The following is a 41,582-nucleotide window of genomic DNA, read 5'->3' on the forward strand; positions in this document are numbered from 1 at the left end:
AACGATTGGTATAAAATTATTATGACGACTTTGTGAAACATTGAGCATGATAGTTGTTACATTAAGTTTTGCACTAATTGTTGCTTTATCGACTGACAACCTATGCAAGTATACAGCTGGCATGGGTGGTATTTTTTGATTTTTAAAGATGACAAACGTATATCAGTAAGCAACAAAGTTTACTCATATAGCTAATTACTTTTCTGTTAGAGGGTTATCATGATATGACATTTCAACCTATTATAAGTAGTATGGGGGATATGTTGGTAGGAACTTTTTATGAAAAAAATAATATGATATAAACGAATGCCTATATAACATAATTCTTTGCTTTTTTGTCCATTTTGCTTTAGCACTCTCAATTAAATGGAGGCGATCATTTGTATCCGCAATACCCATATTACGGGTTTAAGCAAGTAACACAACAGGTTCCTATTGCATTTCCGCCACAGCATCAAGAAGTTCATCCTGGGCTTGAATATGAAATGATACCGAGGCCAATTTCCGAAGATCCTCATTATCGAAGTGGCAATAAGCTGCACAATAAAGTTGCTATCATCACAGGTGGAGATAGTGGAATTGGTAGAGCTACTGCCATAGCTTTTGCCAAAGAAGGTGCCAACATAACGATAGTTTACTTAAATGAACACCAGGATGCAGCTGAAACGAGGGAAAGGGTAGAGAGCTTAGGAGGAAAATGTTTAGTCATAAGTGCGGACTTACGTAAGGAAGAAACGTCACAGCAAGTAGTCAAGAAAACGATTGAAACGTTCGGAAAGTTAGATATTCTCATCAATAATGCTGCTGTTCAATACGTGCAATCAAGCATTCTTGATATATCATCTGAACAGCTTGAAAATACGTTTCGAACGAATGTCTTTGCAATATTTTATATGACAAAAGCAGCACTTCCGTATTTGAAAAATGGAAGCTCAATCATTAATACGGCATCTATTACAGCCTTTCAGGGTCAAAAATTCTTAATTGATTATTCGGCTACGAAAGGGGCTGTCACTACTTTTACACGCTCGCTATCTTTATCATTAGTTGAACACGGAATTAGAGTAAATAATGTCGCTCCTGGCCCTATTTGGACCCCGCTAATTCCTTCGAGCTTTTCGGCAGAGCAAGTAACACAATTTGGTTTAGAAACACCGATGAAACGTGCTGGGCAGCCCTTTGAGCTTGCACCTGCCTTTGTATATTTAGCTTCTGATGATTCTCGATATGTGACAGGTCAAACAATACATGTAAATGGGGGAGTGATTTTAAACACATAGCTGCTATATTGTTGGTCAAGGATCGTTATTGGAAAGAGAAGGTCAGCCTTCATATGACAAAGAGGGGCTTGACCTTTTGTATGTTCTAACAGGCAGATTAATAGAAAATTAGATATAATAAAAACACTATAGTTTTTTTATGGAGGGGAGTAAAAATAAGAGTCTTAGAGGTTCTCATGTTACTATTTGTTTTCTTAACAATAGTAGCTATCATATTTAAAAGCTTTGGGAATATGAAAATAGCAAAATTAATACCTTTTCTAGCAATACTTGTGTTTATTCCACATGTGTTATTTGAAGGAATAAGATGGCAGCTTTATCCTATTTACATAATTATTGTGTTTCAGTTTTTAATGACAATATTATTTCGAGTAGGATTATTAAAGAAGCGAAGGTTGGAAAATGACAAAAAACTGATACGAATGAGTTTGCCTATAGTCATAAGCGGATTCCTATTAACAGTGTTATTTTCCTATGCATTCCCTGTATACAAAATTCCTACACCATCAGGACCACATGAAATTGGTACGATATCATTTGACTTAATAGATGATAGTCGGGAGGCTATTTATAGTGAAGATATAACCGACAATAGGAAAATAAAGCTACAAGTTTGGTATCCTGCACAAAATGTAGGTTCGTATGAGCAAGTCCCGTGGCTACAGGACGGTAAAATAGTGGCGGAGGGTGTCTCGAAATTAATGGGATTTCCGGATTTTGTTCTTAGTCACACGTCTTTAGTGAAGTCGAATGCCTACCTTAATGCCCCTATTAGTAATGAAAAGGAACAATACCCAGTCATTATTCTGTCCCATGGCTGGACAGGATTCAGAAATATTCATACAGATGTTGCAGAACTATTAGCGAGTAATGGGTTTGTTGTAGTAGCGATTGATCATACATACGGGTCAGCTGTCACTGCTTTTAATGATGGTGAAGTAGCTTATGTTAATGATGAAGCATTACCAGATCGTGAAGAAACTCCTAACTTTTTAACTTATGCTAATACGTTAGTAAAAACATTTGCAGGAGATATTCAAGCTACACTTGATCAGCTAGAAATGATGAATACAGGCCAAAATAGTTCTCCTTTGAAAGGTAAATTAGATTTAGCCAATATCGGTGTGATCGGTCACTCTACTGGGGGAGGGGCTGCTGTAGCGACTGCACTCCATGATAAACGAATAAAGGCGTTAATTGGATTGGATGCATGGGTTGAACCTATAGAAGAACAAGAGCTGGATAGCGGACTACAAATTCCATCTCTGTTTTTAAGAAGTCATGAGTGGGAGCAAGGCTATAATAATGAGCATTTGTATTTATTGTTAGGCAGTAGTATGGCTCCTGAGTTATATCAAATTAACAATACCGGTCATCAAGATTTCTCTATGATTTATATGTATTCACCATTAAGTAAATATTTTAACATTACAGGAAAGCTTGACGGGAGAGAGGGTGCCAGCATTCAACACGACTTTATTCTTACCTTTTTTGAAAAAAATATTTATGGTCAAGTAACGAGCAAAATCGCAGATGTGGCAAAGCAATATGAGGATGTACAAATCATAACTTCATATCGTAACGAATAACCTCTGTTAATTAATTTAGCTATTATTCCAAAGACTGTTTTCGCATTGGTTGTTTTTCGTACAAAATAAACACGGATCAAACTATAGTTTCGTAGCATCATTTCTTCTATATTATGATGATAATCACAAAAGACTTCTTTTTTTACTGTGGTAATTTTGTATAAATAACAACAAAGTTTACGAAAAAAATATTCATTTTTGACCTAGGTATACATAGAGTGAAGGTGACAAAAACGAGGTATTTGTGTAGTTGGGATAATGTGATAAGAGTCTTTTCTAACCTTGTGGTGGAGAAGACTCTTATTCGTTCCTTTAAAATGTGGTTAGTTTTTCTTCTTCTTTATAAAAGTTAGTATGAAAACTGAAATAATAATTAGTATGCCGAGTGCAACATAGTTAATGTTACTCAATGGGTTGTCAAGATTAACCTGCTCAAGATTATCTGCTGTTGTAGGCTGTTGTATACTATTTAAAGTCGCAATATCGTCTTGCGCAGACCCCATTGATTTTGTTGGACTGCAAATGGATGATACAAGTTTGTTATCTGCATCCAAGTGTGCATACACTAAATAGTCTTGTTGTAATGAAAAGTTAATACCACAGCTTGCTGAGTCTATTGCTGTAAAAACCTTCACTTGTGATTGTTCAATGCCCTTCCAGCTACTAGTTACTTCGAACAATACCTCGACATCGGAAAAATGAGATTGGAGAAATGATTTACTTTTAGAAATATTGATGACTTTTCCTGAAAATATGGCGCCATACTGCTCGTAGGCTTCTTCAACTGGGGGTGATGGGACACAAGAGCAGGCATTAGCTTTTGTAGTTAACATGGGTATTAATAACATGAAAACCAGTAACGATGTGAGACATAATCTAACGTATTTCATCAGCTACCCTCCCCTCATACTTTAAGTTCTATTCACATATATTTGACGATTAAACGAATCAAATTGTTACAAAGGATGCTGTGTTTGGGTGCACCTTTCTTAATTACATATTGTAACAGAACATATTAGAGTTGAGATAAATGTCAATGATGCTATATGAATCCATTTTATGAGGATAAATATATCAAATTGAATAAAACTAATGCTAATAAACGAAATTCTGATAGAGTGATGGAGATTGGGGCTGAGTAGTTATGAAAAATGTTGAATGTGATTTTTCACCTATGAAACAACAGTTGAAGGCAGATATGAAGCAGGTAATAACTAACTTAGAGGAAAGTTTACAATCAATTGATGATGATAAAAAATGTTTGTTAGGAGAGTTAGAAGATATTAAAAAAAGCTTTGTACAGATTGAAATGAACGCAGCATCATTTTATTTAAATTGTTATTTATCCTCTTATACTGATAAATATGAAGATATTTCACTTAGTATTCAACATATGTCGGATCGTCGACATGGCGGCTTAATTGTTGTACAACGACAAGATCCTCTTAGTTCGTATATCCAATCTAATATACCGATTGAGGCTCAACTAACCTCCTCGTTATTAGAGTCTATTTTCTTTCCGGGAAATCCACTTCATGACGGTGCCGTCATTATTCATGGAAATCAAATAGTTTCAGCAGCCAATGTTCTCCCACTTTCAAATCACTATATAGGCAAAAGCAAATTAGGGACACGCCATAGGGCAGCGCTTGGTTTAACGGAGAGGTGTGATGCGTTAGTATTAATTGTTTCTGAAGAATCAGGGAACATATCATTTACTATTGGAGGACATCTCTATCCTATCGCTAATGCGAAATCACTGTAGCAGGATGTTCTTTTAGTTGTTATTATTGTAATTTAATTTAAACAACAAGTGAGATCATATTTACACCTATCATCTTTTAAAATGAAGAGTAGGGCTACGATGCTATGAATAACGATGAATTTGAAAAAAATTTAGCAAAAAATATAAGGATCTTTTAGTAAACTTTGTTGCTATTTTTATTAAAAATTTATTAGAGCTTAATCATTGTAAAAGTAGGAAAGAAGCCCGATCACTAAATGTATAAGTGTTTATATCTTAAAATGGATAGCAACAATCAATGCGCAAAAAGCTAAATATAAAGACCCCAGCTCAAGAAGAAACTGGGGGTTTTAAAAATGTACCTTTACATTTAGCCGTGCTCTTTTACACCTTCATTAGCAGTAATCGTTGTTTGCTCCTTGTCAAACTTAGGTAATGTAACCGCGTAATAAATTCCTACTACTAAGACACAAATACCGACGAGCCAGTATAAACCTTCAACGGTAATAATTGCTGGGAAAGTTACCGCAATAACACCCAAAGTAATCGTTTGAGAAAACATCATTAATGGGTCAATCCAGCCCTGAACCCTTCCCATCATTTTTGGATCTACAATTTTTGGAAGCCAACCACCCATTGCTACATTAATCATTGGTATAGTTAAAGCTACAATGAACATAATTGAGAAAAACAATACAAGGTTTGTTGCGTATGCTGCTGTGACAATAAATAAACCACTAAATAACAATCCAAAGATCATCATCTGATATAGCTTGAATTTTTGCGCTACTATGGAGGCGACGACACTGCCAATTAAAACCCCAACGCCAAATACAATTCCTGAGATTACTGCCATTTCTTCGTACGTGTCAGGTGCTAATTTATATTTAAGTATAAATACTTGCATAACGGAAAAGCCACCATTAATGATCCCAAAGATGAGAAAGCCGATTACTAAGGAAACTAGTAGTCGATTCCCAAAAATATAGCGTAAGCCTGATTTGAAATCTTTAACAATCATTTTAATTTGCAAGTCTTTAATCGTATGTTTTCCATTAGGTAAGCGTACTGATTCTGGAATATTACATGTGTGAAGAAGTATTGCACTTATGATGAATGATATACAGTCAACGATAATTGCCCCTTCAATTCCTACTGTCCAATAAGCTATAGCTCCAAGTCCATTTCCAAATAACATAAATAAGCTACCTAGCATTTGATTTAATCCAGCAGCCGTTGTATAATCATCCTCTTGTAAAATTCCTTGGATAATACCCGTTTCTGCAGGTATGAAGAATTTTGATACAGCACTTCTTAAAAATAGTATTGAAAAAATAAGTGGCATCCATCCAAGCCATATTGAAGCGAGAAAAAAAACTGATAATATAGCTCGAATCCAATCACTATATATGGCTATTTTTTTCCGATCCATGCGATCAGCTAATACACCAACGAAAAAAAACACTACTAATGTCGGAAGAGAATACATCATTTCATTAATTGTGGCATAGGCAGGTTGATTCGAGAAACGATCTAATAAGTAAAATAGAAAAGCTGTCAAACCAATTACCGAACCCATTTGCGAAGTAAGGTGTGCAAAAAACACTTTCGTATAATTACGGTTTTTAAAAACGGCAAAAGTCTTTTTCATTTTTTTCTCCTTATCGTTTTTTCTTTAGGATCAGTATATTTGATAAAAGGACGTATTGTAACAGTCTGTTGATTGGTTGTAGCTCAGTCCCTAGACCGAGATGGTGAGTTTGGACAGAGAAACAAATAAAAGGCTCTTTTTAATAGTAGAAAAGATGCCAACAATGTTAAATGTATATGTATTTATATTCATGTTTGAACTCAATGTAAAAGGTAAACTAGGTATAATATTTTCCTGAAATTAGGATACCATGTTATAACTTGTATATGGAAGTATAATATGAAGGCTTGGAGATGACTGAGCTATAAAATGAAATATTTACTAGCATATTAGTAGATTTTATGAGGTAACAGATCTAGTAAATTTGGTTTATGATCAGGAAATGAGTTGGTGTGAAACTTTTATCTTCTTAGAAGTCTGTTAAAACGAAAGTGTTTCGTGAAACCAAGTATTACTAAACTAATCAAATGTTTTGAAAAACAGTAAGATAATACAAAAAAAGTAGGTCTTTATATCTGTATGTATGCTAGTCCAGTGTTACAATTCTGTTACAATAAATACATGTATATTCCTATTGTAGTAGTAATTTTTCTCGTTTATTCTAAACATATCCCCATTACGAAACAGGGATAAATTTATTCGAAAAGGAGAAAAAGTATGAAAAAGCTGCTTACAATTGCTTCAGTAACACTCCTTACAGGTTCTTTATTTTCCCCATCTACGAAAGCGTTTTCAGGAGAAGTTAATGCAGGTGCGGGAAGCTATTCGACCGTCAAGCCTAGTAATGTATCTGATGTGCAAGAAATGATTTATAAGACTTCAAACATAACTGGAGCGATGCCAACAAATGATTGGTGGAGCTCTACAGCATGGGTGCAATATTCTGACGCTCAATATCCTCATCCGTTAGCCATGATTAATGAATCAGCTGGGCTTCGAATCTATAACCCTAGCAATAATATAGAAGGCTTAGGTGGATTTACGAAAGGTTGGATGAATGATATAGATGATTTTGTTCTTGGGCATACTGGAACAAGCTCATTTGGAGATACGAAAGTTGATGGATTTAGTGATTGGTTTGTCACAAATGAATCCAAAAGTGGATCAAACGTTTTAAACGTTACGTATGGTCATGGTTCACCGTTTGTTTATGCGACCTATGAAGGGGGCGACCCAAAAATTACACTCCCTTCTATTCCGCCGACCGTTTGGTATGGTGATGAAAATAGTAATGTGTTAGGTATTACAACTGAAAAAGGTAGTCATTATGCACTATTTGGTCCAACTGGTTCAACTTGGTCAGGTTTAGACACTAAGACGTTAACAAACCATCTAAACGGTAAGAATTACTTTTCTATAGCTGTTTTACCTGATAATTCTTTAGAGACATTAAAGAAATTTGAACAGTATGCATACTCTCATGTTGTAGATACAAAGGTTGACTGGTCTTACAATGAGTCAACAAGTGAGGTAGAAACAACGTACAACTTTGTAACAGAGGCAAAAGAGGGTTCTAATGAAGGGACGATATTCGCTTTATACCCACATCAGTGGAAAAGTACAAATCAACCATTGTTAGACTATACATTTGATTCAGTTCGTGGGACGATGAAGGTTGCAGAAGGCAGTTCATTCAAGACAACAATGGCTTTTAATGGTGTATTACCATCATTACCTGATTTAGGGACATATGATAAGGCAACATTAGCAAGTTATATAGATGAGGCACAAACTGAAGTTGACTCGTCAACTGATACGTATTGGTATGGTAAACGTTTAGGTGAACTTGCAACACTTGCACCAATTGCTGAGCAAGTTGGTGATACAGATGCAGCTAATCAATTCCGCCAAGAAATGAAAGCTGGCTTAGAGGATTGGTTAACAGCAAGTGATCAAAGTGGCAATTTAAATAACGAGCGCCTATTTTATTACAATGATAATTGGGGTACGCTGTTAGGATATCCTGACAGTTTTGGGTCAGTTGAAGAAATGAATGATCACCATTTCCATTACGGATATTTTATTAAAGCTGCTGCAGAAATAGCACGTGTTGATAAAAACTGGGCTAGTAATAGCCAGTGGGGACAAATGATAGAGCTGTTAATTAGAGATATTGCAAACGCTGATCGCAATGATGAAACCTTTCCATTTTTAAGGAATTTTGACATGTATGCGGGGCATACTTGGGCTTCTGGTCATGCTAAATTCTTTGATGGTAACAACAATGAATCATCATCAGAAGCAATGAATGCTTGGGCTGGTCTCATTCTTTGGGGAGAAGCTACAGGCAATAAGGAATTACGTGATTTAGGTATTTACTTATTTACGACTGAAATGAATGCCATTAATGAATATTGGTTTGATGTTACAGGAGAAAATCATGACCCAGGATTTACTAGAGAAACAGCTAGTATGGTTTGGGGAGGAAAAACTGTCGGTGATGCAGTATGGTGGACGAATAACCCAGAGGAAGTTCACGGTATTAACTGGTTACCTATTACAGGGGCTTCATTATATTTAACACAATATCCAGAATACACGAAACGAAATTACGATGCACTAGTAGCTGAAAATGGCGGCGAAGATTGGAATGTTTGGGAAGATCTTATTTGGATGTACCGTGCCATTGAGAACCCTGATGATGCAATAAGGCAGTTTAATGCTAGAGCGGATATATTTGAACCAGAGGCTGGAAATTCCAAAGCAAATACGTATCACTGGATTCACAATTTAAATGCATTAGGAAATGCTGACCCTACCATTACAGCAGATTATCCAATCCATGCAGTCTTTACGAAAGGTAATGTAAAAACGTATGTCGTTTATAATATGACAGATTCAGTAAAAACAGTCACATTCTCAGATGGCGCGACAGTGACTGTTGAACCACATCAATTCAATGTTGGTAACGGGACAGGAACTACAGATCCAGGTGGAGATCCAGGTGGAGATCCAGGGGATAACCCAGGAGACGATCCAGTTATTAATGCTTTCGACCAAATCGAAGCAGAGCAATACACTTCAATGAGTGGAATTGAAACTGAGCAGACGACTGATGTAGGCGGCGGCTTAAACGTAGGTTGGATTGATAATGGAGACTATCTAGTATTTAATCGTGTTGATTTTGGGACTGGTGCAACTGGTGTAGAAGCTAGGGTAGCTACAGAATCAACTGGAGGAACGATTGAATTAAGACTTGATAGTATAGAAGGAGAGTTAATCGGTACAGTAGACATTACACCTACAGGTGGATGGCAAAACTGGGTAACAAACACTGGGGCTATTACTAATGTCACAGGTATACATGACCTATATGTAGTGTTCAAAGGTGAAACAGATGCTGGAATGGGTAATTTAAATTGGTTGACATTCACTAATGATCCTGTTGATGACGATAGTAATGTAATTACCGCAGATGATTATACAATTGAAATGATTAATGATGGGCAGAATGCTAAGTTTATTTTTACGCCTAACGCAGGATCATCTGCATTTGTAGATTTCCATTACAAGGTTAATGATGAGGTACAACAAAATGTAAGAGCTGTGAAAAACGGAGAGAACTGGGAGTATACTGTTAATGGTTTACAAGCAGGAGACTCAATCAATTTCTTTTATACGTACGAAAAAAGCCAATTAGCGTATGATTCTCCTTGGTATGAGTACACACATTAAAAAATAATATTTACTTGAAGGGGGGATCAGTCTAATTTAGACTGATCCCCCCTTTCTAATGGCAAAAAGTTAACATACCCTTCATTCTATTGGATAAAAAGCTAACTTAATTAATCAAGCTGCTTCCATTTTTTCTTCATTGTTGGTCTTGTATAGTTTTGCATTGTTTCGATTAACGTTTCGGCATCCGCTGATTTAATCATTAAGTCTAAATGAGAATCATTAGAAAACCCTTCTTGAACACTATGCTTGACCATTTCGACTAATGGATCAAAATAGCTGTTTACATTATATAAACCTATAGGTTTTTCGTGTATACCTATTTGAGCCCAGCATAACACTTCAAATAATTCTTCAAAAGTACCGAGTCCACCCGGTAATGCGATATATCCGTCAGCTAGTTCTCCCATTTTTGCTTTTCGTTCATGCATGCTATCAACTTCAATGAACTCTGTTAATTGTTGATGCACCATCTCACCTCTGAATAAACCAGATGGCATAATTCCAACAACTTCTGCCCCATGAGATAATGCTGCATTTGCAACCTCACCCATTAAGCCAATTTTAGAGCCACCATATATAAGTCTGTAGCCATTTTGGCCAATTATTTTACCTAAAGTTTGTGCCTTTTGTAAATATTCATCACTTACACCAACATTCGAACCTGCAAATACACAAATCGATTTCATTTTTTCAACTCCAACTCCAAAATAGAAACTATTGTAATTCTACTATACTACATCTAAATAATATTTGTTTGGTATGAATAAGTATAAAATTCCAAACATACTATTGGAAATAAGATGAAATGCCTATTGTAGCCAGCATTGTCGTATGAAGGTATACAGCCAAAGAGGACAAGCGTAGCGGTAAGTGGTTGATAGCAAAAATAAGAATTGAGGAGAGGTTCAATGAGAAAGCGTGATGTAGTATTGATGTTGCTTTTAGTAGTGATATTTTCTACAGCTTGTGGAACGAACGAAACTACCAATAGCAGTGGAGCAGATCAAAATTTCGACTTAGTAGAACAAGGAAAACTAACGTGGGCTAGTAGCGGCTTGTATAAACCTTTTAACTACTCAGAAAACGGAGAACTAAAAGGATTTGATGTTGAGATTGGTTATGCACTAGCAGAAAAGCTTGGACTTGAGCCAAATCCTGTTACCACACCATGGGAAACAATATTGCAAGGTTTAAAAGGAGAAAAATTTGACATTATTTTAGGAAGTATGGCTATAACAGATGATCGATTAAAACAAGTTAACTTTACAGACCCATATTATTATTCAGGTGGTACAGTTTTTGTTTCGGATGAAAATAAAGAAATTAAATCAGCAGATGATTTAGCTGGGAAACGAATTGGCGTTGTAGCACAAAGCACATATGATGAAGCTGCGAAGAAGTATACTGACGATATTAAGTATTATAACAGTGATGTTACAGCACTCAATGATTTAACAGTAAAAGGTCGGCTAGATGCGGTTATTACTGATTCAATCGTTGGCTTTGAAGCTCAAGCAGCAGGTTTAACTATTAAAGAGGCTGGAGACCGTCTGTGGGTCGAACGAATTGGTATTGCGGTTAGAAAAGATGACGAAGAATTGTTGGAAGCTTTAAATGAAGTGTTAGAAGAAATTGTTACGGACGGTACGTATGTAGATATTTCAAATGATTTTTTTGGTACGAATCTATTAGATGTCAATCTTGAAGGTGTTGAAATATATAAATAATAGTAGGTTTATTATGCGGATAGGGGGTGCGGCCTATGGTTATTGTTGATTTGTTCTTAAGAACATTTTCCGGATTTATAGAAGCTAGCTGGATGACTATACGGTTAACGATCGTAGGTCTAACACTAGGTTCATTGTTAGGTATTATTTTTGCTTTCTTTAAAATCTCTCAATCTAAGCTATTGCAAACAATTGCTTCAATATATATTACGCTAATTCGTGGCACTCCTTTAATAGTACAAATTTCTTTTTTGTATTTTGGTATCTCTTCCCTTATTGTTTTATCAGGATTTTGGGCAGGGTCAATCGCACTAGCTATTCATAATGGAGCGTATATAGCTGAAATATTTCGGGGAGCCATTCAAAGTATTGATAAAGGACAACGCGAAGCAAGTAGTTCACTAGGTATGACGAGAACACAAAGTATGTATCGAATTATCTTTCCACAAGCATTTAAACGATCGATCCCCCCACTTGGAAACCAATTTATTATTTGTTTAAAGGATTCTTCGTTAGTATATGTCATTGGGGTTGCTGAGATTTATTCTTTAGCAAATATGGAGGCGGCAAACTCATTCCAACAGTTTGAAGCATTCTTTGTTGCTGGACTATATTATTTAGTTTTAGTGATGATATTTACGTATTTATTACATGTGGTGGAAAAAAGGGTCGATGTTGAAAAAGTGAGGTGAATAATAAACAGTGCTAACGGCTAGGGATGTATATAAAGCATTTGGTGATCTTCAAGTGTTGCAAGGTATTGATCTACACATTAAGCCTCAAGAGGTAGTAGTTTTGGTTGGAATTAGTGGTTCTGGAAAAAGTACATTGCTAAGGTGCTTTAATTTCTTGGAGACAATTGATAGTGGAGAAATATTAATTGATAATAAGAAAATATCTCCCAAAAAAGACAATTTATCGAAGGTGAGAGAGCAGGTAGGGATGGTTTTTCAGCATTTTAATTTATTTCCGCATAAAACAGTTATTGAAAATATTATTGAAGCACCTATAATTGTAAAAAAAGTTAATAAAAACGAAGCTATACAAGAGGGTTTAGCATTGTTAGAAAAAGTTGGACTACAGGACAAAGCACATGCGTATCCTCATATGCTTTCAGGTGGTCAAAAGCAACGTGTAGCAATTGCAAGGTCACTTGCTATGAAACCAAAGGCAATGTTGTTTGATGAACCCACTTCTGCACTCGATCCTGAGCTGGTGGGAGAGGTGCTCCAAGTAATAAAAAACCTTGCCAAAGAAGGAATGACAATGGTTATTGTTACCCATGAAATGAATTTTGCACGAGACGTAGCAGATAGAATTGTTATGCTACACGAAGGCACAATAATTGAGACGGCTGCTCCAAAAGATTTCTTTGAAAATCCAACACATGAGCGCACGAAGCAATTTTTAAAGCTTGTAAATAGATAAACACCGTACTACAAGGATTATTCCTTGTAGTATTTTAATTTGAAGGACTAAATATTTGAAGCTACTTAACATTTTCATGAGATTGCTTACAATTGTTGCAGTAGCTTTTTAACTTTGGGCTATGGACACGCACATAAAGCGCAAGGTGGCATTATAAACGAAGAATTGATGTCTGGAGCTGGTTTTTCGGGCTTATTTCAATACGAAAGTAGCCTCAAGAAAAAAATATGAAAGAACCTCCGTCATTTAATCTCTTGTATGAAAAAGACTATTTCTTACCAATATATATATTGTCAGGTATATGTCGATAAGAAAGACCATGTGGCAACTTTGTTGCAATTTACTATCTATTGAAGTAGAGAGAGGTTTTATTCAATCCGTATTGATGAATGTTGTAGAAAAAATGTAATGAATAGCTAACTGTATAGCTAGAGTTTTTATTAGAAGGCTGTTTTCGTATTGGTTTCGTTCTAAGAAATAACCAAGCGGTCGTGGCATCTTTTCTACTTTTTCTAGGGTCAGGTCCTGTCTTACTATCCATTGTTAATAAGAATAGCAACAAAGTTTACGAAAAGAGCCTAGTAGAACAAGAATAACTAATGTGAAAACAATCAAAAAGAAAAAAATTTTTAGAATTTGTCCATGATATATAAACATATAATTTAATGTATGATAGAATATCAATTAAATAACCTTGTTTTATAGCGTTTTAAAATATGATTATGTGTTTTTCACAAGGACAACTGTTTATCTTTAGATGACAGCTTACCACAAATATGAAAATGGAAACGAGACAACATATTGGAGGGATTAACCATGTCAAGTCATGTTTTAGCTTCTTTTTTACAAAATAACTTAGAGGATTTAAAAAACAACGGACTATATAATGTCATAGATCCAATAGAAAGCCCGAATGGGCCGATCATCAAAATTGCTGGAAGAGAATTGATTAACTTATCTTCTAATAATTATTTAGGCTTAGCGACTGATGAACGATTGAAGGAAGTTGCTATAAAAACGATTGAAGAGTATGGCGTGGGTGCAGGTGCAGTCAGAACGATAAATGGAACGATGGATTTGCACGTTAAGTTGGAAGAAGAGTTAGCAAAATTTAAACATACAGAAGCTGCAATTGCTTACCAGTCAGGGTTTAATTGTAATATGGCAGCAATTTCAGCTGTAATGGATAAGAATGATGCGATTTTGTCTGATGAGCTAAATCATGCATCTATTATTGACGGATGCCGTCTCTCAAAAGCAAAAATTATTCGCTTCAATCATTCTGACATGGATGATTTGCGTCAAAAGGCAAAGGAAGCGAAACAATCTGGACTTTATAACAAAATTATGGTCATTACAGATGGCGTATTTTCGATGGACGGAGATATTGCAAAATTACCTGAAATCGTTGAAATAGCTGAAGAGTTTGACCTGATTACATATGTAGATGATGCCCATGGCTCTGGTGTTCTAGGGAAAGGTGCGGGAACAGTTAAGCATTTTGGTTTATCTGATAAAGTAGATTTTCAAATTGGTACGCTGTCAAAGGCCATCGGTGTTGTAGGTGGTTACGTTGCAGGAAAAAGAGATTTAATCGATTGGCTAAAAGTAAGAAGCAGACCATTTTTATTCTCAACTGCATTAACTCCAGCTGATGTAGCAGCATGTACGAAAGCCATTGATATATTAATGAGTAGTACGGAATTACAGGAAAGATTATGGGGAAATGGAGATTATTTAAAGGAAGGTCTTCGCAACTTAGGGTTTGATATTGGTCATAGTGAAACACCAATAACCCCAGTAATCATCGGCGATGAAGTGAAAACTCAACAATTTAGTAAGAGATTAAATGAAGAAGGTGTGTATGCTAAGTCAATTGTTTTTCCAACAGTACCAAAGGGAACGGGAAGGATTCGTAATATGCCTACAGCAGCACATTCGAAGGAAATGTTAGATCAGGCGATTGGTATATTTGAAAAAGTAGGAAAAGAATTAGCTGTTCTCTAATAGTTCGGTTCAAAAGGCGGAGAAGAACAAGGGAGTGTAGCTATAGCATGATACCCTTGAGAAACTCCATATCAAAATGATTTGGGGGATGTAAGATGAAAAAAATCATGGTTACTGGTGCATTAGGTCAAATTGGTTCCGAGTTAGTCATGAAAATGCGCGATATTTATGGACCGAACAACATCATTGCAACTGATATTCGAAATATTGATAGTGCAGTGGTACACTCAGGTCCATTTGAGATTCTTGATGTAACAGATGATAAGAAAATGTTCGATTTAGCTAAAGGTTATGAAGTAGATACGATTATTCACTTGGCAGCGCTGCTGTCAGCTACTGCTGAATCAAAGCCATTACTTGCATGGAATCTTAATATGGGAGGACTTGTTAATGCTTTAGAAGTAGCTAGGGAACTAGGGTGTCAATTTTTTACTCCAAGTTCAATTGGTGCTTTCGGACCGAACACGCCAAAAGAACAAACACCACAAGACACCATTCAAAGACCAACAACAATGTATGGTGTAAATAAAGTATCTGGTGAATTATTATGTGATTATTATTATCATAAGTTTGCAGTTGATACGAGAGGTCTACGTTTTCCAGGATTAGTTTCTTATATGACTCCACCTGGGGGAGGAACAACTGATTATGCAGTCGATATTTACTATCAAGCAATTGAAAAGAAGCAATATACTTCATTTATTAATAAAGGAACGTATATGGATATGATGTATATGGCAGATGCTGTTCATGCAGTTATTACATTAATGGAGGCTGATGCAACTCGTCTTAAGCATCGAAATTCTTTTAATGTATCTGCAATGAGTATTGCACCTGAGCATATTGAGGTAGCTATTCAACAACACATTCCAGAGTTCAAGCTATACTATGATGTTGATCCTGTCAGACAATCAATAGCAGATAGTTGGCCTAATGCCATAGATTGCTCAGCTGCTAAGGATGAGTGGGATTTCAGTGTGAATTATGACTTAGAAAAAATGACAGTAGATATGTTGGAAAAGCTAAAAAAAAAGCAATTAGTTAACGTGTAAGGTTTATATTAAAAACAAAATTCAACAAAAGGGTTAGAAATGGACATCTTTACATAATGAGATGTCTATTTTTATTTGTTTTCTTATTTGCAATGCAGCAATAGTCTTTGTTAAAGATATTGCTATGGTGCATTTGCTGTTTCACTTTGGTTGGCTCTGTTAGTAATCTTTGTTGTGATTTTTACTTAAAACGAACAGAATGGAGCGTATTACGAGAGTTCAATAATTGTAAAAAGGAAGGAAAAATACCAGCGTGCTGATATGTAAGTACGAAAAGTAACAATCAAGGCAAAACAGCCTGTTGACAAGATCCTCACCTGTTACCATACTCTTACTCAATAAAAGAAAACAAATCGTTACTTCACTTTAAATTCTTCATCTACTAGAACGATAAAGACCGTTCATAATCATAGCTTTTTATCCGTATTTTTATCCATCATTATACACAAAACCTATCCTTGTACTGTTTTAGGACATAATGAAGCTGTGTCCATGGAATTATACTAGCATGAAAGCTTCTATCTATGTTTTTACAAAAGTAAATGAGATATATAGCATAAACTAATTAACAATTAAATATAATCTTATATATTAATTTAGTGACTGCTATTTCCATACCATTTTTTAATAATAATATATTTTAAGGGGGAATCTACCAGCATATTTAAGATAAGAAATTGAAGAGGATAAATTATGAATATCTCTATCATGGGAATAGCGTCTGATAGTTTAGTTACTGGATGTTATCCTGCAGAGATAGGTTTAAAGCAAGTTCATGGGGCAGCAATTTAGAATTACTCTATCGATAGACTAAGTGTTAATACCAATCAAGTAGATTGTATTGTGATATAGAAGATTAAGCAATTTTATCAAAATATTATTAGTTATGGTGTACTTAGCATAAATTTTATTAATGGGTTAAGATATTTCGATTATTGTCACTTTTTGAATTATCACGAGTTATTACAAGAATATTCAATTAATTAAATTGTAAATCGTTTAATGGCGGGCAAGCTATTTGGATAATTAATAGATCGTTCTATGTACAATACTATCATAGTATCCTGATATTTATTGCAAAATAAAAATTTCTAGTGTGATGCATTTTACTATAGTCCTGTCTTCGAAATTAATAAAGCCCACGGTCATTTTTATAGGCCATTTAAAATCTACTAAACTACATTCGAATTGAACATTACTTACTTCGAGAAAAATAGATAAAGTTAAATTCATTTTTTCACTATTATCACTGTTAAAACGATCTAACTATTAATTAAAACAGCCATGAATATACAATTAATTCTAATTATATGGACATAATTACCACTACAATACATATAGTGTATTAGTAGATTTGAATTATATAAATCTGGGGGGATTTGTGTGGAAGAGGTTGTCATGAAAGAGGAAGTAAATGAAATAATTGATAATATGCCTGTTGTTGATATTGCAGGAATAGGTTTTGGACCATCAAACCTTGCATTAGCTATAGCACTTGAAGAGTCTGATAGCAATTTTTATAGTGTGTTTTTTGAAGGTAAAGATCATTTTGCATGGCACCCTAATATGTTAATAGATGGAATGCAGCTACAAGTTTCTTTTATAAAGGATCTAGTAACCTTAAGAAATCCACAAAGTTATTTTTCATTTATAAACTATTTAAAAGTACAAAATCGATTAAATGATTTTATTAATTTACGAGATTTTTACCCAACAAGGTTAGAATATAATGATTATTTTCGTTGGGCAGCAGGTCATTTTGCTAATCAGGTACACTATGGAACAAAAGTCAGTAGAATTGAGCCGTATGGTGAAGAAAAAAATCATAGAATTAAATATATTAAAATGACTACAGAAAACTTAAAGACTGGAGATGTTACAGAGTTTTTAGCGAAAAATATTATCGTAGCTACTGGTGGTAAACCAAACATTCCAGAACATCTCGAAATAAACTCTGATAAAGTTATTCATTCAAACCAGTTTCTTTATAAACTAAAAGAAAACTATCCAGATACTAATAAGCCATATCGTTTTGTAGTAGTAGGATCTGGTCAAAGTGCAGCAGAAATTTTTTATTATTTAATGAATCATTATAAAAATGCCCATGTAACTGCTGCTTTTAAAAACTATGCCTATAGGCAAACAGATGATAGCCCGTTTGTAAACGAGTTATACCACCATTCAATGGTAGATTTTCTTAACAATTTAACATCTGAGCAAAGATCATCTTTTTTAGATGAACATCAAAATACGAATTATGCTGTAGTAGATGCGCAATTAATTAAGGATATTTATAAAATGATATATATTCAAAAATTATCTGGTTCAAACAGATGTGAAATAAAACCATTTATGGATTTGAAAAATATTGTTGAAAAGGGCGAGGATTTAGCTGGTGAGTTTTTAAATATGAAAAATGAACTTGAAGAGATATCAGCTGATGGCATATTTTTAGCAACTGGCTATCAAAGAAAAATTCCATCACTAATAGATGGTATTACTGAATATATGGAAAAAGACGAAAAAGGTCAAGTCAAGGTAGATAGAGACCATAAATTAGTTGTTAAAGACTCCTTGTCACCATCAATTTATGTGCAGGGTTTTAATGAACAAAATAATGGCTTAAGTGACACATTATTATCAATTTTACCTTTTAGAGCTGGCGAAATTTTAAAGAGTTTACAGCTTAATAATTTTGTAGAATAACAATTATCCGATTATATAGCAGGAAAACTTAAATAATTGGGAGGCAACAAAATTGAATATTCAAAAGCTTAACGAAAATGAGTTTTCTCACGAATATGGAATACTTTGTAAAAGAATTGCTGCTTGGGAGAACGTTCCTGATCCTCCTTTTGGATCTTCATATTGTGTTATTAAACCAGGCCATTCTTCTGAACCACATAATCACCATGAAGGCGAATTATTTTATATATTAGATGGTTGCGGAGTTATTGAAGTTGATGATGAGATAGCAGAAGTTGAGAGTGGGGACGTCATTTATTTAAATGCTTTTAGTACGCACTCTTTAAGAAATAATACGAACCATAAAGATTTAACATTTTTAGCCGTATGGTGGGAAGATAGTAAATTACTAGAGGAAGCGCTCGATACAGGTCCTCATAATTATGCGCATAAGACGTTAATTACTGCCCCGCCACCAACACCTAATGGCGATTTACACCTTGGTCATCTATCTGGGCCGTATTTAGGCGCAGATATTTATAATCGATTTTTGAAGCTACAAGATCTTAAGAGCCATTATATAAGCGGGACAGATGACTTTCAAAGTTATGTTCCCCTTAAAGCAGATCAGCTCAAAAGATCCCCAAAAGAAGTAGCTGATTCTTTTGGTAAAGTGATTGAAGATACTTTTTCTTTAGCTTCGATAAAAATGGATCATTTATATAGACCAAACCACTCTGTTGAATACTTAGATTTTATCCAACAATTTTTTATGAAACTATATAACCAAGGTAAGTTAATTGAAAAGGAAGTACCATCCTTATTTTGTGAATATTGTGATTGTTATTTATATGGTGCTCATGTCAAGGGAAATTGTCCTCACTGTTTAGAAAGCAGTGATGGAAATGGGTGTGAGAAGTGTGGTCAACCGAATGATTGCACAGATATGCTCGATGTAAAGTGTAAGCAGTGTGATCATATTCCTTCAATAAAAATGACAAAGCATTTATACTTTCCTCTTCAAAATTATAATAATCAGCTACGTGAATACTATAAAAAAGTTACGATGGGTTCACATCTACGTTCGCTTTGTGAAAAGCTATTATCAGAGGGGTTACCCGACATTCGTATCACCCATATTTCAGATTGGGGAATACCAGTACCGTTAGATACGTATAATGATCAAATTTTGTACGTTTGGTTTGAAATGGCACCAGGTTATTTGGCTGCAACCGATCAGTGTTTAAAGCAATATGATACAAATGACAGTTGGAAAAAGATATGGAAAAATGATCAATCAAAAAATATACAATTTTTTGGTTTTGATAATGGTTTCTATTATGCAGTCCTTATTCCAGCGTTACATATGGCATTTGATTCTGACATGCATTTACCTGATGTTTTTGTAACGAATGAATTTTTACAATTAGATAATTTAAAGTTTTCTACGAGTAGGGGTCACGCTATCTGGGGTCAGGATATTTTTAGAAAAATTCCAACTGACCAAGTCCGTTTTTTTCTTTCCTACATTCGTCCAGAAAATAGACAAACAAATTTCTCTTTATTAGAATTTGAGCACACGAATGAACAGGTGTTAATGAATGAGTGGCAAAATTGGCTGCAACACTTATTAGATAAAGTAAATCATCGATACGGTGGAGTAACTCCTCACGTAGGTAATTGGTCAGATAGGCATCTATCTTTTTATGAAATGATAAAAACCACTGTCACTGAAGTAACTAAGGCATATGAAGCAGATAGCTTTTCACCACAGCAAGTAACTAGATTATTAAATGAGTTTGTTCGTAAATCCTCAGCTTTTGGTGAATCCGAGCAATATTTAGGTGATATTACCTCACTAATTGATGACTATCAAACAAGTATATCGCTAGAACTGACATCGGCAAAACAATTAGCAATATTAGTTGCGCCAATTATGCCACAGTTTTCACAGTTACTTTGGAAATGCCTAGGAATAAACGAACCAATTAAATGGGAATATAATCCAATCATAATAGAAGGTAATTTACGAATTTCTAGTTCCCAGGATACATTCTTTCTTCCTATTAAGGAATGTCTAAGAGAATTAGAGGTGAAGTAACTTGATGGAAAGAGATGTAGTTATAATTGGTGGAGGAGTCATTGGTGCATCCATATTATATTATTTATCGAAAAATGGATATAATAATGCTGCATTAATAGAGAAAAGTCATTTTGCTTGCGGTTCAACTGCAAAATCTGGTGGGTTCATAAGAGTCTACCACTCTAATCCACTTTTAACGGAGATGTCGATGGAAAGCTTTTCATCTTTCAAAAATTTCGAACAAGAAATAGGTAGGTCCTGTGGTTACGTAAAAACAGGATTGCTACATTTAATACCTGACAATCAAGTTACCTACATGTTAGATGAAGTAAAAAAGCTACAACAACAATATGAATATTCAATTGAAGCTTTGACAATAAATGAAGCGAAAAAGCTGTTCCCTTCTCTTTCGTTTGATGGAGTCGGAGCAGTTGCCTATGAACCAGAAGGTGGATTTGCAGATCCAGTTCTAACAACAAAAGCTTGGATTGATGCGGCTAGATCTTTAGGAGCAATAGCAATGGAAGGCACAGAAGTCACAGATATTGTACTTGATAATGAGAAAGTAGTAGGAGTCAACACGACAGCAGGTTTTATCCAAGCAAAGGCAGTTATTCTAGCTACAGGTGCTTGGAGTTCAACTTTTATACAGCAGCTTCAATTAAACTATCGAATTCGGAGTAAAAGTATTCAAATTCAATTTGTTAAGAGACCTGAAGAAGCATTGATACTACCAGCTTTCATTGATAATACGACAGAGTTATTTAGTAGACCAGATACTCATGATCTTGTACTAGTTGGCTATCCAACAAATCAGTGGGATATAAATCCCGATGATGTACGTGCAATGGATTATGATGAAACATTAAAGGTAAACCAGATCGCTAAGAAGCGTTTTCAATGGTTTGACAACAGCACCTTTTCTGGTGGAAGGTTAAGTTTTGATGGTTATACAAATAATGAAGTAGGAATTTTAGAGGAAGCATCTGGGTTAAAAGGCTTAATAATATCAGCTGGATGGAGTGGGGGAGGGTATAAACTTTCCCCAGCAGTAGGACAAAGAACAGTTAAACTCATCAAAGAGATGGAACAATAAATAAAATGATTTATGTTTAAAGTAAGGTTGGTCAAGAAAGGGCTCTTTTCGTAAACGTCATTTTATAGTTCCTAGAGAAGAAAAGATGCCCTGGAACAATAGATATCTACGTATTTATATCTTAGAGCGAAAAGCAACAAATAATTCGAAAACAGCCAACAAGTAATTATCATAAAATACTAACTACTTATAAAGAAGGAAGGTCAGTAGATGAAAACTGTAAAAAAAGCAATTATCCCTGCCGCAGGCTTAGGCACTAGGTTTTTACCAGCAACAAAAGCAATGCCTAAAGAAATGCTTCCAATTGTAGATAAGCCTACTATCCAATACATTGTGGAAGAGGCAGTTGCTTCAGGTATTGAGGATATTATGATTGTCACTGGAAAGGGTAAACGCGCAATTGAAGACCATTTTGACACAGCTTTTGAGTTAGAACAGAGCTTAATAGAAAAGGAAAAATATGACCTGCTTCATAAAGTTCAAGCAGCATCTAATATAGCTAATATTCATTACATTAGGCAAAAAGAACCAAAGGGTTTAGGACATGCTATTTGGAGTGCAAGAAAGTTTATTAATGATGAACCATTTGCTGTTTTGTTAGGGGATGACATAGTCGTATCAGACCCACCTTGCTTAAGGCAGTTAATTAATGAATATGAGGAAACAGAAGCACCAATTATAGGTGTACAACAAGTACAAGAGCATGAGACTGAAAAATATGGAATTATAAACCCTATAGAAAAAAATGGACGACGTTATCAAGTTAGTGAATTTATAGAAAAACCAAAGCAAGGTACAGCTCCGTCAAATTTAGCAATAATGGGTCGCTATATTTTAACACCACAAATATTTCGATTTTTGGATAAGCAGGAAGTAGGGGCTGGGGGCGAAATACAGTTGACTGATGCCATTCAAAAGTTAAATGAAATACAACGTGTTTTTGCTTATGATTTTGATGGTGTGAGATATGATGTGGGCGAAAAATTAGGTTTTATTCAAACGACATTAGAGTTTTCTATGAAAAATGACGAGATAAAGTCCTCCGTTATTCGTATAATGGAAGATTTACTTCAGAGAGAAAAAGTAAAACCTCAAGCATAAAGAACACAAACAATATTGAAGAAATCAATAACAGGGATTAAGTAATGTAGGTCAATTATATAGCATAAATAATGTTGATTGTGCGCTGGAATTATTGATTCAATGTGACATAGAAGGTGACCTCATATAAACAAGCAGAAAGACAAAAGAGGCAACCAACAAGGATATACGAGTTCGAAAGTGCTATTTTGAATTAAATATAGGTTAATATGTGTGGTCGGGACTTCCACTTTGACCATAGAATTATATATACTTAAAGTAATGAATACTAAATGAAGAAGGTGGAAGTAGTGGAAAGATTATATGAACTTCTTAAAAACCATTATGATGAGATGGTGGAAATCAGGAGACATTTACATCAGCACCCTGAGCTTTCTTTTAAAGAAGTAACAACGCCTGCATACATTGCCGATTACCATAAGCACTTAGGCCATGAGGTTAGATCAGAAGTAGGAGGACGTGGAGTTGTTGCAACGTTACGAGGTGGTCAACCTGGAAAGACAGTGGCACTTCGAGCTGATTTTGACGCATTAGCAATCCATGAAGAAAATGATGTGGAATATAAGTCAAAGGTTGACGGAGTTATGCATGCTTGCGGACATGATGGTCATACTGCGACATTGTTAGTATTAGCTAAGGTGTTAAATATGATGAAGGAAGAGTTACAAGGAAATATCGTCTTTATTCATCAGCACGCAGAAGAGGTAGCTCCAGGAGGGGCGATTGACATGATTAATGATGGCTGCCTTGATGGTGTTGACGTAATTTTTGGAACACACTTATGGGCAACTTCACCTGTTGGACAGATTTCATGTAGGAAAGGTGCACTCATGGCTGCCGCTGATAGATTTGAAATTACTGTACAAGGTAAAGGAGGTCATGGGGCAGAGCCTCACCTTACAAAAGACTCAGTAGTTATAGGAGCACAACTTGTTACAAATCTGCAGCAAATTGTTTCTAGAAGAGTAGACCCTTTACAATCGGCAGTAATTTCTGTAGGGTCTTTTGAGGCGAGTAATCCATTTAACGTCATATCAGATTCTGCTGTTCTAATTGGTACAGCTCGATCATTTGATGAGACAGTGAGAGATCTAATTGAACAAGAGTTAGAGAGAGTTGTCAAAGGAACATGCCTTTCTTCTGATGCGGATTATACATTTAACTTTACAAGAGGTTACCCTCCTGTAATTAATCATCAAGCTGAAGCTCAGTATTTAATGGATATAGCGAAAAATGTACCTGGTGTAGATGAAGTTATTACGTGTGAGCCTTCTATGGGAGGAGAGGATTTCGCGTATTATCTTCAACATGTACAAGGCGCATTCTTTTTCACAGGAGCAAAGAGCCCTACATGGGAAAAAGCTTATCCACATCATCACCCTAAGTTTAATATTGATGAAGAGGCTATGTTAATTGCTGCCAAAACACTAGGAGCAGTGACTTTATCGTACCTTAAGCAATATGCTACTATAAACGCATAATGGAAGTTGTTTAATATTTTATGAAATTATTAGATTCTAGTTTGCTATAAAGAAAAATGGCTACAGCATTGTTAAAATGTTGTGGCCATTTCTGCTTTCTGTATGTCTAGCTCTACCTCCTAATCCCTCGAGGTCACTTCACCATTTCATTTGAAGTCAAAGAGCGCCTTCTAATGAAATGCTTCCAGTGCTTGTCGGGATTAAGCAGTCGGCTGCGCTTTTCTGTATGTCTAGCTCCAGCGCCTATCCCCTCGAGTCGCTTCACCATTTCTCATGAAGTCAAAAAGCGACTTCAAGTGAAATGCTTCCAGCGCTTGTCAGGGATGATCAAGGCGCTACCGCTTTTCTGTATGTCTAGCTCCACCTCCTAATCCCTCGAGGTCACTTCACCATTTCATTTGAAGTCAAAGAGCGCCTTCTAATGAAATGCTTCCAGTGCTTGTCGGGATTAAGCAGTCGGCTGCGCTTTTCTAACTGTCTAGCTCCAGCACCTATCCCCTCGAGTCGCTTCACCATTTCTCATGAAGTCAAAAAGTGACTTCAAGCGAAATGCTTCCAGCGCTTGTCGGGGATGAACAAGGCGCTTACGCTTTTCTTAATAAGTTAGGGCTTTGGAGATGACCCAGCCTATTGCTAATGACATTAATAATAAGAATGTACCAACCGCACGGTTATCTTTATCAATTGCTTCTTTAATACTAAATCGAATCGTCACAACTTCAGCTAAAATGGAAGCAATGATTTGTGCGAGTATCCCGATTGAACCCCAAATAATCATGTCAATGATAGAGATCGAGTATTCCATTGCCGATCCAATAACAAAGGCGATACCAAGGAGCTTACCACCAATGACCATAGCTGCTGCTCTGTTCCCCTGTCCTATCATTTTGAATTTTTCATTCTTTGTCGTTAGTTCAAAAACAATAAGCCCAATAATTAACATCAATAGTGCAGTACCAGCATAAGCTAGAAAGTTTAAGTATAAATTCATTATAGTTCTCCTCTCAACATTTTCATCTTTTGATACCGATTGGCAAAAAGTAAGATAGATTATCAGTTATTTTGTTTCCGACACGAAAGCCAATGGCACTTGCTCTTCCTTGGAGTAAAAAAGAACCTATAATAATATGGCCTTCTTTCATTCCGTTCACTGTTTGAAAGCTAGTCTTTGGTAACTCGACTAATTGCTGGTACACAGGCAAAGAGCTCGTATAGGACTTATTCTTATCCTCTAGTATTTTTTCTCCTTTTGATGAGAATATTTCAACAGTATCTCCTTCTCGTCCGAAAGAAGGTTTTTTGACATAGTTTAGTTCATTTGCTATTAAAGGGTCTGCCTCTAAATAAGTAGGGAGAAAATATGTTGATATTCGATCATGCTCGATTTTTGAAAAAAAGTCACTCTTATCCTCATGTAGCCCCCAAATGGCTGCAAGAATCGCTTTAGATTGTAATAAAAAAGCTGAGGGTGGATTGATAATTGCAAGCTTTTGATCACGAACAAGGTCAAGTAACATGACCCCTATATTATTGTTAAACTCATCTTTATCACATACCAAATGCTCTAAAGGATATGTTTGACGATATAACACATCGATTTTACGCCCATTTTCATCGTATAATCCTTCTGATTGTTTAATTTGTAGCTTATGAAGCGGCACGAATCTTGAAGGAATATTTGCCAAGTCTTGAAGGTAAAGTGAGGTGTTTAAATCTTCATCACTTTCTTCGTGGGATGTAAATACGACATACGGATTGCTTATCTCCTGTACATATTTAATACTAGAGAAAATCGCTTGTCGTACAGAATTAGCTAAAAGTTCTTCTTCATGATGATTAGGGTTTTGATACCCGAATGCATCACATACCTTACCGTTGATTGAGAATAGCTCTTTAATAAAGGTAGGTGTATCAGCGTTAAATTCTAAAACCTTATAAGTGCTACCTACTTTTACTAGATCAAGTCGTGCAATGATCGTTTCTACGTCGATGGTTTGTAGACGAAGATAAGGAATTGACTCATTGGGGAACCCAAGCTGCTGCAGTGTTTCGTTATTAACGTGCCTTAATAGTCGAGCAACCTTAAAAAAGATGCTCCCAATGTGACTTGAAGCAAGGCGGATGTTTTCTACTTCATCCTTAGTGAGAGGATGAATATCAAATAATGCGTATTCTTGACCATACATGTCAGGCCAAAATTTGGGTATACGATCGTAAAACACTCTTCTGTGAATTTCCCATTCCTTCATCGTAGTAGTTATTACCCTCCGTATGATCCACTGCTACTCTTACCAAATCCAGATGAACTACTTGAACTTGATTGTGACTTTTGAGTGGAAGTTGTTGATTGTTCAGAATTAGTTGACACGGAATTATTTGAAGATTTAGTTTGTGACTGGTTTGATTGGGAGGTGGAATTGTTAGTATTATTATTTACAGCATTCGTTGAAGATGAAACAAAACTTTTACTATACTTCCCACTTTTTATGTCAGCTTTTGTTTTGAATAGCTTATTTTGATAAAAGTAATGACCGCGATAATCTGAATCATCGTCATCACATTCATACATTTCATCATCAACATCCCAGTCCCACTCATCACAGCCAACTACCGATGGCTCGATTGGAATGGTTCTTGTATCCCCATCTCCGCTATCAGTTGTTTCATAAGTATACTCATTTGCCGCACTTGAACAACCAGATAACCCAGTTGCAATCACAGCCGCTGATAAACCTTTAATTAATTTTATAGTTTTGCTCATAGTACACCTGCTTTCAAAAAATCACATTCATATCGTATCATAGAAACTTAATGTTGTAATTAGGTACAAATGGTAAAAAATGATTAATTTTGTCCTTCTTTATAAAGAGTATTATACGATCATATTTTCTTCCCCTTATCTCTTTTACGTGTTGCGTTAATAAAAGTTTCATCCTGCATGCTTCCTGTTGTTAATGATGTAGCTTCTGTAATCGAATTATCGATAGCCATCTCTTTGTGGAGATAGTACGCTACAAACGGTAATTGTAAACATATATTTAATTTTTAGTGAGAAAAACATGGTAAAGAAGCTATATAAAAGTTGACAATTATTTCAATATGTTTATAGTAGGTAGTATAATAACTACTAAAGGGAGTAAGAAGTGGAAGAAATTTATAATGAACTTCAAAAGTTGGGTTTTTCTAAATATGAATGTAAAGCTTATATAAGCTTGCTAAAGAAATCTCCTAGTACAGGATATGAAATTAGTAAGCTTTCAGGAGTTCCACGATCGATGATATATGAAGTGATAGCTAAATTGTTGGATAAGGGTGCGATATATAAAGTGCCTTCTGATCCTGTGAAATATAGTCCTGTACCTGCTAAGGAATTAATCACAAGGTTTAGGAGCCAATTTGAACAGTCATTTGATTACCTAGAAAAAAATTTAATGACATTAGAAGGAGAACGCGAAGCAGATGTTATTTGGCATATCCGTAGTGACGAACTAGTTATAGCGGAAATAGTTGATTTAATTGGCAAGGCTGAAAAAGAACTATGGTTATCAGTATGGGAGCCACAAACTCCTATGATACAAGAAGCTGTCGATCAGCGTCATGAAGAAGGAGTTAAAATCTTTACTATTTTGTTCGGTAATCGACATTTACAATTAGGATCGACTTATCACCATAACTACATGCCACCAGATGTAGTGAAAGAAAGAACAGGTGGTCATTTAACAATTGCTGCTAGAGATGGAGAAGAGGTAATCATAGCAAATTTTTCTGAAGAAACACCTGCTTGGGCAGTCAAATCGAAAGATCCTGCACTTATATTAGTCGCAACTGAATATATTAGGCATGATATTATGATTGAAGAAATCACTCGTAAATTTGGTGAGGATAAATTAGATTCACTATGGAGAAAGGACAATGACCTTCTTCATGTTGTAACAGGAAAGCGGTTCAAATGAATTGAGCCGCCTTTTTTACACACGAATTATTAGTAGTTAGAAAGATAACATCTAATATTAAGTTGTTATGTAAACTTGTGAAGGGAGAAATGTGATGCCTAGCATAAATGTTGAACAAAAAAACATATCCCAGAGAAAAAAACTACAAAATAGTCACTTGTTCTTAAAAGGGTCAAGGGTTGCTCTACCAATTGCGATTGGTTATTTTCCGATTGCAGTTACATTCGGAATGATTGCTGTCCAATCAGGTTTGTCGCTATGGCATTCAACCTTTATGTCAATCGCTGTCTTTGCAGGTGCGAGTCAATTTATGGCAGCAAGTATGGTGATGGTCAATGCAACTGTAATCGAAATTATTGTAGCTACATTTGTCCTTAATTTTCGTCATTTCATTATGAGTATGTCATTCATAAATAAACTAAACCATATTCCTATGAAGTGGAAAGCTTTGTTATCTTTCGGTATAACAGATGAAACATTTTCAGTATTTTCATTACAAGGTAAGGAAAAAGATGCCACAAATCAATTTTTTATTCTAGGCATATTTGCAACAGCGTATGTATCATGGATAGCAGGGACTCTTGTTGGTGGACTTTTTTCGAGTATTTTTCCGCCGGTTATTAGTCAAGGTATGTCCGTTGGTCTATATGCAATGTTCATTGCCCTAGTAGTACCAGTAGCGCGGAAATCAAGGTTAGTATTGAGCATCGTTGTAATAAGTATGGTCATTTGTACATTTGCGTCAATGATTGTAAGCTCAGGTTGGGCTATTGTCATAGCTACACTTATAAGTAGCCTCATAGGTGTGTTTTTCAAAGAACGAGAATCTATACAACAAAATAGCTAGTAAACTTGCATTGATCAAAGTATACCCAATCACAAAAGGGTAGGTTAATAAATGTTATCAATGATAGAAATGAGGTTTGTAGATGATATGGAAATATTATTAATTATTATTGGTATGGCAATTGTAACATTTATACCACGTGTTATCCCAGCATTTGTCATTAATTTCGTTACATTTCCCAATTGGGTTAATCGTTGGTTATCATATATCCCATATGCAGCATTGGGGGCACTGATTTTCCCAGGGATTTTAACAATTCAAGAAGATAATATTTTTATTGGCTTAACCGGAGGCATTGTTGCTGTATTATTGTCGTTATTACGTTTACACATTTTGTTAGTGTTATCAGGTTCAATCATAGCTGTCGTTATCATGTTAATAATGATGTAGTCTCTTTTCGGAAGCTTTGTTGCTAATGGGTAGGGTGATGAAGTTTTATCCGAGCCCCATAACGATGAGGTCATAATAAAAAAGGTGGATACAATCTTGTTCCACCTTTTTGTTATTTTCAAGTAAGTTATTTTACAACACGTAATACTACATCGATATTACCACGAGTAGCTTTTGAATATGGGCAAACGTGATGAGCTTCTTGAATTAATTCCTTCGCCACATCAACTTCCACACCAGGGATTTTCACATCAAGTTGAACTGCTAATTTAAATCCGCCAGCTGGATCGTTTCCAATTGATACTTGTGCAGTTACTTGAGTATCTCCAATCGCCATCTTTTTATTACGAGCAACTAATTTTAATGCACTTTCATAACAAGCTGCGTATCCTGCTGCAAATAATTGCTCTGGGTTAGTTCCACTTCCACCAGGACCTTGAAGTTCTTTCGGCATGCTTAAATCTAATTGAATAGCACCATCACTTGAAGAAACCTTTCCTTCTCTTCCACCTTGAACTGTAGCTTTTGCTGTATAAATTGCTTCCATTTTTCATTCTCCTTTATAGTAAGTGTTACACAATTTAGTTGTGCACAATTTAATTTTGTAATACTAATATAACTAGTAAAATTTTATTTGTCAACAGTTTTTATTTATGTTTTGGAAGAGTATTGTGTCATCAGAATCATTATGTGCTGATCAACATGTAAATATTCAATATGTTTTTACGTTAAAAATAACTAACGTATTCTGAGTAGTTGACAATTAATGTGTAAAAAGATAATTTTATTTGTAAGAAATTAATTGTGCACAACTTTTTTGAAATGTAGGTGGGAAAAAATGAACAATGATGAATTACTTAAATTAGATAACCAGCTCTGTTTCTCTGTTTATGCCTTATCTAGAGAAATTACTAAAATGTACCGACCATTATTAGATGAGCTTGGCATAACATATCCTCAATATCTTGTTTTACTTGTACTGTGGGAAAGTGGAGAGAGCACAGTGAAAGAGTTAGGTGAACAATTGTTTTTAGATTCTGGGACTTTAACGCCCTTATTAAAAAGAATGCAAGATGGAGGGTTGATCGTTAGAGAAAGGTCTAGTGTAGATGAAAGAAGAGTGTTAATTAAATTAACCGAGGGCGGGAAACTGTTACAAGAAAAAGCTATTTGCATACCAATGTCATTAATTGACATTGGTGAGATGTCATCAAATGAATTGGTTAGTATGAGGAAACTAGTTCAACAGCTACTTAATCAAGTACATCAAGTGAATGTAAAAAAGTAGTGATTATCATACATGCAATTATATAAAATGTTAAAATTAAAATGTAATGATATTTAACCACTTGCATTAATGTAGATTTTTGATAAAATAATTTTCAAACTTATATATTTATTAAACGATGAAGGATCAATAGTAACTGAAAATGTTGTTTAAGCGAATCAGGGATGGTGGAAGCCTGATAAAAAATCAGTGAAACGGCAATCTGGAGTTAATTTTCCAAAGAGGGTACTTAATTATTAGTATCAACTAGGGTGGAACCGCGGGATACAAACTCTCGTCCCTAGGCGCTATTCGCCGAGGGATGGGGGTTTTTTGTTTTTTCTCTATCTACAGGAGGAATAGTAATGATATAAAATATGGGCGTTATGAGGTGTAAAAGCTTAATAATTTCCATATAAAACACATTTTTTGAAGGAGTGTCAAACTATGTCTGTAACAATGGAGCAAGTTGTAGCACATGCAAAGCATAGAGGGTTTGTTTTCCCAGGTTCGGAAATATACGGGGGATTAGCTAATACATGGGATTATGGACCACTAGGTACAGAGTTGAAAAATAATATTAAAAAAGCTTGGTGGAATAAATTTGTTCAGCAATCACCTTATAATGTAGGACTTGATGCTGCCATCTTAATGAACACAAAGACGTGGGAAGCATCTGGACATTTAGGGAATTTCAATGATCCGATGATTGATTGTAAAAAATGTAAAGCAAGACATCGTGCCGATAAGCTAATTGAAAATGCACTTGAAGACAAAGGGATTGAATTGGTAGTTGATGGACTTCCATTTGAAAAAATGGAAGATTTGATGACAGAGCATCAAATTACATGTCCAGATTGTGGAAGTGATGATTTTACGGGTATTCGTCAATTCAACCTTATGTTTAAAACACATCAAGGAGTTACTGAATCAAGTACCAATGAGATTTATCTACGACCAGAAACAGCTCAAGGGATTTTTGTTAACTTTAAAAACGTTCAGCGAACAATGAGAAAAAAGTTACCTTTTGGGATCGCTCAAATAGGAAAAAGTTTTCGTAATGAAATTACGCCTGGTAACTTTACTTTCCGTACAAGGGAATTTGAACAAATGGAAATTGAGTTTTTCTGTAAGCCAGGTGAAGAAATTGATTGGTTTGACTATTGGAAGGAACAGGCTGAACAGTGGCTACTTTCTTTAGGTATGACGAAGGATCACATTCGTTTGCGAGATCATTCTGATGAAGAATTATCTCACTACAGTAATGCTACAACTGATTTTGAATATAAATTCCCATTTGGCTGGGGTGAGTTATGGGGAATTGCATCACGTACGGACTACGATCTTAAGCAGCATATGGAGCACTCAGGTGAGGACTTCAATTATATTGATCAGACGACAAATGAACGTTATATTCCATATTGTATTGAGCCTTCGCTTGGTGCGGACCGCGTAACATTAGCATTTTTAATTGATGCTTATGAAGAAGAAGCATTGGAAGATGGGACTTCCCGAACAGTGATGCATTTTCATCCAGCTTTAGCACCTATTAAGGCTGCAATTTTGCCATTATCGAAAAAACTATCCGATGAAGCAAAACAAGTATTCCAAGATCTTGCTAAAGACTTTATGGTTGATTACGATGATGCCGGCTCCATTGGGAAACGTTATCGTCGACATGATGAAATTGGAACACCATACTGTATCACATATGACTTCGATTCGAAGGATGATAACATGGTAACCGTTCGTGATCGTGATACAATGGAACAACAGCGTTTACCTATAAATGAATTAAAAAGCTTCCTAGAAGAAAAAGTTAGATTTTAATAGAAAAGCGTAAGCGCCTTGTTCATCCCCGACAAGCGTTGGAAGCATTTCGCTTGAAGTGGCTTTTTGACTTCATGAGAAATGGTGAAGCGACTCGAGGGGATAGGCGCAGTAGCTAGACAGAAAGAAAAGCGTAAGCGCCTTGTTCATCCCCGACAAGCGCTGGAAGCATTTCGCTTGAAGTCGCTTTTTGACTTCATGAGAAATGGTGAAGCGACTCGAGGGGATAGGCGCAGTAGCTAGACAGGTAAAAAAGTGTAGCCGACCCAATTCCATCTAAAACCAGCCCACGTCCTGTGGGCGACGGTGGAACCCAAAAACACCAGAAGGTGCATTTTACCTTCTGGTGTTTCTTTGTAAGCGATCCTTAGCTAAAAAATTTAAAAAAGCGGAAGCAGCTGTTTTGATGCAATCAAGAACCTCATAGAAAGTAAAGGGCTTCAATAAATGAAAGTGTGATTTATTAGTCAAGTAACTTAAGATTCAGGAATGATAGTAACGGCAAGTGTTCGAACTGGAATATCTTCTTCATTACGATCGTTAGCATGATTGTAGTATTTAGTTATTAATGTATTGAGGTCTCTTTGAAATTCTAAAAACTTTTCATCATTTAATTTTAGCTCCACTACCGAAAAAGTAGCGCCATCCTCTGAATTACCTTGCTCTTCTAATTTAGTCAAATAACTTTGATATTGATTCAATAGTGTCAATTGATAATAGGAAACATAATCAATTTTTTTTTCACTAGAAATTGTTTGCCATTCTGCAATATTTAGTCTAGCTGCATCCTCATTTAAGGTGTAATACTTTTCTGAAACAGATTTCACCTTTTTTTCTTTCAATACGCTAATAACACCAGCATCAAGCATAACTTGTATATGTCTGTATAGTGTTGCTTGGGGTACATCTTTAATGAGCTTAACCATCTCTAATGGTGTTAGTCCATTTTTATTGTTGCGCATAAGCACCTGAGAAATTTTCATTCTCACAGGGTGCATTAAGATTTCTACCTTATTTTTCATATATCTCACCTTTTATTAGTAGTGTGTTTTACTTTTCTAATTTCATTCTCATTATAAATAATAATAATAACGTTTGCAATACGTACAGTTCAATGTTATCATTATCGATAATGATAATAAAATTGAGGAGTGATAATATGAAGTTACATTATGGGTTGGATGAATTAAAAGGTGTTGATTTTATGCCTTTGTTACCTGTTATTTTGTCAGTGATAGCATTGAGTACATTATTGGTTTTAATTGCGTTCATTGACTTGTATAGGCATCGAAATACGAGACAAAACGTACTTATGTGGTCCTTTATTATACTTTTGGTAAATACATTTGGACCGGTATTTTACTTTATTCATGGGAGAAAGGATGGTGAGGTAAGATGAAATTAGAGGTTAAGAATGTAACAAAAAAATTTAAGGGTAAATTGGCTGTAAATCATTTCTCAATGGACATAAAAACAAGAGAATGTGTAGGTTTAATAGGACCAAATGGGGCGGGGAAATCTACATTATTAAAAGTGATCTCTAATATTATTTTTCCTAATTCAGGAGAAGTGCTATTGGATGGGAAGCATGTTGCAAAAATGAAGAGGGAAATCGGTTATTTGCCGCAACATCCAGAATTTTTCCCATGGATGACAGCCATTGAAACATTAATGTTTATGGGTCAGTTATCTAATGTAAACAAAGAGGAATTAACTCACTCAATACCTAATGTTTTAGAAAAAGTGGGGTTGAAAGGAGAAGAAAATTCAAAAGTAGGTACATTTTCTGGTGGAATGAAACAACGGCTTGGTATAGCTCAAGCTTTATTACATCGACCTGCACTTATCGTAATGGATGAACCAGTATCAGCTTTAGATCCCATTGGGAGAAGAGAAGTGTTAAATTTGATCGAAGAAATTAAAAAAGAGACGACAGTATTATTATCAACTCATATACTTGCAGATGCTGAAGAAATATGTGATAGATTTATGATCATTAAAAATGGGAAGAAAATTAAAGATACTACTGCCATCGATTTGTTAAGTCAGTATAGTCAAAAGATCTTGAGAGTAGTGATTGATAGCAATGATCAAAAATGGGTTGATGTTGTAAAAGCACTTCCCTTTGTGAAGGATGTGGAAGTCACTGGACATACATTGAAAATAAAAGTCGAAAATATAGAAACAAGTAAAGATTTATTGTTAAAAAATGCATTAGAACATGAAGTAAACCTGGTCAAGTTTGAAATCAATAGTGATACATTAGAAGATATTTTCTTGAGAATGGTGGTGGGAGCATGAATAGCTTTATTGTCCTAACTAAAAAAGAATTTGTACAGATGTTACGTGATTATAAATTAATTTGGCTTCCTCTTATTTTTATCATCCTAGGGATAACTCAACCAGTGGTCACACTTTTTTTACCATCAATCATTGAATCATTAGGAGGGGGGACAGGTATTACAATTGATCCAAGTATATATACCCAAAGCGGAGGAGAAGTACTTGCAAGCACTTTTGGCTCACAATTTGATCAACTTGGACTTATCATTCTTATCATTTCAACAATGGGTATCATACACACAGATAAAGTAAATGGTATGTTGGCATTTATTTTAACAAGACCTGTTAATATTATTTCATATATAAGTGGAAAGGTTATACCAAATTTCTTAATGGCGTCTTTTGGTGTAATAATAGGATTCTTTGTTTCTTATCTATATGTTATTTATCTATTTACACATGTTTCATTTTCACGAATGATTATTGCTATGTTATTTTATCTTGTATGGGTACTATTTATTGTCACATTTACAACGATGATTAGTACTATCTTTAACAGTCAAGGACTTATCGCGATTCTTTCCATTGTCTTTCTACTAGGGTGTAGAATGATACTCGGTTTGAACCCTATTATGGACTTTGTTAATCCTGCTATAATGAGCAAAAATGGTATGGAAGTGCTAGCTACAGGGTCAATAAGTTCTAGTGCTGCCGGTAATTTGTTTATAACACTTATATGGGTTGCACTTATACTTTTTGTAATAAATTATTGGATTTCCAACAAAAAGTATAATAAATAGATGGGCTACAGATAAAAAATTATGTATAGCCTTAGGTGCGTATGATAAAAGGTTATTTACTAATAATATAGCATTTATGCTATTCTCATTGTTTTCAGAACAATAGATACTATGAAACTCTAGTATAGTGTCGAATTTATACCTTTGTACTAATAGCAGGGGACACCTGTTTCGAATATGAAGATATTATAGCGAATGCTAAAGAAGAATTACTTGGAAAGTGGGAATTATAATTTGAGAATAATCTTGAGGAAATTACAGCACATTGTTTGTTATGGTATAAGAAATGATCGCTCAAAAAACATGACTAATCATTTCTTATACCAAATTTTTCCTAACTGATGTTATTCGTGGTTGCTCACACAAAATTTGGGTAAACAAATTTTCTTACAGTGAGTGTTTTTCATTTTAGTTTACATCATAAATGAGAATTATTATATTGCCCAATTCCCGTTACGAAACAGTGGTTCTTTTGTTCCGTCAGGTAATAAACCGTCAATATCCATATCAGCGGTACCTACCATAAAGTCTTCGTGAAGTACACTTGTATTTACGCCGTTTTTCTCTAGCTCTTCTTTATCCATTGTAGTACCAGCCTCGATACATGTTGGATATGCACTACCGATAGCTAAATGATTAGAGGCATTTTCATCAAATAATGTATTATAAAAAATAATATTAGAATTTGAAATTGGAGAGTCATGTGGAACTAATGCGACTTCTCCTAAATAATGCGACCCTTCGTCTGTTTCAATAAGACGTTTTAATGTTTCTTCACCTTTTTCAGCTTTGCAGTCAACAATCTTGCCATTCTCAAAGGTTAATGTAAAGTTTTCAATTAAATTACCACGGTAATTAAATGGTTTGGAACTCGATACATAGCCATTTACACCAGTTTTTAGTGGCATAGTAAATACTTCTTCTGTCGGGATATTCGCAATGAAATACGTACCATCTTCATTTTTGCCTCCACCCCCAAGCCAAATATGGTTCGTAGGTAGCTCTATGGTGAGGTCTGTATTAGATGCTGTATAATGTAATGCTTTATATTTCTTTTCATTTAGAAACTTTACACGAGCTTGTAAAGTTTTGTCATGCTCTTGCCATTGTTGAACTGGGTCTTCTAAATCAACACGTGTTGATTTAAAAATGGCATTCCAAAGCAAGCCTACCTGCTCATCCTCTTTTGCATCAGGAAATACTTTTGCTGCCCATTCTTTCGACGGAACAGCGATAACAGTCCAACTAACTTTATCTGATTGAATATAGTTTCTAAACTTTTCTAATGCTTTACCTTGTGCTTTTTGTGCAGCAGCGACTCTATCAGGGTTAACACCTTGTAATAAATCTGGATTTGTAGAAGTAATCGATAAGAATGCTGCTCCATCTTCAGCCATCTCTTCTCGTCCTTGAGCTTTCCAAAGTGGAAATTCTTTAAATGCATCATCTGGAGCGAGGTCGTATTTCATTCTTGTAATCGTGTCGTCGCCCCATTCAACGTGAACATTTTTTGCACCAGCTTCATAGGCTTTTTTAGTAACAAGACGAACAAACTCAACTGTTGAAATTGATGCTGATATATATAGGGATTGTTTTTCTTGAATATTCACACCAATTTTCACAGCTAATTCTGCATATTTTTCTAAATTACGCTGAAAATTTGCCATCATTAGATTCTCCTTTATCATAATATTTTTTCGGTATGTGAGGACATGATATACTTATGTAAGAAAATGATCCTTTCATCATTGTACACTAACTAAGTTAAGTACGCATAATGAATAGATCCAAGGAAATACAGTTAAGTGCTACTGTTTTATTTCTCGAATATTTTCTTATTATATCATTATCTTCCTATAGATTTTCAAATGTCTAAACATATTAAAAGGCTGTTTTTACATGCATGTTGTTTTGCGTACTAAACAATAAGTAAAATGATGAAAGCTGAATACAACTCAGCCGCCTTTTTAATATAAATACAATAGCAACAAACTATACGAAAAAAGCTAATTGAAATAAAGAGGTGTCAAATGGTTGGTGTAATGGCTACAAAAAAAAGAGAATTAAACAAAAGACAGATGAACAGTCCGGTTGGACCGATTTTATTAATAGCATCAGATGAATTTTTATATGAAATTATCTTTGTTTCGTCAAGTACCTTCAATAAAGAGTATTATGATTCAATGAATAACAATGAAAATAACGAAATTTTAAATGAATCGGTAAAGCAATTAGAAGAATATTTTCGTGGACAAAGAATACAATTTGATCTTCCGTTGAAAGTGGAAGGAACGTCATTCCAAAAACAGGCATGGCAAGCACTAACAACGATTCCTTTTGGACATACGATAAGCTACCAAGAACAAGCTCAAGTGTTAGGTGACCCGAAAAAAGCTAGGGCGATAGGTGGCGCTAATAGTAAAAATTCATTACCTATCATTATCCCTTGTCATCGAGTGATTGGGAAAAATGGTAAGCTAACAGGGTTTGCTGGAGGAATTGATATTAAAGAGGCATTACTAAAGCATGAAGAAAAATACTATAAGAACGTAACTCACCCTTAAGACGATGGAGTTACGTTCTTAGCTACATCCTATATTGTTACATAGCTTTTTCAGCTACTAAATTTTCTAATGTTTCGATCATATCTTCTAATTTCTTGAAGCTTGAAACGATATTTTTAATACGATTATTTTGTTCTTCCATATGTGCCAGTATCTCTTGAGATGAAGCAGAGCTTTGCTGTGTAATGCTTGAGATTGACAAGATTTCGTTTGAAATACGGTGACTATCCCCTAAGATTTCAGCAAGCATGTCATTAACTTTTCCGGATTCTTCTTCTACTTCTTCACTTGTACTTTTAATTGCTTTAAAAGTCTCTTGGACGACCTTCATTACTTGCTCACTTTGTAAAATTGCATTTTCTCCGAGGTTTGTTTGTTCGGCAGCATGTAACGTTTTTTCTTGTATACCATTTAAAATAGAAGTGATTTCTGCAGTCGAGTGTCGAGAGTCCTCCGCAAGCTTTCTCACTTCGTCAGCAACGACCGCAAAGCCTTTTCCGTGTTCCCCTGCACGTGCTGCTTCTATTGCCGCATTGAGAGCTAGCAGGTTTGTTTGCTCTGAGATGCCAGTTATTTTATTTACTATCCCTTCTATCTTATGATTTTGATTGCTTAAGTCATTCATAACAGCTACTGTCGAATTTATTATTGTGTGAACTTTCTCTATTTCTCCCATTAAAACTTCAACATTGTTGTTGCCATCTTGTATCGTTTTCAATGTCTCTTCTGATAGGTTATTCATATGATTGGAGACGGATGTAACATTCTCTATAGAGCTATCTGCTGATTGAATAGCTTCATTAATATCAACAACACTAGCGGCTTGGCTTTCTATCCCTTTAGTTACTTCTAAAAATGAAACAGTAATTTCTTCTGAAATTTCTTTTGTTTTTTTGGAGTGATCTTCTAAGTCAGTTTCAAATCTATGTAAAAATTCAACTGTAGTTTTAATATTCCCAAGTAAAGAGTCGGTATGTTCTTTCGCTTGTAAAACTTGTTCATATGTTTCTTGATTTTCTAAGCGCATACGTTTACTAAATACACCTTGAATAATATTTACCAATATAATAAGTACAATCATCGCATCGATACCGATAATATCGGTCTTATTCATTGCAGCAAAAGCAGTAGAATCATGATTCAAAAAGAAATAATTGGATATAGCAATATTTGAAATAGCGGTTAAAATGATAGGTATGTAATTTTCATACAGTGAGATCACTGTTACGTAAAGAACAACTAGGAAAAACATAATAATTGATGGGTCTACACTAAAAACGACATATGTAGTAATAACGGAAGAAAGAACGACTAGATACATCGTATAAAAGATGAATTTCCTTTTCAGAATTAATACAGTGATGATTGTGTTAATAATTAGATCAGGTATGGATTGAATAAGGCTTAAACGTAATCCAGCATGGAAAAAATTCCATAAAAAAACACTTGTAAATGTAAACCATAGTATTGAGATAAGTAGTTTATTTCTTTTTTCAACTAATTCTATGTTTGTCATAACTATGAACCCCCTTACCTAAAATGCCTCTTGGGCTCTTTGATTTTACCATTTTTTATATAATTAATTCATTAAGATATAAATTCGGTTTTTGACATATTTGTGACAATAGAATTTCTACTTCATATATTGAGAAGGCTATTTGATATAATATTAATATAAATAACTAGGCTCTTTTCGTAAGCCTTGTTGCTATTTATCCTAAACTAGAAGATAATGATGTTGTTTTACTCAACAGTCATTCTTTTTTAGAGGAAAAGATGCCAAGAAATCTATTGATACACTTTTTGTATGAATAACAACAGTCTATGCGAAAGCAGCCAAAAATTATTACAGCGTCCAACCAGAGGTGATCAAAGTGGATGTTGGGGCTATTATCTTAGCAGGTGGCCAATCTAAGAGAATGGGCACAAATAAAGCATTATTAAGGGTTGAAGGAAAATACAATATTGTGAGAATGAAAGAGGCGTTACAATTGATGTTTGAAGAAATCATCCTTGTAACTAATCAAGAGCAACAATACAAGTTTTTAGAGATCCCCATTGTTCCTGATCTTGTAGATGCAAAAGGACCTCTTGCTGGCTTGCAAGCTGGTTTACAAGCGGCCCAAAATGATAAAAATGTTGTTGTGGCTTGTGATATGCCGTTTATATCTACATCAGTTACATCATATTTACTGTCGCAAGCGAATGGTTGTGACGCAGTCGTCCCTATTATTGGTGGCAAAATCCATCCATTGTATGCAGTTTATAGCAAAAGTGCATTACCAATTATTCATTCATGCTTAAAGGAAAATCAATTAAAAGTTGTAGATGTATTATCTCGTCTTCAAGTACGATACATTAATGAGCAGGAGTTAATGAAGTTAGAAGACATTGACTTAGGAAGAGTATTTTTTAATATGAACTATCCGATGGATTATGAAAAGGTAAAACGTTGGGTAAAGGACAAAGATCCTAATAAGTAGTTCGTTTTTTTTAGGTGAACATGATAAACTACATTTAGTAGTTATCTCTAACAATATGTGCATGCATCATAAAAAGGAGATGGTATGAATGTTAACAAACATCGGAATACCTGGATTAATATTAATTCTTGTTTTAGCTTTAATAATTTTTGGACCGAAAAAATTACCTGAGATTGGTAGAGCTACTGGAGAAACATTAAAAGAATTTAAAAAATCAGCTCGTGAGCTAACGAGTGACGTAACAGATGAAGTAAAAGAAGTGAATCAAATCGTCAAAAGTGAAGAGAAAAAGTAATAATTAGGTTGATCCACCTTTCAAGGCGAATAAGTTGGGTTAACCTTCTTTTTTTTGGCTATTTTCGCATAGGTTGTTACTTTCTTTCCAGGATATAAGCACGTATACATCTAGTGTTCGTGGCATCTTTTCTACTTTTACAATTATTTAGCTCTCATAAAACTCATCATACTGCCCATTTTTAGTAAAAATGATATGCTCCCCTTAAGGTAGACAGATTAAAAAATAAAATCTGATTACCTTAAGGGGGCTTTTTTATGTCCAATAA

At 35.0% G+C, this 41,582-nt stretch carries 38 protein-coding genes; 26 read left to right on the forward strand and 12 right to left on the reverse strand.

Going from position 1 to position 41,582, the window contains the following annotated elements; all coding sequences use genetic code 11:
* Positions 1 to 380: 380 nt before the first annotated feature.
* Together JM172_RS13440 and JM172_RS13445 are read left to right on the forward strand one after the other, a co-directional pair.
* Entirely contained in the window at positions 381 to 1,280 is a 900-nt protein-coding gene (locus JM172_RS13440) for an SDR family oxidoreductase (RefSeq protein ID WP_214482873.1), read from the forward strand.
* A 176-nt stretch (positions 1,281 to 1,456) separates the two neighbouring features.
* A complete protein-coding gene (locus tag JM172_RS13445) occupies positions 1,457 to 2,869 on the forward strand; it encodes an alpha/beta hydrolase (protein WP_214482874.1) in 1,413 nt (470 codons plus the stop codon).
* A 323-nt stretch (positions 2,870 to 3,192) separates the two neighbouring features.
* Here the strand turns inward: JM172_RS13445 and JM172_RS13450 are convergent, their stop codons facing one another.
* A complete protein-coding gene (locus JM172_RS13450; RefSeq protein WP_214482875.1) occupies positions 3,193 to 3,759 on the reverse strand; it encodes a hypothetical protein in 567 nt (188 codons plus the stop codon).
* A 254-nt stretch (positions 3,760 to 4,013) separates the two neighbouring features.
* Between JM172_RS13450 and cdaS the strand changes: the two genes are divergently transcribed.
* A complete protein-coding gene (gene cdaS / locus JM172_RS13455) occupies positions 4,014 to 4,634 on the forward strand; it encodes a sporulation-specific diadenylate cyclase CdaS (RefSeq protein WP_214482876.1) in 621 nt (206 codons plus the stop codon).
* A 349-nt stretch (positions 4,635 to 4,983) separates the two neighbouring features.
* On the opposite strand, the gene JM172_RS13460 is transcribed toward cdaS, so the two are convergent.
* Positions 4,984 to 6,264, reverse strand: coding sequence for an MFS transporter (locus JM172_RS13460; protein WP_214482877.1), 1,281 nt, complete (start codon positions 6,262 to 6,264; stop codon positions 4,984 to 4,986).
* 657 nt (positions 6,265 to 6,921) lie between these two features.
* Between JM172_RS13460 and JM172_RS13465 the strand changes: the two genes are divergently transcribed.
* Entirely contained in the window at positions 6,922 to 9,939 is a 3,018-nt protein-coding gene (locus JM172_RS13465; RefSeq protein WP_214482878.1) for a glycosyl hydrolase, read from the forward strand.
* Positions 9,940 to 10,049: 110 nt separating this feature from the next.
* Here the strand turns inward: JM172_RS13465 and JM172_RS13470 are convergent, their stop codons facing one another.
* Positions 10,050 to 10,628 carry an LOG family protein gene (locus JM172_RS13470; RefSeq protein WP_214482879.1) on the reverse strand — a complete coding sequence of 193 codons (579 nt, stop codon included), beginning with the start codon at positions 10,626 to 10,628 and terminating at the stop codon, positions 10,050 to 10,052.
* Between the two features lie 222 nt (positions 10,629 to 10,850).
* Between JM172_RS13470 and JM172_RS13475 the strand changes: the two genes are divergently transcribed.
* The 10 genes from JM172_RS13475 to JM172_RS13520 all read left to right on the forward strand — a co-directional run bounded on the left by JM172_RS13475 (position 10,851) and on the right by JM172_RS13520 (position 24,602).
* A complete protein-coding gene (locus tag JM172_RS13475) occupies positions 10,851 to 11,669 on the forward strand; it encodes a transporter substrate-binding domain-containing protein (protein WP_214482880.1) in 819 nt (272 codons plus the stop codon).
* Between the two features lie 35 nt (positions 11,670 to 11,704).
* Entirely contained in the window at positions 11,705 to 12,361 is a 657-nt protein-coding gene (locus JM172_RS13480) for an amino acid ABC transporter permease (RefSeq protein WP_214482881.1), read from the forward strand.
* Positions 12,362 to 12,371: 10 nt separating this feature from the next.
* Positions 12,372 to 13,097, forward strand: a complete 726-nt coding sequence (locus JM172_RS13485; RefSeq protein WP_214482882.1) for an amino acid ABC transporter ATP-binding protein — start codon at positions 12,372 to 12,374, stop codon at positions 13,095 to 13,097.
* Between the two features lie 816 nt (positions 13,098 to 13,913).
* Positions 13,914 to 15,104 (forward strand): glycine C-acetyltransferase, encoded by a 1,191-nt coding sequence (locus JM172_RS13490; protein ID WP_214482883.1) that lies wholly within the window; start codon positions 13,914 to 13,916, stop codon positions 15,102 to 15,104.
* 95 nt (positions 15,105 to 15,199) lie between these two features.
* Complete coding sequence (locus JM172_RS13495; RefSeq protein ID WP_214482884.1) at positions 15,200 to 16,156, forward strand: L-threonine 3-dehydrogenase; 957 nt, start codon at positions 15,200 to 15,202, stop codon at positions 16,154 to 16,156.
* A gap of 1,383 nt (positions 16,157 to 17,539) precedes the next feature.
* On the forward strand, positions 17,540 to 18,862 hold the full coding sequence (locus JM172_RS13500; RefSeq protein ID WP_214482885.1) for a lysine N(6)-hydroxylase/L-ornithine N(5)-oxygenase family protein: 1,323 nt from the start codon (positions 17,540 to 17,542) through the stop codon (positions 18,860 to 18,862).
* A 52-nt stretch (positions 18,863 to 18,914) separates the two neighbouring features.
* Entirely contained in the window at positions 18,915 to 20,942 is a 2,028-nt protein-coding gene (locus JM172_RS13505) for a class I tRNA ligase family protein (protein ID WP_214482886.1), read from the forward strand.
* 4 nt (positions 20,943 to 20,946) lie between these two features.
* A complete protein-coding gene (locus tag JM172_RS13510) occupies positions 20,947 to 22,020 on the forward strand; it encodes an NAD(P)/FAD-dependent oxidoreductase (protein WP_214482887.1) in 1,074 nt (357 codons plus the stop codon).
* A 210-nt stretch (positions 22,021 to 22,230) separates the two neighbouring features.
* A complete protein-coding gene (gene galU / locus JM172_RS13515; RefSeq protein ID WP_214482888.1) occupies positions 22,231 to 23,121 on the forward strand; it encodes a UTP--glucose-1-phosphate uridylyltransferase GalU in 891 nt (296 codons plus the stop codon).
* A 290-nt stretch (positions 23,122 to 23,411) separates the two neighbouring features.
* Positions 23,412 to 24,602, forward strand: coding sequence for a M20 family metallopeptidase (locus tag JM172_RS13520; protein WP_352223484.1), 1,191 nt, complete (start codon positions 23,412 to 23,414; stop codon positions 24,600 to 24,602).
* Positions 24,603 to 24,735: 133 nt separating this feature from the next.
* On the opposite strand, the gene JM172_RS25190 is transcribed toward JM172_RS13520, so the two are convergent.
* From JM172_RS25190 to JM172_RS13535, 5 genes are all read right to left on the reverse strand, one after another.
* Positions 24,736 to 24,867 (reverse strand): hypothetical protein, encoded by a 132-nt coding sequence (locus JM172_RS25190; RefSeq protein WP_284730461.1) that lies wholly within the window; start codon positions 24,865 to 24,867, stop codon positions 24,736 to 24,738.
* 116 nt (positions 24,868 to 24,983) lie between these two features.
* Entirely contained in the window at positions 24,984 to 25,115 is a 132-nt protein-coding gene (locus tag JM172_RS25195; RefSeq protein WP_284730462.1) for a hypothetical protein, read from the reverse strand.
* Between the two features lie 82 nt (positions 25,116 to 25,197).
* Positions 25,198 to 25,593 carry a DUF350 domain-containing protein gene (locus tag JM172_RS13525; RefSeq protein ID WP_214482890.1) on the reverse strand — a complete coding sequence of 132 codons (396 nt, stop codon included), beginning with the start codon at positions 25,591 to 25,593 and terminating at the stop codon, positions 25,198 to 25,200.
* Between the two features lie 22 nt (positions 25,594 to 25,615).
* Positions 25,616 to 26,851, reverse strand: a complete 1,236-nt coding sequence (locus JM172_RS13530) for a glutathionylspermidine synthase family protein (protein ID WP_214482891.1) — start codon at positions 26,849 to 26,851, stop codon at positions 25,616 to 25,618.
* 11 nt (positions 26,852 to 26,862) lie between these two features.
* A complete protein-coding gene (locus JM172_RS13535; protein ID WP_214482892.1) occupies positions 26,863 to 27,363 on the reverse strand; it encodes a hypothetical protein in 501 nt (166 codons plus the stop codon).
* Positions 27,364 to 27,745: 382 nt separating this feature from the next.
* Here JM172_RS13535 and JM172_RS13540 point away from each other — a divergent pair, with 382 nt between their 5' ends.
* The 3 genes from JM172_RS13540 (at position 27,746) to JM172_RS13550 (ending at position 29,792) form a co-directional block, all read left to right on the forward strand.
* Entirely contained in the window at positions 27,746 to 28,555 is an 810-nt protein-coding gene (locus JM172_RS13540; protein ID WP_214482893.1) for a TrmB family transcriptional regulator, read from the forward strand.
* 94 nt (positions 28,556 to 28,649) lie between these two features.
* Positions 28,650 to 29,402: an AzlC family ABC transporter permease gene (locus JM172_RS13545; RefSeq protein WP_214482894.1), complete on the forward strand. Its 753-nt coding sequence runs from the start codon at positions 28,650 to 28,652 to the stop codon at positions 29,400 to 29,402.
* Positions 29,403 to 29,453: 51 nt separating this feature from the next.
* Positions 29,454 to 29,792, forward strand: coding sequence for an AzlD domain-containing protein (locus JM172_RS13550; protein ID WP_250886660.1), 339 nt, complete (start codon positions 29,454 to 29,456; stop codon positions 29,790 to 29,792).
* Between the two features lie 127 nt (positions 29,793 to 29,919).
* Here the strand turns inward: JM172_RS13550 and JM172_RS13555 are convergent, their stop codons facing one another.
* Positions 29,920 to 30,339, reverse strand: a complete 420-nt coding sequence (locus JM172_RS13555; protein WP_214482895.1) for an organic hydroperoxide resistance protein — start codon at positions 30,337 to 30,339, stop codon at positions 29,920 to 29,922.
* Between the two features lie 291 nt (positions 30,340 to 30,630).
* Between JM172_RS13555 and JM172_RS13560 the strand changes: the two genes are divergently transcribed.
* From JM172_RS13560 to JM172_RS13570, 3 genes are all read left to right on the forward strand, one after another.
* Positions 30,631 to 31,080 carry a MarR family winged helix-turn-helix transcriptional regulator gene (locus tag JM172_RS13560; RefSeq protein ID WP_214482896.1) on the forward strand — a complete coding sequence of 150 codons (450 nt, stop codon included), beginning with the start codon at positions 30,631 to 30,633 and terminating at the stop codon, positions 31,078 to 31,080.
* 426 nt (positions 31,081 to 31,506) lie between these two features.
* Entirely contained in the window at positions 31,507 to 32,889 is a 1,383-nt protein-coding gene (locus tag JM172_RS13565) for a glycine--tRNA ligase (RefSeq protein WP_214482897.1), read from the forward strand.
* 84 nt (positions 32,890 to 32,973) lie between these two features.
* On the forward strand, positions 32,974 to 33,132 hold the full coding sequence (locus tag JM172_RS13570) for a hypothetical protein (RefSeq protein WP_214482898.1): 159 nt from the start codon (positions 32,974 to 32,976) through the stop codon (positions 33,130 to 33,132).
* A gap of 233 nt (positions 33,133 to 33,365) precedes the next feature.
* Here JM172_RS13570 and JM172_RS13575 read toward each other — a convergent pair whose 3' ends face one another.
* Complete coding sequence (locus JM172_RS13575; protein ID WP_214482899.1) at positions 33,366 to 33,911, reverse strand: helix-turn-helix domain-containing protein; 546 nt, start codon at positions 33,909 to 33,911, stop codon at positions 33,366 to 33,368.
* A gap of 137 nt (positions 33,912 to 34,048) precedes the next feature.
* Here JM172_RS13575 and JM172_RS13580 point away from each other — a divergent pair, with 137 nt between their 5' ends.
* The 3 genes from JM172_RS13580 to JM172_RS13590 are packed head-to-tail and all read left to right on the forward strand — an operon-like array spanning position 34,049 to position 35,972.
* Positions 34,049 to 34,288 (forward strand): PLD nuclease N-terminal domain-containing protein, encoded by a 240-nt coding sequence (locus tag JM172_RS13580; protein WP_214482900.1) that lies wholly within the window; start codon positions 34,049 to 34,051, stop codon positions 34,286 to 34,288.
* Complete coding sequence (locus JM172_RS13585) at positions 34,285 to 35,190, forward strand: ABC transporter ATP-binding protein (RefSeq protein ID WP_214482901.1); 906 nt, start codon at positions 34,285 to 34,287, stop codon at positions 35,188 to 35,190. The genes JM172_RS13580 and JM172_RS13585 overlap by 4 nt, the downstream gene beginning before the upstream one ends.
* Positions 35,187 to 35,972, forward strand: coding sequence for an ABC-2 transporter permease (locus JM172_RS13590; RefSeq protein ID WP_214482902.1), 786 nt, complete (start codon positions 35,187 to 35,189; stop codon positions 35,970 to 35,972). The genes JM172_RS13585 and JM172_RS13590 overlap by 4 nt, the downstream gene beginning before the upstream one ends.
* A 434-nt stretch (positions 35,973 to 36,406) precedes the next feature.
* Here JM172_RS13590 and JM172_RS13595 read toward each other — a convergent pair whose 3' ends face one another.
* The gene (locus JM172_RS13595) at positions 36,407 to 37,639 is read right to left on the reverse strand and encodes an aminopeptidase (RefSeq protein WP_214482903.1); all 1,233 of its coding nucleotides are present in this window, start codon (positions 37,637 to 37,639) and stop codon (positions 36,407 to 36,409) included.
* Positions 37,640 to 38,002: 363 nt separating this feature from the next.
* Between JM172_RS13595 and JM172_RS13600 the strand changes: the two genes are divergently transcribed.
* The gene (locus JM172_RS13600) at positions 38,003 to 38,536 is read left to right on the forward strand and encodes a methylated-DNA--[protein]-cysteine S-methyltransferase (protein WP_214482904.1); all 534 of its coding nucleotides are present in this window, start codon (positions 38,003 to 38,005) and stop codon (positions 38,534 to 38,536) included.
* 37 nt (positions 38,537 to 38,573) lie between these two features.
* On the opposite strand, the gene JM172_RS13605 is transcribed toward JM172_RS13600, so the two are convergent.
* Positions 38,574 to 40,052 (reverse strand): methyl-accepting chemotaxis protein, encoded by a 1,479-nt coding sequence (locus JM172_RS13605; RefSeq protein WP_214482905.1) that lies wholly within the window; start codon positions 40,050 to 40,052, stop codon positions 38,574 to 38,576.
* A 358-nt stretch (positions 40,053 to 40,410) separates the two neighbouring features.
* Here JM172_RS13605 and mobA point away from each other — a divergent pair, with 358 nt between their 5' ends.
* Both mobA and tatA read left to right on the forward strand, forming a co-directional pair.
* The gene (gene mobA / locus JM172_RS13610) at positions 40,411 to 41,019 is read left to right on the forward strand and encodes a molybdenum cofactor guanylyltransferase (protein ID WP_352223491.1); all 609 of its coding nucleotides are present in this window, start codon (positions 40,411 to 40,413) and stop codon (positions 41,017 to 41,019) included.
* 88 nt (positions 41,020 to 41,107) lie between these two features.
* Entirely contained in the window at positions 41,108 to 41,314 is a 207-nt protein-coding gene (tatA, locus tag JM172_RS13615; protein ID WP_214482906.1) for a twin-arginine translocase TatA/TatE family subunit, read from the forward strand.
* Positions 41,315 to 41,582 lie beyond the last annotated feature (268 nt).

Origin of the sequence: Bacillus sp. SM2101 (genome assembly GCF_018588585.1) — a bacterium.
Classification (GTDB): Bacteria; Bacillota; Bacilli; order Bacillales; family SM2101; genus Nanhaiella; species Nanhaiella sioensis.

Excerpts from the sequence above, each read along its gene's own strand:
- JM172_RS13445 (WP_214482874.1), top strand. The coding sequence starts at position 1,457 with ATGTTACTATTTGTTTTCTTAACAATAGTAGCTATCATATTTAAAAGC.
- JM172_RS13450 (WP_214482875.1), bottom strand. The coding sequence starts at position 3,759 with ATGAAATACGTTAGATTATGTCTCACATCGTTACTGGTTTTCATGTTA.
- cdaS (WP_214482876.1), top strand. The coding sequence starts at position 4,014 with ATGAAAAATGTTGAATGTGATTTTTCACCTATGAAACAACAGTTGAAG.
- JM172_RS13460 (WP_214482877.1), bottom strand. The coding sequence starts at position 6,264 with ATGAAAAAGACTTTTGCCGTTTTTAAAAACCGTAATTATACGAAAGTG.
- JM172_RS13465 (WP_214482878.1), top strand. The coding sequence starts at position 6,922 with ATGAAAAAGCTGCTTACAATTGCTTCAGTAACACTCCTTACAGGTTCT.
- JM172_RS13470 (WP_214482879.1), bottom strand. The coding sequence starts at position 10,628 with ATGAAATCGATTTGTGTATTTGCAGGTTCGAATGTTGGTGTAAGTGAT.
- JM172_RS13475 (WP_214482880.1), top strand. The coding sequence starts at position 10,851 with ATGAGAAAGCGTGATGTAGTATTGATGTTGCTTTTAGTAGTGATATTT.
- JM172_RS13480 (WP_214482881.1), top strand. The coding sequence starts at position 11,705 with ATGGTTATTGTTGATTTGTTCTTAAGAACATTTTCCGGATTTATAGAA.
- JM172_RS13490 (WP_214482883.1), top strand. The coding sequence starts at position 13,914 with ATGTCAAGTCATGTTTTAGCTTCTTTTTTACAAAATAACTTAGAGGAT.
- JM172_RS13495 (WP_214482884.1), top strand. The coding sequence starts at position 15,200 with ATGAAAAAAATCATGGTTACTGGTGCATTAGGTCAAATTGGTTCCGAG.
- JM172_RS13510 (WP_214482887.1), top strand. The coding sequence starts at position 20,947 with ATGGAAAGAGATGTAGTTATAATTGGTGGAGGAGTCATTGGTGCATCC.
- galU (WP_214482888.1), top strand. The coding sequence starts at position 22,231 with ATGAAAACTGTAAAAAAAGCAATTATCCCTGCCGCAGGCTTAGGCACT.
- JM172_RS13525 (WP_214482890.1), bottom strand. The coding sequence starts at position 25,593 with ATGAATTTATACTTAAACTTTCTAGCTTATGCTGGTACTGCACTATTG.
- JM172_RS13530 (WP_214482891.1), bottom strand. The coding sequence starts at position 26,851 with ATGAAGGAATGGGAAATTCACAGAAGAGTGTTTTACGATCGTATACCC.
- JM172_RS13535 (WP_214482892.1), bottom strand. The coding sequence starts at position 27,363 with ATGAGCAAAACTATAAAATTAATTAAAGGTTTATCAGCGGCTGTGATT.
- JM172_RS13545 (WP_214482894.1), top strand. The coding sequence starts at position 28,650 with ATGCCTAGCATAAATGTTGAACAAAAAAACATATCCCAGAGAAAAAAA.
- JM172_RS13550 (WP_250886660.1), top strand. The coding sequence starts at position 29,454 with ATGTTATCAATGATAGAAATGAGGTTTGTAGATGATATGGAAATATTA.
- JM172_RS13555 (WP_214482895.1), bottom strand. The coding sequence starts at position 30,339 with ATGGAAGCAATTTATACAGCAAAAGCTACAGTTCAAGGTGGAAGAGAA.
- JM172_RS13560 (WP_214482896.1), top strand. The coding sequence starts at position 30,631 with ATGAACAATGATGAATTACTTAAATTAGATAACCAGCTCTGTTTCTCT.
- JM172_RS13565 (WP_214482897.1), top strand. The coding sequence starts at position 31,507 with ATGTCTGTAACAATGGAGCAAGTTGTAGCACATGCAAAGCATAGAGGG.
- JM172_RS13575 (WP_214482899.1), bottom strand. The coding sequence starts at position 33,911 with ATGAAAAATAAGGTAGAAATCTTAATGCACCCTGTGAGAATGAAAATT.
- JM172_RS13580 (WP_214482900.1), top strand. The coding sequence starts at position 34,049 with ATGAAGTTACATTATGGGTTGGATGAATTAAAAGGTGTTGATTTTATG.
- JM172_RS13585 (WP_214482901.1), top strand. The coding sequence starts at position 34,285 with ATGAAATTAGAGGTTAAGAATGTAACAAAAAAATTTAAGGGTAAATTG.
- JM172_RS13590 (WP_214482902.1), top strand. The coding sequence starts at position 35,187 with ATGAATAGCTTTATTGTCCTAACTAAAAAAGAATTTGTACAGATGTTA.
- JM172_RS13595 (WP_214482903.1), bottom strand. The coding sequence starts at position 37,639 with ATGGCAAATTTTCAGCGTAATTTAGAAAAATATGCAGAATTAGCTGTG.
- JM172_RS13600 (WP_214482904.1), top strand. The coding sequence starts at position 38,003 with ATGGTTGGTGTAATGGCTACAAAAAAAAGAGAATTAAACAAAAGACAG.
- JM172_RS13605 (WP_214482905.1), bottom strand. The coding sequence starts at position 40,052 with ATGACAAACATAGAATTAGTTGAAAAAAGAAATAAACTACTTATCTCA.
- tatA (WP_214482906.1), top strand. The coding sequence starts at position 41,108 with ATGTTAACAAACATCGGAATACCTGGATTAATATTAATTCTTGTTTTA.